At 42.3% G+C, this 57,671-nt stretch carries 54 protein-coding genes and 3 tRNA genes (1 of these 57 running past the window's edge); 23 read left to right on the top strand and 34 right to left on the bottom strand.

Annotation, left to right across the window (positions count from 1 at the left end):
* Positions 1-99 precede the first annotated feature (99 nt).
* The 14 genes from PSE69_RS15795 to gpt all read right to left on the bottom strand — a co-directional run bounded on the left by PSE69_RS15795 (position 100) and on the right by gpt (position 14,811).
* Positions 100-176, bottom strand: a tRNA-Arg gene (locus PSE69_RS15795).
* 11 nt (positions 177-187) lie between these two features.
* Positions 188-280, bottom strand: a tRNA-Ser gene (locus tag PSE69_RS15800).
* 413 nt (positions 281-693) lie between these two features.
* On the bottom strand, positions 694-879 hold the full coding sequence (gene csrA / locus PSE69_RS15805; RefSeq protein ID WP_004264815.1) for a carbon storage regulator CsrA: 186 nt from the start codon (positions 877-879) through the stop codon (positions 694-696).
* 227 nt (positions 880-1,106) lie between these two features.
* Positions 1,107-3,737 carry an alanine--tRNA ligase gene (alaS, locus tag PSE69_RS15810; RefSeq protein ID WP_014656657.1) on the bottom strand — a complete coding sequence of 877 codons (2,631 nt, stop codon included), beginning with the start codon at positions 3,735-3,737 and terminating at the stop codon, positions 1,107-1,109.
* A 451-nt stretch (positions 3,738-4,188) separates the two neighbouring features.
* Positions 4,189-5,256 carry a recombinase RecA gene (gene recA, locus PSE69_RS15815; protein WP_014656658.1) on the bottom strand — a complete coding sequence of 356 codons (1,068 nt, stop codon included), beginning with the start codon at positions 5,254-5,256 and terminating at the stop codon, positions 4,189-4,191.
* Between the two features lie 106 nt (positions 5,257-5,362).
* Positions 5,363-5,866, bottom strand: coding sequence for a nicotinamide-nucleotide amidase (pncC, locus tag PSE69_RS15820; protein ID WP_036941514.1), 504 nt, complete (start codon positions 5,864-5,866; stop codon positions 5,363-5,365).
* A gap of 22 nt (positions 5,867-5,888) precedes the next feature.
* Positions 5,889-7,079, bottom strand: a complete 1,191-nt coding sequence (gene lplT / locus PSE69_RS15825) for a lysophospholipid transporter LplT (RefSeq protein ID WP_004923175.1) — start codon at positions 7,077-7,079, stop codon at positions 5,889-5,891.
* 4 nt (positions 7,080-7,083) lie between these two features.
* Positions 7,084-9,228: a bifunctional acyl-ACP--phospholipid O-acyltransferase/long-chain-fatty-acid--ACP ligase gene (gene aas, locus PSE69_RS15830; RefSeq protein ID WP_036941520.1), complete on the bottom strand. Its 2,145-nt coding sequence runs from the start codon at positions 9,226-9,228 to the stop codon at positions 7,084-7,086.
* Between the two features lie 111 nt (positions 9,229-9,339).
* Positions 9,340-9,837 carry a shikimate kinase AroL gene (gene aroL / locus PSE69_RS15835; protein WP_004923298.1) on the bottom strand — a complete coding sequence of 166 codons (498 nt, stop codon included), beginning with the start codon at positions 9,835-9,837 and terminating at the stop codon, positions 9,340-9,342.
* 133 nt (positions 9,838-9,970) lie between these two features.
* Positions 9,971-11,224, bottom strand: coding sequence for a glutamate-5-semialdehyde dehydrogenase (gene proA, locus PSE69_RS15840; protein ID WP_004923180.1), 1,254 nt, complete (start codon positions 11,222-11,224; stop codon positions 9,971-9,973).
* A gap of 2 nt (positions 11,225-11,226) precedes the next feature.
* Positions 11,227-12,330 carry a glutamate 5-kinase gene (gene proB / locus PSE69_RS15845; RefSeq protein ID WP_014656662.1) on the bottom strand — a complete coding sequence of 368 codons (1,104 nt, stop codon included), beginning with the start codon at positions 12,328-12,330 and terminating at the stop codon, positions 11,227-11,229.
* Positions 12,331-12,445: 115 nt separating this feature from the next.
* Complete coding sequence (crl, locus tag PSE69_RS15850; RefSeq protein ID WP_004923183.1) at positions 12,446-12,847, bottom strand: sigma factor-binding protein Crl; 402 nt, start codon at positions 12,845-12,847, stop codon at positions 12,446-12,448.
* A gap of 70 nt (positions 12,848-12,917) precedes the next feature.
* Positions 12,918-14,168, bottom strand: a complete 1,251-nt coding sequence (gene frsA, locus PSE69_RS15855; RefSeq protein ID WP_121875001.1) for an esterase FrsA — start codon at positions 14,166-14,168, stop codon at positions 12,918-12,920.
* 178 nt (positions 14,169-14,346) lie between these two features.
* Positions 14,347-14,811 (bottom strand): xanthine phosphoribosyltransferase, encoded by a 465-nt coding sequence (gene gpt / locus PSE69_RS15860; protein ID WP_004923189.1) that lies wholly within the window; start codon positions 14,809-14,811, stop codon positions 14,347-14,349.
* A 262-nt stretch (positions 14,812-15,073) separates the two neighbouring features.
* Between gpt and pepD the strand changes: the two genes are divergently transcribed.
* A complete protein-coding gene (gene pepD / locus PSE69_RS15865; protein ID WP_004923192.1) occupies positions 15,074-16,534 on the top strand; it encodes a beta-Ala-His dipeptidase in 1,461 nt (486 codons plus the stop codon).
* A 73-nt stretch (positions 16,535-16,607) separates the two neighbouring features.
* Here pepD and dinB read toward each other — a convergent pair whose 3' ends face one another.
* A complete protein-coding gene (gene dinB, locus PSE69_RS15870; RefSeq protein WP_121875003.1) occupies positions 16,608-17,663 on the bottom strand; it encodes a DNA polymerase IV in 1,056 nt (351 codons plus the stop codon).
* A gap of 174 nt (positions 17,664-17,837) precedes the next feature.
* On the opposite strand from dinB, the gene PSE69_RS15875 reads away from it, so the two are divergent.
* The 3 genes from PSE69_RS15875 (at position 17,838) to PSE69_RS15885 (ending at position 21,684) form a co-directional block, all read left to right on the top strand.
* Complete coding sequence (locus PSE69_RS15875; protein WP_230088985.1) at positions 17,838-20,138, top strand: TonB-dependent hemoglobin/transferrin/lactoferrin family receptor; 2,301 nt, start codon at positions 17,838-17,840, stop codon at positions 20,136-20,138.
* A 77-nt stretch (positions 20,139-20,215) separates the two neighbouring features.
* Positions 20,216-20,746, top strand: a complete 531-nt coding sequence (locus tag PSE69_RS15880; protein WP_121874999.1) for an RNA polymerase sigma factor — start codon at positions 20,216-20,218, stop codon at positions 20,744-20,746.
* A 26-nt stretch (positions 20,747-20,772) separates the two neighbouring features.
* Positions 20,773-21,684 (top strand): glycerophosphodiester phosphodiesterase family protein, encoded by a 912-nt coding sequence (locus PSE69_RS15885; protein ID WP_121874998.1) that lies wholly within the window; start codon positions 20,773-20,775, stop codon positions 21,682-21,684.
* A gap of 128 nt (positions 21,685-21,812) precedes the next feature.
* Here the strand turns inward: PSE69_RS15885 and nqrM are convergent, their stop codons facing one another.
* From nqrM to PSE69_RS15925, 8 genes are all read right to left on the bottom strand, one after another.
* A complete protein-coding gene (gene nqrM, locus PSE69_RS15890; RefSeq protein ID WP_004923200.1) occupies positions 21,813-22,040 on the bottom strand; it encodes a (Na+)-NQR maturation NqrM in 228 nt (75 codons plus the stop codon).
* Between the two features lie 16 nt (positions 22,041-22,056).
* On the bottom strand, positions 22,057-23,088 hold the full coding sequence (locus tag PSE69_RS15895; protein ID WP_036943998.1) for an FAD:protein FMN transferase: 1,032 nt from the start codon (positions 23,086-23,088) through the stop codon (positions 22,057-22,059).
* A 191-nt stretch (positions 23,089-23,279) separates the two neighbouring features.
* Positions 23,280-24,506 carry an NADH:ubiquinone reductase (Na(+)-transporting) subunit F gene (gene nqrF, locus PSE69_RS15900; protein ID WP_004923204.1) on the bottom strand — a complete coding sequence of 409 codons (1,227 nt, stop codon included), beginning with the start codon at positions 24,504-24,506 and terminating at the stop codon, positions 23,280-23,282.
* A gap of 15 nt (positions 24,507-24,521) precedes the next feature.
* Complete coding sequence (gene nqrE, locus PSE69_RS15905; RefSeq protein ID WP_004923207.1) at positions 24,522-25,118, bottom strand: NADH:ubiquinone reductase (Na(+)-transporting) subunit E; 597 nt, start codon at positions 25,116-25,118, stop codon at positions 24,522-24,524.
* A 4-nt stretch (positions 25,119-25,122) separates the two neighbouring features.
* The gene (locus tag PSE69_RS15910; protein WP_004923209.1) at positions 25,123-25,752 is read right to left on the bottom strand and encodes an NADH:ubiquinone reductase (Na(+)-transporting) subunit D; all 630 of its coding nucleotides are present in this window, start codon (positions 25,750-25,752) and stop codon (positions 25,123-25,125) included.
* Entirely contained in the window at positions 25,745-26,539 is a 795-nt protein-coding gene (locus tag PSE69_RS15915; protein WP_004923212.1) for a Na(+)-translocating NADH-quinone reductase subunit C, read from the bottom strand. Before PSE69_RS15915 ends, PSE69_RS15910 begins: the two co-directional genes overlap by 8 nt.
* On the bottom strand, positions 26,532-27,770 hold the full coding sequence (locus PSE69_RS15920; RefSeq protein ID WP_004923214.1) for an NADH:ubiquinone reductase (Na(+)-transporting) subunit B: 1,239 nt from the start codon (positions 27,768-27,770) through the stop codon (positions 26,532-26,534). Before PSE69_RS15920 ends, PSE69_RS15915 begins: the two co-directional genes overlap by 8 nt.
* 4 nt (positions 27,771-27,774) lie before the next feature.
* A complete protein-coding gene (locus PSE69_RS15925) occupies positions 27,775-29,118 on the bottom strand; it encodes a Na(+)-translocating NADH-quinone reductase subunit A (RefSeq protein ID WP_121874997.1) in 1,344 nt (447 codons plus the stop codon).
* Between the two features lie 415 nt (positions 29,119-29,533).
* Between PSE69_RS15925 and PSE69_RS15930 the strand changes: the two genes are divergently transcribed.
* Entirely contained in the window at positions 29,534-30,271 is a 738-nt protein-coding gene (locus tag PSE69_RS15930; protein ID WP_121874996.1) for a L,D-transpeptidase family protein, read from the top strand.
* Here the strand turns inward: PSE69_RS15930 and PSE69_RS15935 are convergent.
* On the bottom strand, positions 30,242-31,009 hold the full coding sequence (locus PSE69_RS15935) for a class II glutamine amidotransferase (RefSeq protein WP_004923223.1): 768 nt from the start codon (positions 31,007-31,009) through the stop codon (positions 30,242-30,244). The two genes, PSE69_RS15930 and PSE69_RS15935, sit on opposite strands and share 30 nt — an antisense overlap.
* 26 nt (positions 31,010-31,035) lie before the next feature.
* Positions 31,036-31,614, bottom strand: a complete 579-nt coding sequence (lpcA, locus tag PSE69_RS15940; RefSeq protein WP_014656671.1) for a D-sedoheptulose 7-phosphate isomerase — start codon at positions 31,612-31,614, stop codon at positions 31,036-31,038.
* 349 nt (positions 31,615-31,963) lie between these two features.
* Between lpcA and fadE the strand changes: the two genes are divergently transcribed.
* Complete coding sequence (gene fadE, locus PSE69_RS15945; protein WP_040132885.1) at positions 31,964-34,423, top strand: acyl-CoA dehydrogenase FadE; 2,460 nt, start codon at positions 31,964-31,966, stop codon at positions 34,421-34,423.
* A 419-nt stretch (positions 34,424-34,842) separates the two neighbouring features.
* Here fadE and PSE69_RS15950 read toward each other — a convergent pair whose 3' ends face one another.
* Together PSE69_RS15950 and lysA are read right to left on the bottom strand one after the other, a co-directional pair.
* On the bottom strand, positions 34,843-35,307 hold the full coding sequence (locus tag PSE69_RS15950) for a RidA family protein (protein ID WP_004923225.1): 465 nt from the start codon (positions 35,305-35,307) through the stop codon (positions 34,843-34,845).
* 1,318 nt (positions 35,308-36,625) lie between these two features.
* The gene (gene lysA, locus PSE69_RS15955; protein ID WP_121874995.1) at positions 36,626-37,885 is read right to left on the bottom strand and encodes a diaminopimelate decarboxylase; all 1,260 of its coding nucleotides are present in this window, start codon (positions 37,883-37,885) and stop codon (positions 36,626-36,628) included.
* Between the two features lie 116 nt (positions 37,886-38,001).
* Here lysA and PSE69_RS15960 point away from each other — a divergent pair, with 116 nt between their 5' ends.
* On the top strand, positions 38,002-38,937 hold the full coding sequence (locus tag PSE69_RS15960) for a LysR family transcriptional regulator (protein WP_004923231.1): 936 nt from the start codon (positions 38,002-38,004) through the stop codon (positions 38,935-38,937).
* On the opposite strand, the gene PSE69_RS15965 is transcribed toward PSE69_RS15960, so the two are convergent.
* Complete coding sequence (locus PSE69_RS15965; RefSeq protein ID WP_121874994.1) at positions 38,911-39,831, bottom strand: LysR family transcriptional regulator; 921 nt, start codon at positions 39,829-39,831, stop codon at positions 38,911-38,913. The two genes, PSE69_RS15960 and PSE69_RS15965, sit on opposite strands and share 27 nt — an antisense overlap.
* A 124-nt stretch (positions 39,832-39,955) precedes the next feature.
* Between PSE69_RS15965 and PSE69_RS15970 the strand changes: the two genes are divergently transcribed.
* Both PSE69_RS15970 and PSE69_RS15975 read left to right on the top strand, forming a co-directional pair.
* Positions 39,956-40,828 (top strand): MBL fold metallo-hydrolase, encoded by an 873-nt coding sequence (locus tag PSE69_RS15970; RefSeq protein WP_036941546.1) that lies wholly within the window; start codon positions 39,956-39,958, stop codon positions 40,826-40,828.
* Between the two features lie 69 nt (positions 40,829-40,897).
* A complete protein-coding gene (locus tag PSE69_RS15975) occupies positions 40,898-41,542 on the top strand; it encodes a DsbA family protein (RefSeq protein ID WP_036941549.1) in 645 nt (214 codons plus the stop codon).
* A gap of 4 nt (positions 41,543-41,546) precedes the next feature.
* On the opposite strand, the gene PSE69_RS15980 is transcribed toward PSE69_RS15975, so the two are convergent.
* Positions 41,547-42,188 carry a prepilin peptidase gene (locus tag PSE69_RS15980; RefSeq protein ID WP_154610431.1) on the bottom strand — a complete coding sequence of 214 codons (642 nt, stop codon included), beginning with the start codon at positions 42,186-42,188 and terminating at the stop codon, positions 41,547-41,549.
* A gap of 480 nt (positions 42,189-42,668) precedes the next feature.
* Between PSE69_RS15980 and rsmE the strand changes: the two genes are divergently transcribed.
* The 9 genes from rsmE (at position 42,669) to hemW (ending at position 49,456) form a co-directional block, all read left to right on the top strand.
* Complete coding sequence (gene rsmE, locus PSE69_RS15985; protein ID WP_004923239.1) at positions 42,669-43,400, top strand: 16S rRNA (uracil(1498)-N(3))-methyltransferase; 732 nt, start codon at positions 42,669-42,671, stop codon at positions 43,398-43,400.
* A 9-nt stretch (positions 43,401-43,409) separates the two neighbouring features.
* Entirely contained in the window at positions 43,410-44,357 is a 948-nt protein-coding gene (gshB, locus tag PSE69_RS15990; protein ID WP_036941552.1) for a glutathione synthase, read from the top strand.
* A gap of 124 nt (positions 44,358-44,481) precedes the next feature.
* Complete coding sequence (locus tag PSE69_RS15995) at positions 44,482-45,042, top strand: YqgE/AlgH family protein (protein WP_004923247.1); 561 nt, start codon at positions 44,482-44,484, stop codon at positions 45,040-45,042.
* Positions 45,042-45,461 (top strand): Holliday junction resolvase RuvX, encoded by a 420-nt coding sequence (gene ruvX, locus PSE69_RS16000; RefSeq protein WP_004923249.1) that lies wholly within the window; start codon positions 45,042-45,044, stop codon positions 45,459-45,461. The genes PSE69_RS15995 and ruvX overlap by 1 nt, the downstream gene beginning before the upstream one ends.
* 123 nt (positions 45,462-45,584) lie before the next feature.
* On the top strand, positions 45,585-46,280 hold the full coding sequence (locus PSE69_RS16005; protein ID WP_014656679.1) for a YggS family pyridoxal phosphate-dependent enzyme: 696 nt from the start codon (positions 45,585-45,587) through the stop codon (positions 46,278-46,280).
* A gap of 10 nt (positions 46,281-46,290) precedes the next feature.
* Entirely contained in the window at positions 46,291-47,112 is an 822-nt protein-coding gene (gene proC, locus PSE69_RS16010; protein WP_014656680.1) for a pyrroline-5-carboxylate reductase, read from the top strand.
* A gap of 18 nt (positions 47,113-47,130) precedes the next feature.
* Entirely contained in the window at positions 47,131-47,715 is a 585-nt protein-coding gene (locus PSE69_RS16015; protein ID WP_004923256.1) for a YggT family protein, read from the top strand.
* A 15-nt stretch (positions 47,716-47,730) separates the two neighbouring features.
* Positions 47,731-48,324 carry an RdgB/HAM1 family non-canonical purine NTP pyrophosphatase gene (rdgB, locus tag PSE69_RS16020; protein ID WP_004923259.1) on the top strand — a complete coding sequence of 198 codons (594 nt, stop codon included), beginning with the start codon at positions 47,731-47,733 and terminating at the stop codon, positions 48,322-48,324.
* Complete coding sequence (gene hemW / locus PSE69_RS16025; RefSeq protein WP_014656681.1) at positions 48,317-49,456, top strand: radical SAM family heme chaperone HemW; 1,140 nt, start codon at positions 48,317-48,319, stop codon at positions 49,454-49,456. The genes rdgB and hemW overlap by 8 nt, the downstream gene beginning before the upstream one ends.
* A 114-nt stretch (positions 49,457-49,570) precedes the next feature.
* On the opposite strand, the gene PSE69_RS16030 is transcribed toward hemW, so the two are convergent.
* The 5 genes from PSE69_RS16030 to trmB form a co-directional block, all read right to left on the bottom strand.
* The gene (locus PSE69_RS16030) at positions 49,571-50,521 is read right to left on the bottom strand and encodes a siderophore ABC transporter substrate-binding protein (RefSeq protein WP_014656682.1); all 951 of its coding nucleotides are present in this window, start codon (positions 50,519-50,521) and stop codon (positions 49,571-49,573) included.
* 192 nt (positions 50,522-50,713) lie between these two features.
* Positions 50,714-51,439: a DUF2884 family protein gene (locus tag PSE69_RS16035; protein WP_014656683.1), complete on the bottom strand. Its 726-nt coding sequence runs from the start codon at positions 51,437-51,439 to the stop codon at positions 50,714-50,716.
* A 38-nt stretch (positions 51,440-51,477) separates the two neighbouring features.
* Positions 51,478-52,404, bottom strand: a complete 927-nt coding sequence (gene glsB, locus PSE69_RS16040) for a glutaminase B (RefSeq protein ID WP_040132879.1) — start codon at positions 52,402-52,404, stop codon at positions 51,478-51,480.
* A 114-nt stretch (positions 52,405-52,518) separates the two neighbouring features.
* Positions 52,519-52,848: a YggL family protein gene (locus PSE69_RS16045; protein ID WP_004923275.1), complete on the bottom strand. Its 330-nt coding sequence runs from the start codon at positions 52,846-52,848 to the stop codon at positions 52,519-52,521.
* The gene (trmB, locus tag PSE69_RS16050; RefSeq protein WP_004923278.1) at positions 52,848-53,567 is read right to left on the bottom strand and encodes a tRNA (guanosine(46)-N7)-methyltransferase TrmB; all 720 of its coding nucleotides are present in this window, start codon (positions 53,565-53,567) and stop codon (positions 52,848-52,850) included. The genes PSE69_RS16045 and trmB overlap by 1 nt, the downstream gene beginning before the upstream one ends.
* A 275-nt stretch (positions 53,568-53,842) precedes the next feature.
* On the opposite strand from trmB, the gene mutY reads away from it, so the two are divergent.
* The 5 genes from mutY to PSE69_RS16075 all read left to right on the top strand — a co-directional run.
* Positions 53,843-54,907: an A/G-specific adenine glycosylase gene (gene mutY, locus PSE69_RS16055; RefSeq protein WP_004923281.1), complete on the top strand. Its 1,065-nt coding sequence runs from the start codon at positions 53,843-53,845 to the stop codon at positions 54,905-54,907.
* Positions 54,907-55,176: an oxidative damage protection protein gene (locus PSE69_RS16060; RefSeq protein ID WP_121875253.1), complete on the top strand. Its 270-nt coding sequence runs from the start codon at positions 54,907-54,909 to the stop codon at positions 55,174-55,176. Before mutY ends, PSE69_RS16060 begins: the two co-directional genes overlap by 1 nt.
* Positions 55,177-55,229: 53 nt before the next feature.
* The gene (gene mltC / locus PSE69_RS16065; protein WP_004923287.1) at positions 55,230-56,303 is read left to right on the top strand and encodes a membrane-bound lytic murein transglycosylase MltC; all 1,074 of its coding nucleotides are present in this window, start codon (positions 55,230-55,232) and stop codon (positions 56,301-56,303) included.
* Between the two features lie 190 nt (positions 56,304-56,493).
* Positions 56,494-56,569 (top strand) — tRNA-Phe (locus tag PSE69_RS16070).
* A 195-nt stretch (positions 56,570-56,764) separates the two neighbouring features.
* Positions 56,765-57,671, top strand: the 5' portion of a protein-coding gene (locus tag PSE69_RS16075; RefSeq protein WP_163762192.1) for a tyrosine-type recombinase/integrase. The gene runs 359 nt beyond the window's last position; the window shows 907 of its 1,266 coding nt (coding positions 1-907); its start codon is at positions 56,765-56,767; its stop codon lies off the right edge, out of view.

Raw genomic sequence — 57,671 nt, forward strand, 5'->3', positions numbered from 1 at the left:
CATTACAATATCAAACTCTACACTTCTCAATGACTACTGTTGTTTCAGTTCTTAAAAACCAAAACGCAACCCCACCAGCTTTACTTATAGGGTTAAATATGGTGCATCCGGGAGGATTCGAACCTCCGACCGCTCGGTTCGTAGCCGAGTACTCTATCCAGCTGAGCTACGGATGCAGCTTCTAAAATGGCGGTGAGGGAGGGATTCGAACCCTCGATGCAGCTTTTGACCGCATACTCCCTTAGCAGGGGAGCGCCTTCAGCCTCTCGGCCACCTCACCGTTTTTAGTCACAGGCGATTTGTTTTTGACATCTCGTCTCTGTGTGGCGCACATATTACTTTCCTCGCTTTAGAAGTCAAACAATTTTTCCAAACTTTTTACTTTTCAATGATCGTTTGCACATTTCACAAGCAAGATGATTAGTTTAGCATCGAAAATCATATTCATCACGGGGTAATTTCACAATTTTTAAGGTCGTAAAAAAACGACTCATTGTGAAATTCTATCGTGAAAATATGCTAGCAAAACATGTTAATCATCATATGCAGTGCAAGAGAAGTGGTAAGGGCCATAGAATAAAAGGCCAATTAGCCACAGGGAAGCGAGAAAAAATTAAATATAGGAAGGGATATAGATAAAAGACAAGCGTCCATCTTTGCTGTGTGGGTCAAGATATGGACGCTTATTCATTATTATTGATTGTCTGGTTGAGTCTTTTCAGCCTGGATCCGTTGATAAATTTCTTCACGGTGAACAGAAACTTCCTTTGGGGCATTGACACCAATACGAACTTGATTGCCTTTTACTCCCAGTACCGTAACTGTTACCTCATCGCCTATCATGAGTGTTTCACCAACTCGACGAGTCAGAATAAGCATTCTTTGCTCCTTGAAATATTAAAAGAGTCGGGTCTCTAGGTTTCCCCCGCTATTGTCCATCACACACCGTGAAAACGTAAAGCAATGATATACACCTAAAGCATTGATGCCATCAAGGCAATCATTTTTAATTATATACATACAAAATATAACACCACTTACAACACTTTAACAATGTTGCAACAGCGAAAGTTACCTCACGGTGTATGAGGTAACTTCCCCAGTAGCTAGAGCCGTGAAGACACCCAATCTTCTACACTTGCCATAGCTGTTGGTAACGCACTCACATCCGTACCACCAGCCTGAGCCATGTCTGGGCGCCCACCGCCTTTACCACCGACTTGTTGAGCAACATAGGATATCAAATCACCCGCCTTTATTTTAGCAGTCAAATCATTAGTTACACCAACAATTATACTGACTTTATCACCACTTGTTGTTGAAAGCACGATAATCGCTGATTTCAACTGATTTTTGAGATCATCAACCATGGTTCTCAAAAGCTTAGGTTCAGTATTATTTAATTGACTAACAAGTAATTTAACGCCTTTGATATCTTTTGCTTTGCTACTTAGTGAAGCACTTTCTTGCGATGCTTGTTGATCTTTTAATTGCAAAATCTCTTTTTCTAGCTGACGAGATTTTTCCAATGCAGACTTAACTTTTTCAACTAAGCTACTCATATCGCCTTTGAGAAGATGAGCTATCGCATTAAGTTGCTCTGACTGGCTATGAACACTTTCCAATGCGCTCTCACCTGTTGTCGCTTCAATACGACGCACACCTGCCGCTGTACCAGACTCACTGAGGATACGGAACAAACCAATATCACCAGTACGGCTTGCATGCGTACCACCACAAAGTTCGATAGAGAAATCACCGCCCATACTCAGAACACGTACGCGCTCTTCGTATTTCTCACCGAATAGTGCCATCGCACCTTTCGCTTTTGCACTCTCTAAATCCATAAGTTCCGTTTCAATTGGTGTATTCTTACGAATTTGTGCGTTAACGATATCTTCAACTTCGCGCAACTGAGCGGCTGTCATAGCCTCAAAATGTGAGAAGTCAAAGCGCAAGTATTTATCATTAACTAAAGAGCCTTTTTGTGACACATGCTCACCTAGCACTTGACGTAAAGCGGCATGTAACAAGTGAGTCGCTGAGTGATTCAGACGGATTGCATCACGTCTTTCCACATCGATTTTGGCATCAATACGATGATTAATCACCAAAGAGCCTGATTCTACCTTACCAATATGACCAATCGCTTGACCATATTTTTGGGTATCCGTCACGATAAAGCTACCGCTATCATTACGCAACAAACCTGTATCACCGACTTGACCACCTGATTCTGCGTAAAACGCCGTTTTATCAAGGATCACCAAACCTTCTTCACCTGCGTTCAGGGAATCGACTGGCTGGCCATTTTTATAGATGGCAGTTATTGTTGCTAATTGTTCATTATAGGCATAACCAGAAAATTCGCTGTGCTTTTCGACCTTAATCAGTGAATTATAGTCAGTACCAAAGCCACTTGATTCTCTAGCACGACGACGCTGGTCTTCCATTGCGCGCTCAAAGCCTTCTTCGTCAACCTTAATATTACGTTCACGACACACATCAGCGGTTAAATCCATCGGGAAACCGTATGTATCATATAAACGGAATACCGTTTCACCATCTAAGGTATCCCCTTTAAGGGCTGCTAGTTCTTCATCAAGTAGCTGTAGGCCGCGCTCTAAGGTACGAGCGAACTGTTCTTCTTCAGTTTTAAGTACTTTTTCAACAGTAGATTGCTGACGAGCCAGTTCATCCGCTGCGGACCCCATAACGTTAATGAGTGGCGCCACTAGTTTGTAGAAGAAAGTGTCTTTTGCTCCCAGCATATAACCATGACGTACTGCACGGCGAATAATACGGCGCAATACATAACCACGACCTTCGTTGGATGGAATAACACCATCACTCACGAGGAATGCACAAGAACGGATATGGTCAGCAATGACACGAAGTGATTTATTTGAAAGGTCGTTAGAACCTGTCGCTTTAGCGGCTGCTGCGATCAGCTCTTGGAAAATATCGATATCATAGTTAGAGTTGACATGCTGCAATACTGCCGCAATACGTTCAAGCCCCATCCCTGTATCCACTGACGGCTTAGGTAGTGGTTCCATCGTGCCATCGGATTGACGGTTAAACTGCATGAAAACGATGTTCCAGATTTCGATATAACGGTCACCATCTTCTTCAGGGCTTCCTGGAGGGCCACCCCAGATATGCTCACCATGATCATAGAAAATTTCGGTACATGGACCACAAGGACCTGTATCCCCCATCTGCCAGAAGTTATCAGATGCGTATGGCGCCCCTTTGTTATCACCAATACGGATAATACGATCTACAGGAATACCGACTTCTTTGTGCCAAATATCATAGGCCTCATCATCGGTCTCGTAGACGGTCACCCACAATTTTTCTTTTGGTAAGTTGAACCATTCTTTCCCAGTTAATAGCTCCCAAGCAAAGTTGATTGCATCATGTTTGAAGTAATCACCGAAGCTAAAGTTGCCAAGCATTTCAAAGAAAGTATGGTGGCGGGCTGTGTAGCCAACGTTTTCTAAATCGTTATGTTTACCACCTGCTCGCACACATCTTTGTGCTGTTGTCGCTCGGGAATATGCTCTTTTATCCAGACCAAGAAAAACATCTTTGAACTGGTTCATCCCTGCGTTAGTGAACAATAATGTTGGGTCATTGTTTGGCACTAGCGAACTGCTACTGACCACCTGATGACCTTTTGTATGAAAAAAGTCGAGAAACGCTTGACGGATCTCAGCGGTGCTTTTACTCATAATTATCCCGATTTCAAGCTGGAAACTGAATTACGAATTGTTGAGATGGAATGTAACATCACCTCTAATCAACTCTCCGATTAAAAAGTGACTGATAAGATAAAGTCTCTTTGTGTAGAAGTAAAATTTATACTCTTCATACTTCAAGTTGTAGCATGGTTGACTATGTTCACTCGTCCTAGTTACAGACATGATACATGTTCTTAGCGACTTATTTTTTTGTCGCCTCGCTGCGCCTTGAATTTTTTGTAGTATAGATACATCCATTCGTGGCTTTCATTGTAAAGCGTCTGAATATTTTCTGAAAGTATGTTTATACCTTTCAATGGGCTATTTTTCCACAGAAAAACCATTGTTCATCCCATTATAGCTCAAATGGAAAACAAAAAAACGCCACTCATTTTAGAGTGGCGTTTATAATCTTCTTATTTATCAAACTAATAAGTTCGTATTAAAATTCTTCTGGTGTCTCATCTTCATCAGTTTCACTGATATAGTCAGCCGCCGCACTGCTAAACTCACCAGTATGCGTTAAAAGCATTTCACGCAATTTTTTATCGAGTTCTTCTGCAATTTCCCGATGCTCTTTCAGATACGTTGTCGCGTTTGCTTTACCTTGACCGATTTTATCACCGTTATAGCTATACCAAGCACCGGCTTTTTCAATCAACTTATGTTTAACACCTAAGTCGATCAATTCACCATAGGTGTTAATGCCTTCACCATAAAGGATTTGGAATTCAGCCTGTTTAAATGGCGCTGCAACTTTGTTTTTAACAACTTTAACGCGTGTTTCACTACCTACAATTTCTTCACCATTTTTGACAGCACCGATACGGCGAATATCTAAACGAACAGAAGCGTAGAATTTCAGAGCGTTACCACCTGTAGTGGTTTCAGGGTTACCAAACATAACGCCAATCTTCATACGGATTTGGTTAATGAAGATTAAAAGTGTATTCGAGTTCTTTAAGTTACCCGCTAATTTACGCATCGCTTGGCTCATCATACGAGCCGCTAAGCCCATGTGTGAGTCACCGATTTCACCTTCAATTTCAGCTTTTGGTGTTAATGCGGCCACGGAGTCAACGATAATGACATCAACAGCGCCTGAACGCGTCAGTGCATCACAAATCTCTAATGCTTGCTCACCAGTATCAGGTTGAGAACATAGAAGGTTATCGATATCAACACCCAGTTTTTTCGCATAGATTGGATCTAGTGCATGTTCAGCGTCGATAAATGCACAGGTTTTTCCGCTACGTTGTGCTGCTGCAATAACTTGCAACGTGAGTGTTGTTTTACCAGAAGATTCAGGACCATAAATTTCGACAATACGCCCTAATGGCAAACCACCTGCACCTAAAGCCACATCAAGAGATAAAGAGCCTGTTGAAATAGTTTCTACGTCCATTGAGCGGTCTTCACCAAGACGCATGATAGAGCCTTTACCAAATTGCTTTTCAATTTGACCTAACGCTGCAGCTAATGCCTTTTGTTTGTTTTCATCGATAGCCATGTTCACTCCCTTTGGTGCAATGGACTCTCCCACTGCAAATAGAACGATTGAATTCGGTTTGTTGATGATAAGTATACTGTATAATCATACAGTATCAAGAAGATTTTTAACTTAACATTTGTAAAAGTGTTTCAAGTGCATAAGCGGTTGATTGTAAACGAACTGCATTTCTATCACCTTGGAACACACAATGCTTAGTCGTAATATTAACAGTACCTGTAGAGTGTTTTTGAGCAAATCCAAACCAAACAGTACCAACCGGTTTTTCCTCACTACCGCCACCGGGACCTGCGATACCGCTGACGGAAACCGCCACATCAGCAGCGGCTTCTTTAAGTGCACCAAGCGCCATCTCCGAAACGACTTGCTCACTCACTGCGCCATACTTCTGCAATGAGGCTTCTGTCACACCGATCATCTGGTGTTTTGCCTCATTACTGTATGTCACAAACCCTCTATGAAAGTAATCCGAACTACCGGCAATATCCGTCAATACTTTTGCAATCCACCCGCCGGTACATGACTCCGCACAGGTTATCGTTTTACCTTGTTTTTTGAGGAGCTGACCAAGCTGAACGCTTAATGTTTCGAGATAACTTTCATTTTTCATTTGATTGTTTACCTTTACATGCCTATTTTTTGCGTGCGCGATCCCAGATCCACAACCCAGCAATTGCGATAGCAAATACCGAGCCAAAGCCAATACCGACACTAATCACAGACAACCCAGCTTTCATTGCCAGTGAATATAGCCCTAACATAATAAGCATGGCGCTATTTTCACCTAGGTTTTGCACCGCTATCGCGTTACCAGCCCCAACCGTTTCCTTACCTTTTTCTTGCAGTAACGCATTGAGAGGAACTACAAATAGCCCACCAAAAATCCCTAATACAGCCAAGATGGCGTAAGAAGGCATGAGTTTAGTTTGCAGAGCAAGTAATATCACCATAACGCCAATCACAATCCCTGCGGGAATACAGCGTGATACGGTTTTTAATGTAATAAATTTTGCGGCAAGCCCCGCTCCCACGACAATACCGACGGCAACCGCGGCATTTAGGTAGGTTGGCGTTGCATTATCTTGTAAGCCTAATGCGATAGGAACCCATGCCACTAATAAGAAGCGTAAAGTGACACCCGCGCCCCAAAACATACTAGTTCCGACCAATGAAAAGCGGCTTTCTTGGTTTGCCCACAGCGTGCGGCAGGCTGTCCAAAAATCAATAAATAGTTTTTTAAAATGCCAGCCTTTACCAGGGCGAGCGGCAACTAATCGAGGAATATAAAAATTGGCAATTACCGCTAACGCATAAAGCACAGCACAGGTCGCAAGGGCTAATATTAGGCTAACATCAGATAAAATACCGCCAACAACTGAGCCAACTAATATAGCGGCGATTGTTGATGCTTCCATAACGCCGTTTGCTTTTACTAAGTTATCGCCACTGGTTAGTTCACCTAAGATACCGTATTTTGCAGGGGAATATGATGCTGCGCCAATCCCAACAAGCCCATAACAAAGGAATGGGTTAAGACCCAAGCAGATCCCCAGCGCGCCAATAAACTTAAACAAGTTTGAAACTAACATGACACGCCCTTTCGAGAAGCGATCAGCAACTTGCCCTACAAATGGCGCTAAGATGATATAGGTAAATACAAAGACCATCTGTAATACGGGATGGCTCCATTCAGGATAAAACTCCGCTTTTAACTGGGCTAAAATGGCAAATAACAGCGCATTATCAGCAAAAGCGGAAAGAAACTGCGAAGCCAGAACCGCTTTCATCCCTCGGCTCATGAGTGGCGCATTGACATCTTGCATACCTTCAATCCTCTAACGCCATCTGTTTAAGCGTAACGAAATCTGTTTTACCCGTTCCCAGCACTGGTAACTCTTTTACAACACGAATATCCCGCGGCACAGCTAATTCGGTTAAGCCCTTACTTTTTGCGGCAGATGAAAGTGCACTTCTATCCAGCTCTTTATCTGTAGTAAACAGGACCAATGCCTCGCCTTTACTGCTATCCGGTTTCGTAACCACAGCATGATGGGCGTTTGGCGACAAACTGAATACCATCTGTTCAATACTTTCGAGTGAAACCATTTCACCAGCAAGCTTCGCAAATCTTTTGACACGGCCTTTAATCGTGCAGTAATTGAGTTCATCAAGTACGACGATATCACCTGTGTCATACCATCCTTCTTCTTGCTCACCATGCTGGTTTTCTGCCGATGGTTTTTCAAGAACGCCGGGCGCTTCAACACGCAAATACCCTTTCATGATATTTGGCCCTTTGAGTTGCAACTTGCCTCCATTTTCAATCCCGGAAATTGGGATAATACGGGAGTCCATTTGTGGCAATATTTGCCCTACCGTGCCTTCTTTAGAGGCCATCGGAACATTGATAGAGACAATAGGCGCACACTCAGTCACACCATAACCTTCAAGAATACGAATGCCGAATTTATCAAACCAAATCTTCTTGGTGCTATCTGATAATTTTTCGGCACCCGCAACAACATAGCGTAATCGTGCAAAATCATATTGATGAGCAAAACGTGCGTAGTTAGCCAAAAATGTTGATGTGCCAAATAACACAGTGCAATTTTTGTCATACACTAATTCAGGGATAACTCGGTAATGGAGTGGGCTTGGGTATAAAAAGACCCGGCTTCCTGAAAAGAGAGGAATAAATAGCCCAACCGTTAACCCAAAAGCGTGAAAGAGTGGCAACGATGACATAAAACGGTCACGAGGCGTAAAGTCTGCGATGGTTTTAATTTGCTCAACGTTTGCCATAAGGCTAGCGTGGCTGTGCACAACCCCTTTTGGCGTGCCTTCTGAACCAGAAGTAAACAGTACTAATGCTTCATCTTCAGCCTTACGAGGAATCACGGCCTTAGCTGGCATTAATAGGTGTTTAACTATCCATAATTTATCTTGCCAAGTTACGGTATCTTTTAAATCTTCAAGGTAAATCCAATTTGCTTCAGTAACTTGCTCTGGAATATGGGTTAAATTGCCTTTTTCAAGAAATTGTCGTGACGTAAAGATAACTTTTGCTTGAGAAGCTTTAAGTGCATTACGAATACCATGGCTACCCGCCGTATAATTCAGCATGGCAGGAACTCGTCCACGCATTAAAGCCCCGAAAATAGCGGCCGCCGTCACTGTTGTATTTGGTAATAATAGGCCAATACGCTCATTTTCATGGGTATAACGTTCGATTATTCGCCCAACGCCTAACGATTTTTTCAACAGCGTTTGGTAGTTATCTTCTTTAAAATTAATATCTTCAATACATGGCGAACGGCGCCCAAAGCGTTTTACGCTCTGAATAAATTCTTCAACCAGTGTGACTTGAGGACGGCAAGCCATACGTGCTGACTTCATAATGCTATATAAATGAATACCGGCTAAACGACGGCGTTCAATCGCTTTTGCCGCTTCAGGCATAGGGATAGTTTCAGCGGGTAAAATATGCAGAGTGATTTGAGGAAACCATTTCAAAGGAATAATACCTTTTAGGCGGCTAAAATAACTCCTTTCAGCGCCTTCAATGCGAATAGGTACCACTTTTGCCCCTGATTTTGCCGCAACAAATGCCGCACCGTCATAAATTTTCATCAGCGAGCCGTGAACGCTGATACGCCCTTCAGGGAAAATAACGATTGGACGGCCTTTTTCAACTTCTTTGACTAGTTTGCGGATCCCCAGAGGGTTTGCCGGATCAAGAGGAACAATATCAGCATAAGGTTTTAGTAGTTTGATCATTCTCGGTGTTGCAACAGTCGAATAAACTGCAAACACAGGTTTGATAGGTAAAAACAGCGCAATTAATATCCCATCAATGAATGAAACATGGTTAGGTGTAATTAGACATTTGTCTTGATATAACTCTTTTTCGTCTCCCAGTACGCGGATACGAAATAAAAATCTAAGTACTGCCCTGAGCATATTTGCCAGCATAATAAATCCCTATGTTTTGTCTTCTTTTATCATTCCAACAGATAATTATGTCTTGAAAACCAGAATTAAGCTAAGTAGTTTACTCCTAAAGTGCCTTGAAGCACGATGCTTTTAAGCCAAATTTGTTAATTGAGTGATAATTGTCTCGACGGGCAGCTCCGCATCAATCACATAATGTGCGGTTGCTTGATAAAGAGGCTCCCTTTGTGACATGACCTCTTCAATTTCTTCTAATATTGATTTGCCTGTTAAGCTTGGACGTTGATCAGCTTGCGGCTCTGCTGCTAGTCTCGCCGCCAAAACCTCTGGTTTCGCGCTCAAATAGATCACCGTGCCATTATCACGCATCACACGTTGGTTTTCTTCAGATAGGATAATGCCGCCCCCCGTCGATACCACGGCATCTGGATCGGCTATCGATTTTAATACTTCACTTTCTAAGTGACGAAAGTATTCCCAGCCATGTTGTTCTACTATCCGCGCAATACTGGTTCCTGCACGTTCAACAATCAATTTATCGGTATCAATGAATTGACATGCTTTATAATCAGCCAATCGCCTACCGATTGTTGTTTTCCCTGAACCTCTCGGACCTATTATGTAAAACATTTTGATTCATCCCATTGTCATGATCATTACGAGGCATACGCTACGCGTTATAGATTTTTTAGTCTCAAAACAACCAATAATCATAAAAACAAAGCCACACGCTAAGTGTGGCCTAATTATTATTATTTGACTTTTAAGCTCGGTTAAGGAAGTCTCCATAACCAATCCATTTGTATGTCGTCAAGGCATCTAATCCCATTGGACCACGAGAATGCAGTTTTTGTGTACTCACAGCAACTTCAGCGCCTAGTCCAAATTGACCTCCGTCGGTAAACCGAGTACTTGCATTGACATACACTGCCGCAGAATCTACACGTAGGACAAAGTAGTCAGCTTGGCGGATAGATTCCGTTAAAATAGCATCGGAGTGTGCGGTGCCATAGGTTCGAATATGGTCGATTGCCGCATCAATTCCCGAGACAATTTCAACATTCAGATCGAGTGATAACCACTCATCCACTAAGTTTTCAGGCGTGACATCGACCACTTTTGCAGGCCCTTTTTGCAAGTACGGCATAGCTTGCTTGCTGGCATGTAAAGTGACCTGCTGTTCAGCCATTTTTTGGCTTAGTAGAGGTAAAAACGCCGCCGCAATTTTTTCATGAACCAATACGGTTTCAAGTGAATTACAAGCGCTTGGACGTTGGACTTTTGCATTAATCAGCACGTTGATTGCTTTATCAAAATCAACTGATTCATCAACAAATGTGTGACAAACACCAATCCCACCGGTGATCACAGGGATCGTCGATTGCTCACGACACAATTTATGTAGCCCTGCTCCACCTCTTGGGATCAGCATATCAACATAACGATCTAATTTGAGTAGCTGCGCCACTAATTCACGATCAGGGTTATTAATCGCTTGAATAGCATTCGCCGATATGCCGCTATTTTTTAATGCTTTTTGGATCACGTCTGTGATAGCCAAATTGGTATTATGCGTTTCTTTACCACCACGTAAAATCGCCGCGTTACCTGTTTTTAAGCATAAAGCAGCCACGTCAACGGTCACATTTGGGCGAGCTTCATAGATCACCCCAACAACCCCTAGTGGCACACGGCGACGTTGTAAATTTAAACCGCTATCCAACAGATTGCCATCAATCACTTGCCCGACAGGATCGGCTAATTGGCACACTTTTCTAACATCATCCGCGATATTTTTTAGGCGCTCTGGCGTTAGTAATAAACGATCTTGCAGTGCAGGCGACATCCCATTTGCACGAGCTTGTTCTATGTCTTTTTCGTTAGCGGCAAGAATCGCTGCACTTTCTTGTTCCAGTAGATCAGCAATTTGCTCTAAAGCCGCATTTTTTTGTTTTGTACTTAATTGGGCGAGTTGCCATGAGGCTTCACGAGCCGATTTTCCCATTTGTTCTAACATAATTAACCCACTATCATATCGTCGCGGTGGACAGCTACAGAGCCATGTTCATAGCCCAGTATGCGGCCTATTTCCTGTGAATGATGGCCCGCAATCATTCTTAAAGCGTCACTATTATAATGAGTGACCCCGTGAGCAAGATCTTTACCTGCCATATTCCGTATCCGTACAACGGCACCACGGGAAAAATCACCTTCAATTTTTTTGATGCCTTTCGGCAGTAAGGAGCTTCCTTTTTCCATAATAGCAAGTTGAGCGCCATCATCGATATATATATCGCCAGCCGCTGGAGCACCAAAGATCCAACGCTTGCGGTTTTCCATTGGGTTTTTCTGCCCATAAAACCGCGTGCCTACTGGAATATCTTCAATCACCGCGTTGATCACATCTGGCTTATTACCTGCCGCAATAATGACATCTATTCCTGCTCTTCCTGCAACATCGGCGGCTTGCAACTTAGTTGCCATCCCCCCCGTCCCCAGACCAGTAACACTTCCCCCCGCCATTTCACGCAATTCATCATTGATGCCATACACTTCTGGGATCAGTTTTGCATTCGGGTTACTACGAGGGTCAGAATCAAATAACCCTTCAATATCTGTCAATAATAGCAATTTGTCAGCATCACCAAGGATAGCGGCAAGGGCTGATAAATTATCATTATCCCCCACTTTAATTTCAGCGGTTGCGACAGCATCATTCTCATTAATCACAGGCACAATGCCATTATCAAGCAGAGCCTGCAATGTATCTCGGGCATTCAAAAAGCGCTCTCTGTCTTCCAGATCGGCCCGTGTCAACAGCATCTGCCCAATATGAATACCATAAATAGAGAATAGACGTTCCCATAACTGAATAAGGCGGCTTTGCCCTACCGCTGCAAGAAGCTGCTTCGACGCGATTGTCGCTGGAAGCTCGGGGTAATTAAGGTGTTCACGACCAGCAGCGATAGCGCCAGACGTGACAATAATAATACGATGCCCTTTTTGATATTGTTGCGCACACTGCCTGACTAACTCAACAATATGAGCTTGGTTCAATTGCCGTGAGCCTCCGGTCAATACACTAGTGCCTAATTTAACAACAAGTGTCTGGCTATTTTTCATCATTTTTCTGCCATTAAAATTAATCAATACAAATTAGGTATCATTTTTATCAGTTGGAGCGCGTTATGCCAACAGGCATAACGCTAAATTCAACAAAAGTTGGCTTAAAACAATTTTATGCGCTTAATTCCAATTTAAATTCTGCCATTTTTGCGGAAGGAAACAAAGATAGCTCAAGCTCAGAAAGTTGTTTGGAAAGGGATTGATGGAAGGATATGAGGTTCTGCTCAATGATATCAAGGGTTGCATTATCTTTCAGTGGCTTATCTTGCCAAGTACCATGAACATTGTACAAACCCAAATGGTATGAATACTCAAATCCATCTTCATTTGGCGATAATAGCATCCACCAGCCCCAAAACTCGCGTCTTTCTGGTGCTGAATTGACATTAACGCAAACAGTCAGGCTATCGAAAAAATAGCAACCATCTAAACATTGCTTTTCTCGTAGATAAGGTCCTAAAGCAGAAAACTTCTTTAAATACTTCCCATTAGAGTAATCAGTAGGTAACGCCATGTAAGGATCTCCTTTTTGAGAAGATCCCTTTTTAACAAAAGTTAAAAAATAATCAAGTTATTAAATAAAATTAAACAATTTTACTTTTTAACCAATCTGTTGTTTCACTCAGTGACTTTTGGAAGTTTTCAAAAACAGGTGTCTCTGGCAGGGTTAATATATGGCTATCCATTGATGAACGCCTGATCAAATCGGATTCTGCTTTAGGACTATAAATATCACCTTTCCAATAAACCGACATCATAGGCACACCACAACGACGCCCTAAAAGCCCTTGATTTTTTAATGAATAGCAACTTAATTCATGCCGTAATGCCGCACCATCAACATGATAAATTCCTAAACGACTGGCGAAAACATCCAGCTCCATACGTGGAATATCGCGCTGATATTTTTCTTCATGCAATAAACTGTGTACAACTGGCCCTAAGACAGCGACAGCTTTGATTTTATCAGGGCACATATAGGCAAGCCTTAAAGCGACATTGGCGCCAAAGCGCAACCCAACAAGGCCAAAGCGTGTATGGTCTATCCATGGGATTGTGTTTAGCTGGCGAACCACTTGCTCATGGAGTTCACTGGTTTCTTGGGATAGCTTATATTTAATTGAATAGCCAATTGACGGCATATCTAATGTCAACATGGCAATACCAAGTGGCTCAAGGTAGTCACGGAAAAAACGGCAATAATCGATTTGTAAACTATCCAGCGTTCCACATACCATGACTGTCGGATAAGGCCCCTGACCCGTTGAAGGGATATGTAAAAAGCCACATACCTCTTTATTACCATCGACCTTAAACGCGATTTTTTTCAGTTTATAACGCGAAAATTGTGCGGCGCTATCATAGGCTTTGCATGCCAAGAGAATCGCTTGATCCGCTAATTCATCGCCTTTTATAAAAGGGTAAGCGGCAATACTGTACAAATTGGCAGCACGCAACCATGCCCGACTGGCTTTTTCTCCTCCTTCAAACTGCAAGGCTTTTTGTTGCCATTGCATGGCTTGATGAGACCACTCAAAGCACCAGTTACCGCGACGATTACCAATGATGGTATCAAGTAAATGTTCATCGCTACGTTCGGCTTCTGTTACCGCAATACGGCTCAAAACCTCTTCAATTTCTAAAGCGTCAATACCACGCCAAATCCACAACAAGCGATTGATCATACGATACCAGCCCGCGTGCTGGGCACCACTTAATGCCGAATGGCTATTGACAATAGGGGCGCTATAAGCGGAGTAAGAAACTAATGTTGATGTTTCAGTTTGCTTAACTTTTGGCTTGAACAGTTTTTCGGAGAGATTTTGTTGAGTCATCCTGATAACCTGTCGGTTGAGCTAAAATAAAAAGGGAATGCTATTGCATCCCCCTTATCATAACGTTTCGTGTTTAATTTTATTAGGTAATAATGTTTTAAGCATCATAATAAAGGGCACACCCCATATTAGCGCTATTTTTACCTGTCATTTAGATCTAACTCAAAACCGTTATGGTTTATTTATCTTGCTCACACAAAGGCTTTACAAACACCACGCCCATATCCCATGGCTGTTCAATCCACGTGTTTTGTGGAATATCAACGACATAATCATCCACCAATGGGCGGCCTGCTGGTTTTGCAAAAATTGTCACAAAATGTGCTTTCGGGTACATATCACGAATGGCTTTTGCAGTACCACCAGTGTCAACGAGGTCATCAATGACAATGAAACCTTCCCCATCACCTTCGGCACGTTTAATGACTTTCAATTCACGCTGGTTGTCATGGTCATAGCTGGAGATGCATACGGTATCAACATGGCGGATACCCAATTCACGTGCAAGAAGTGCACCTGGTACAAGGCCACCACGGCTAACCGCGATAATGCCGGTCCATTGTTCGACTGGTAATAAACGTTGTGCGAGTTTACGGGCATGTATTTGCAACATATCCCACGTTACGACATATTTTTCGCTCATAAAATTCGGGTCCCGACTGCTGAGTAATACTGAAATGTGTCTTGCGGAAAAAAGGTTGCGCGAGATTATAGTGATTTGACACAGCAAAAACCAGCAAAAACGGATAATTGTGATGAATTAATATGATTTACACTGACTATTTATAACAATTAGGTGTATGCTGAGAAAATCAATCGTGTGGCCTGAATATCTGTGCCACACCTTTTAAGCAGAATAAGTAGCTAAAAATAAATAAGACCAAAGTCGCTTAAGGAGATCTAACGTGTCTGAACTAGCCAAATTGTCACCACAGCCATTATGGGATATTTTTGCCAAAATTTGTTCAATTCCCCATCCTTCTCATCATGAAGAAGCGCTAGCAACACACATTATCGAATGGTCAAAACAAAAAGGGTTTCATGTAGAACGTGACCAAGTTGGTAATATCTTGATCCGCAAAGCGGCAACACCTGGCTATGAAAATCGTAAACCTGTTGTGCTGCAAGCACACTTAGATATGGTTCCGCAGAAAAATAATGACACGGTACATGATTTTACCAAAGATCCTATCCGCCCTTACGTTGATGGAGAGTGGGTCACGGCAGAAGGCACAACTTTAGGTGCAGATAACGGTATCGGAATGGCATCTACCCTTGCGGTGCTAGCAGATGATAGCGTTGAACATGGGCCACTTGAAGTACTGTTAACCATGACCGAAGAAACAGGCATGGACGGTGCTTTTGGCTTACAAGCAGGTTGGCTACAAGCGGATATTCTGATCAATACTGACTCAGAAGAAGAAGGCGAAATCTATATGGGTTGCGCGGGTGGTGTTGATTTTACAACAACATTTGACCTCACTCGTGAAGCCGTACCGCAAGGCTACAAAACCTTCACCATGACATTAAAAGGCTTAAAAGGCGGTCACTCTGGTGGTGATGTTCATTTAGGTTTAGGTAATGCTAACAAGCTGTTGGCACGCTTCCTTGCGGGCCACCAAGAAGAGCTTGGTTTAAAACTGTTAGAATTCACTGGGGGAACCGTTCGTAATGCTATCCCTCGTGAAGGGCATGTGATTATCGCTGTTCCAGCGGATAAAGTCGCTGAACTAACAGCCCTAAGAGCACGCTATGAAGACATCTTAAAAAATGAACTGGCCGTTGTTGAGCCAAACTTAGTTCTTTTATTAGAAGAAACTCAAAGCAACTTGAAAGCGCTGACTGAAGAGTGCCAAAAACGCTTTGTGTTCTTCTTAAATGCGGCGCCAAATGGCGTGATCCGCATGAGCGATGTCGCAAAAGGTGTGGTAGAAACCTCACTTAACGAAGGCGTTGTCACGATGACGGAAGAGAAAGCCGAAGTGATTTTCCTCGTTCGTTCATTAATCGACAGCGGTAAAAACTATGTCGTGAATATGCTGACATCGGTGAGCAAGCTCGCACAAGCACAATACCGTGCAGAAGGCAGCTACCCAGGTTGGCAACCCGATGCAGACTCACCCGTTATGCATTTAGTTAGCGAAACTTACCAAAAACTGTTTGGTAAAATTCCTAATGTAATGGTGATCCATGCAGGTCTGGAATGTGGTCTATTCAAGAAGCCTTACCCTGATATGGATATGGTCTCTATTGGGCCAACCATTCGTGGTGCGCACTCACCTGATGAGCGAGTACATATCGCCAGTGTTGGTGAATACTGGAAATTATTAACAGCGGTCTTAAAAGCGATCCCTGTTAAAAACTAATTGTTTCTTCAAATACCCGTCTTAATGAACGGTCTAGCTTTATGGGATCAGCGTCATTAATGGCGGGTGTTTTTTAGAAATCTAGTAATAATTGCCTTTCTATCTGTGGGCTTAATAACGTTACATGCAGGCCCACTAGCCTAACACCTCGATCTTTACGGCGGTGCTCCCACACTTGCTTAGCTAATGATATTAAGTCTTGCTTGTCTAAAATGGGATAAGCATGCTCTTGAGTTGTTTGCTGAAAGTCATTAAATTTCATTTTTATCCCTTGCCGAGCAATACGGCGGTCCGGTTTCACTTTCATAAGCCTGACTTCCAACTCTTCATATAATTGATTAAGTAATGGTAAGCAATCTTCCCAATGTTGAATATCTTCTGCCAGTGTGCGTTCGACACCAACAGATTTACGTAGCCTATCAGGATTGACTGAGCGTTCATCAATTCCATGGCAACGCTCCCACAGGACTTGACCAAATTTCCCCATCACTTTGATTAAGTTAACCACATCATAACCTTGTACATCACCACAAGTTTCTAGCCCCATATCGAGTAATTTTTGTGCGGTTACCTTCCCTACCCCAGGAATTTTCTTTAATGGCAATGACCAAACAAAGTCGGGCAACGCTTGAGGCGTGATCACGTATTGGCCATTCGGTTTATTTAGATCAGAAGCTATCTTGGCTAAAAACTTTATTGGGGCTATCCCTGCCGAAGCAGTGAGTTGCAGTTCATCAAAAATTTGCTGGCGAATGGCTTGGGCAATCAATGTCGCTGAGCTGTGGTAATGCTCACACTCACTGACATCCAAATAAGCTTCATCCCAAGAAAGAGGCTCTATTAAATCCGTATACTGGGAAAAGATTTTATGAATGTGTAAAGAGGTTTCTTTATAAAGGGCCATCCTACCCGGTACAACTTTCAGATGAGGGCACAACCTTAATGCAACCGCCGTTGACATGGCGCTATGTACGCCATAACGCCTCGCTTCATAATTCGCGGTACTGATGACACCACGGCGGTCAGCACTCCCACCGACGGCAATTGGAATATTGCGCAAACTTGGGTCATCACGCATTTCTATCGCTGCATAGAAGCAGTCCATATCGATATGAATTATTTTACGCATAGCAATCTGATCGACAAACAACACTGTTCAAATATACAGTATATTTATAGACTGTGCAATTATTCCTCAAGCAAGCAACATAGATGAAAATAATTATTATTTTTATTACCCGAAAAACCACCTCAAAACGACTCATTAAAGATGTTTATAGAATGGTTAATTAGTAGGAAAATAATGAATAAAAATTATATTTCATGGTTTAAAATCAATAACTCTACACATCTCTTTTTATCAACATTTAATCACCTTTCTCTGGCTGGATTACTTGTTGTTACCTCCTCTGCATTTGGGCAAAGTGCATCGGAAGAGGTTAAACAGACAAAACAACAAGATGATGTCGTGCAATTCCCCGCGCTCTCTGTTGTTGGTAATTTAAATTCCAGTGTCGGTGCCGGTAGCTCTGTATTAAAACTGAAGGATATTGAGCGTACTCAAGCTAATAACCTTGCAGAATTAGTTGATCAGCTACCGGGGGTCTCCTCATCAGGTTCACCTCGCCCCGGTGGACAAACCCTAAATATTTGGGGTATGGGCGATGTGGAAGATGTCAAAGTGACCCTTGATGATGCCCCTAAAGGGTTTGAAAAATATCGCCAAGGCTCTGTGTTTATCGAGCCTGAGCTGATTAAACGCATTGACGTTGATAAAGGACCACATAATATTATGGATGGTAATGGTGGTTTCGGCGGAACCGTTAAAATTACCACCAAAGATCCCGCAGACTTACTACTTGCGGATCAACATTTTGGCGCTATGTTCAAATATAGCTATCACACTAATGATCGCCAAAATATTTACAGTTCAGCACTATATGGTAAAACATTAAATGGCGTTGCAGATGGTTTGCTGTATATCAGTAAACGAAAAGGGGATGATTTACGCCGCCCCGATGGCACTCGATTTGGCTTTTCGCAAGCTGACCAACTCTCTTATTTACTGAAAACCAACCTTTATCTCAATGATGAACACACGCTCAGTCTATCGGCAATGCGCTCCGAATCGGATAACTTAGTTCCTTGGGCAGCCAAACGAGATGAGTTAGCAACACCAACGCAAAAAGAGATTGAGCAATATGGTTTTGACGGTGCGATAAAACGCAAATTGGTCCAACGGGATCAACAAGATCAAAACTATAGTGTGAAATGGAATTATATCCCTGAAAATAGTGATTGGATAAACCTAACGACAACTTATGCTTGGTCTAAGAGTCAACAGCATGATACCCGACCAGAAAATGCTTCAAAATACTTAACCTCCAGCTTAGGGAATAAAAGTTGGGTTGACTATACCGATCAGCTATTTGATATCCATAATGAAAGTCTATTTGATACTGGTCGTTTAGAACATCAACTTACTATAGGTGCTCGTTGGCATAAAAATGATCGCGGTATTTTGATGTTTGATGCGGGAAAAGCGAAAAACCCTAAATATAACTATGGTTATTATCAGCCACAATTTATGCCAGCAGGTGTTCAAGAAACCACTAGTGTATATCTCCAAGATGCGATTAGTTGGCACACACTCACTGTCACACCGGGCTTACGTTATGACTATGTGCAGAACAAAGGTAAAGGAAACTTAGCCGCAACCTATATGGAGCAAGACCCGCTAATTGGTCATGACTACCGTTCTGTCACTTATAGTGGTATTTCACCTCACTTAGGCATTCTTTGGAAAACGACACCGAATCTCACTTTATTCGGGGATGTTAGCCGCACATGGCGTGCACCTGTTATTGATGAACAATATGAGGTGCAATTTGCCAATAGTAGTTTAACCGGAAGTAGTCGAAACTTGGGTAAGGAGCGCATGGATGGGGTACGTTTAGGCGCAATACTCGACTTTGATCAAGTCATACAGGCCAATGATCAGCTGCAAATACGAACCACGCTTTTTCGTAACAGAGGAAAGGATGAGATATTCCGCCGCCGTGGTGAATACTGTGAAGCCAAGAAAAATGGTACTGACGATTGTGGTCGCCCCTTATCCAATTACCGTAACTTACCCGGTTACACCATTGAGGGCTTAGAAATTGAGCTATTTTATGATAGCCCGAATGTATTCGGTAAAATGGCCTACTCCGCCATCAAGGGTGAACGTGATGCTTCCCCTCGAGACCCTTGGTTTGGGCAAAAAACATGGATTGGTGAGATCCCACCAGATACCTTACATGTTATGTTGGGGTATAAACTCCCTCAATGGAATGCCAACTTTGGTCTCACCGGTGACTTTGTTGGTCATCAAGTCCGCTCTCCCGCAGATAGAGATCCTAAAGCCGATTCATGGGGATACCCAAAGTCGAAAGGCTATGCACTCTATGGCGCATTTGCGCAATGGCAACCTGAATTTATTCCAGATACCAATATTAGAGTGACCGCGACTAACCTCTTTGACCGTGACTACTATCCCTACTTAGGGGAGTCTGTCTCAGGCGTTGGTCGTGATGTTCGCTTAAGTATCACCAAGTACTTCTAAGCAATCGATGGACTCTCATCTCTGAGAGTCCATAATTGACAATAAAATAAAAATGATAATAATAATTATTTTTATTTATGACAACACGCACTCCCTCTATAGAAAATAGCGACTTGGCAGAAGAAAGCCAACTTTTGCAACAGCACGCCCCTAGCCTATTTCGCTATATTCTTGCGCGCACACCTAATAGCGATATCGCAAACGAAATTTTACAGGATGTCTTTGTTCATACGATTGAAACATATCGCTGCCAAACTTTGCAATTTCCGAGAGCCTTTATGTACACACTGGCACAACGCAACATCGCCAATTTTTATCGTCGGCAACGCATCGAAGCGGAATATCAACGTTTGCTGGTGGAGCCTGAGCCAGAGTGGAATTTAGAAACTCAGTTAGTAGTCGAAGAGCAATTGCAATTACTGTCTGAGCAACTTGCCAAACTACCTGAAAATATGGAACAAGCTTATTTACTCGCGCAATTTGAAGGGATGACTTACCAACAAATTGCAACTCAGTTAAAAGTTAGTCCTAATTCAATCAAGTACTACTTACAAGTAGCAAGAAAAGTATTACAAAAAGAGCTCACTGAAACGTATTTAACTCATTGAGATAACTATTATTATAGGTAATAAATATGACAAAAACAGCAATGCCATCTATTAAAAAAGGGGTGGCTATCAGTTTATTGTTTCTTGCCAGCTACAGTGCAGCCGCTCAATCACCACAAATTGTTGCCCATAGAGCAGGAACGGCAGATGCGCCAGAAAATACGCTTTATGCAATTGAACTGGCTAAGAAAAATAGCGCCGATATTATTTGGCTAACCGTCCAACTCTCTAAAGATAATCAACTTGTTCTATTTCGGCCAAGCCAGTTAGAGGCATTAACCGATAAAAAAGGAGTTATTTCCGATTACTCCGCTCAACAACTCACAACGTTCAATGCCGCCCATCAATTTAATAAAAAAGCTCATCTTCAATTACCGTTACAGCAAACCACGATCCCAACACTTGGATCCATTCTTAAAAAATATCCAGATACTGCGTTTTATATTGATTTAAAATCACCTGACGCCGATCCAGATACTCAAGCAGAAGCGGTGTACTCCCTGCTCGAAAAAAATAATGCTTTTAAAAATACTCGGTTTTATTCAACCAATGATGCATTTGTAAAAGCTCTAACCAAGCGCTCCGATAAAATTAATACCTTTGAAAGCCGTGATGAAACACGCACTATCTTAGCGAATAGCGCGATGAATCATCATTGTTCAGTCAGCAGTGATGCACAATCTAAATCGCGTTGGTATGGCTTTGAATTACACCGTAAAGTCGAGGTTGTAGAGAAATATACGTTAGGAGAGGCTCGCTCACCTGCAACGTTGTCATGGGATAAAGAAGCCATTGATTGCTTTAGAAAAAATGGTCAGGCCTACATTGTTCTATTTGGTGTCAATAGTGCGGCAGATTATCAATTAGCTAAAGAAATTGGTGCGGATGCCGTGATGGTTGATTCCCCTAAAACTTTTAAAAGCGAAATCATTAAGTAAATTTTAGCTGGCTTTATCTAATCGGTTTTACGTTAAGGCTATCTGTCTTAATTAGACCGCCAAATAAAAAATAAGCCTTAACTGTGAATGTTCGCAGTTAAGGCTGTCATCATACTAATATCGACTATTTAAATAATGCGGTGTTTTTCAAGTGCCTTTTGGCGAGCCTCTTCCCGTGCCATACGTTTTTTACGGGCATCGCAAGGTTCAGGGCAATCACAGACTTTTTCAACACCAATACTGCTTAACCCACCACAGCTACCTTGAATACTTTTGCGCTTAATAATATACCCTAGTGACATACCGAGAAATGCCAGTAGGAATAGGACGAAAGCTGCAATAAAAACATTTAGCATTCTTACATCCTCCTAATTACTGCTTTTTCTGTAAAAATGGCTCGAATGCCTTAGTATAACGCTCTTCAAAGCCTTTTTCTGTCTTAATGATCATAAACACAGGAATATCGAGCTTTTCAGCTAAGGCAAAACCTTCAACAGGCCCTAATACATTAAGCCCGGTCGATAGCCCATCAGCACTCATGCAAGTTGGTGCCAGTACCGTAATCGAAACGAGGTTATGTTTAATTGGCATCCCTGTTTTTGGGTCGATGGTATGAGAGAAGCGCACACCGTCTTGTTCAAAATAGTTGCGATAATCACCAGAGGTAGCTATAGACATATCACCAGGTTCAATCACTTCCTGAGCCGTTTGGTTTACGCCATCGGTTTGTGGTTTTTCAATCGCAATCCGCCAAGGTGCACCTTTACCATTTTTCCCTTTTGTACGTACTTCACCACCAATATCAACCATATAATTATTGATATTAATTGACTCCAAGTATTCAGCCACAACATCAACGCCATAGCCTTTTGCTATCGAAGAAAGGTCGACGTACAATTCAGGGATTGTTTTAATTAAGTTATTGCCCTGCACAGACAGCTTTTCTATACCAACCCATGCACGACGTTTCTCCAATTCACTATCTGTTGGTGCTTTGGTTACTCGCCCTTCTGGCCCAAAGCCCCATAAATTGACTAACGGCCCTACCGTGACATCTAATGCACCATTAGTTAATTCATTAATACGTATGGCTTCTTTAACAACTTTCGCTGTTGCTGCTGAAACAGGAAAAGGAACATTAACCTCTTTAAATTGGTTGAAGCGACTTAATTCCGAGTCTGGACGATAAGTTGACATCTGATCATTCACTTCTTCTAAGCGCTTATCTATCTCAGCTTGGATAGATTCACTGCTTGGCGATGAAGATTCAGCAACATATTTAATGGAATAGTAGGTTCCCATTGTCTGACCCTGAAGGTTTGCCTGTTCAGGCCCACCGCAGGCAGCCAACAATAGTGTCGCTGCAAATAGCAGCACTGGGGTAATCACTTTTCTGTTCAGCATAATTTTCTCTGCTTCAATAATAAGCGCCCACACAAGTGGGCGCTATACTCGCCATACTTCAAGTTTCAACATTATTGATGGCATTCATTCACACGAGTCACAAAGCTGTTTAAATTCCTAGTCACTCATTGGCCTGCCGTCTCGCTGTACCTCGAATTATTTAAAGTATATACAAACAACTCTAGGGTTACTTAACCACCGAAATCATCCAACAAGATGTTTTCATCTTCTACACCAAGATCTTTAAGCATCTTGATAACCGCAGCGTTCATCACTGGTGGCCCACACATGTAGAATTCACAATCTTCTGGTGCAGGGTGATCTTTCAGGTAGTTTTCATACAATACATTATGAATAAACCCGGTATAACCATCCCAATTATCTTCCGGCAATGCGTCAGAAAGTGCAACATTCCAAGTAAAGTTTTCGTTTTCAGCCGCTAATTGATCAAAGTCTTCTGTATAGAACATTTCGCGCTTAGAACGAGCACCATACCAGAAGCTGATCTTACGTTTCGAATTTAGACGTCTTAACTGATCAAAAATATGTGAACGCATTGGTGCCATACCCGCACCACCACCAATAAAGATCATCTCTGCATCGGTTTCTTTAGCGAAGAATTCACCAAATGGCCCAGAAATTGTCACTTTATCACCCGGTTTTAGCGACCAAATATAAGATGACATGATGCCCGGTGGAACATCTGGATTACGTGGTGGCGGTGTAGCAATACGCACGTTCAACATGATGATCCCGTGTTCTTCTGGGTAGTTAGCCATTGAATAAGCACGAACTGTGGGTTCTTTTACCTCAGAAACATAGCGGAACAAATTAAATTTATCCCAATCCTCACGGTACTCTTCTGGAACATCAAAATCTTCATATTTCACTACGTGTGGTGGACATTCTATCTGAATGTAACCACCTGCACGGAATGGTACGACTTCACCTTCAGGAATTTTCAGTTTCAGTTCTTTAATGAAAGTTGCTTTGTTATCATTAGAAATAACTTCGCATTCCCATTTTTTCACCCCAAAAATTTCTTCTGGTAACTCAATTTTTAAGTCTTGTTTAACGTTCACCTGACAAGCTAAACGGCAACCATCTTTCGCTTCACGTTTATTAATGTGAGAAAGCTCTGTTGGCAGGATATCCCCACCACCTTCTTTGATTTTCACGCGGCATTGACCACAGGAGCCACCACCACCACAAGCAGATGAAACGAAAATCCCTTGGTTAGATAACATACCTAACAGCTTGTCACCTGCGGGAGCTTCAAAGCTCTTATCAGGGTCGCCGTTAACTTCAACTTTGATGTTCCCTGTATTGACTAACTTGGATTTAGCAAACAGGATCAGACCTGTTAGCACCAAGACAATCAGGGTAAACATCACTACGCCTAGAATAATAATATCCATGAATTCTTCTCGCCTTTATAGCTGCACACCGGAGAAGGACATAAAGCCCAGTGCCATCAAACCGGTGGTGACAAAGGTAATACCTAAGCCTTTCAGACCCGCCGGAACATCTGAATATTTCATCTTTTCACGAATCGATGCTAACAGCACAATTGCTAACATCCAGCCGATACCTGAGCCGAATCCATAAACGATAGATTCGCTAAAGTTGTAATCGCGCTGAGCCATGAAAGAGACGCCACCAAAGATTGCACAGTTAACGGTAATCAACGGCAGGAAGATACCCAATGCGTTATAAAGTGACGGGAAATAACGGTCTAAAATCATTTCCAGAATTTGCACCAGTGCTGCAATAACCCCGATAAAGGTAATAAAGTTAAGGAAAGATAAATCGACCCCCTCAACTAATGCACCATCACGCAGTACTAGGTTGTACACAAGGTTGTTGGCAGGTACAGAAATACCTAACACCACGGTAACAGCAATACCTAAACCGAAAGCTGTCTTAACATTCTTCGATACTGCCAAAAATGTACACATACCGAGGAAGAATGCCAATGCCATGTTTTCAATGAACACGGCTTTTACGAACAGACTAATATAATGTTCCATTGACTTAATCCTTCTCTACCTGAGCTGGTTTCAAGGTACGTAACCCCCAAATCAGCATACCAATGATAAAGAATGCACTAGGCGCTAACAGGAACAAACCATTAGGCATATACCAACCACCATTTTGCAATGATTCCATAACGGTAATACCAAACAATTTGCCAGAGCCGAACAGCTCGCGTAGGAAACCAACGAGGATCAGAATGACACCATAACCAAGGCCATTACCAATACCATCCATAAAGCTTTCTACCGGTGGCGCTTTCATGGCATAGGCTTCTGCACGACCCATAACAATACAGTTTGTAATGATAAGGCCGACGAACACCGACAGCTGCTTAGATATCTCATAAGCATAGGCACGCAAAATTTGGTCAACAACGATAACCAAAGAAGCAATAATTGCCATCTGAACAATGATCCGCACACTGCTTGGAATGTAGTTGCGAATTAATGAGATAAAAAAGTTAGAGAACGCGGTAACCAAAGTTACTGCGATGGTCATGACGACAGCCGTTTCCAGCTTAGTCGTTACTGCCAGTGCAGAACACACCCCGAGGATCTGTAACGCAATTGGGTTGTTATCAAACAAAGGCCCAAGTAGGACGCGTTTTACTTCTTTAGAATCAGCCATTATTCAGCGCTCCTTCACGAACTTTTTTCAGGAACGGACCAAAACCGTTATCACCTAACCAAAAATCAAACATATGCTGAATGCCGTTTGATGTTAGCGTTGCACCTGAAAGGCCATCGATACCATAAGGACTATCTGTAGAGCCACTACGGACAATTTTTATTGCCGGTACCCCCTGCTCATTGAACAGTTTTTTACCCGGCCATTGCGCCTTCCATTGTGGATTATCGACTTCACCACCAAGACCTGGCGTTTCACCATGCGAATAATATGTGATACCACGAGAAGTCACGCCATCCACATCTACCGCAACGAAGGCATACATCACCGACCATAGTCCTGACCCATAAACAGGCAGAATAATTTGTGAAATTTTGCCTTGTTCATCTTTCACAAGATAGATTTCAGCTGTATTTGCACGACGGCGAATTTTGGCGATATCTTCTTCAGGTGAAAGTGCAATGCTGGTTTCATCGCTACGTAATTCACTATTGAGGTCAAAGCGACTCTTGCTATCAGAAAGCTCATTAGTTTGGAAGTTCAACAGCTTAGGTTCAATACGGTCACTGTAAACTTTTTGAACTTCTTCCGCTGTCATTTTAGGTTGCAATAGACCTGCAACACTCAAAATATTACGTTGCGTATCTAATAAAATTTGTTCTTGCTGCTTAGATTTTAATCCTACAGCAGAACCGGCTACGACGATAGAACAGACTAGACATAGAATAAAAACGACTATGAACGTTCTTCCGACGCTATCTTTATTGGTTGTTTTTTCATTAGCCACGGGCTTTTCTCCGTTTAATATTTGCTTGAACGACCAGATAGTCAAACAGAGGAGCAAACAAGTTGGCGAACAGGATTGCTAGCATCATGCCTTCCGGATATGCCGGGTTTGCAACACGAATAAGCACACACATTACACCGATCAAAATACCGTAGGCCCATTTGCCTTTATCTGTAAACGAGGCCGAAACTGGGTCCGTCGCCATAAAGATCATCCCGAATGCAAAACCACCTAAAACCATGTGCCAGTACCATGGCATTGCAAACAATGGATTCGTCTCTGACCCGATAAAGTTAAACAGGTAAGACATCGCAATCATCCCAAGCATAACGCCAGCAACGATGCGCCATGATGCAATACGGAAGAAGATAATGAAGGCACCACCAATGAAAATCATCAATGTGGAAACTTCACCGATAGAGCCAGGCATATTCCCTAGGAATGCTTGCATCCAAGAGATTGGCTCACCAGATACCGTATTCATTAACGCGCGCTCACCGCCCGCAGCCCATTGAGAAAGTGGGGTTGCACCAGAGAAGCCATCCGCCGCTGTCCAAACAAGATCACCCGAAATTTGTGCAGGGTAAGCGAAGAACAAGAAAGCACGGCCTGCAAGTGCAGGGTTTAAGAAGTTGCGCCCTGTTCCACCAAAAATTTCTTTAGCGATGACCACACCAAATGTAATACCGAGCGCCGCCTGCCATAATGGGATAGTTGGCGGCACAATCAGGGCAAATAGGATGGACGATATAAAGAAACCTTCGTTGATTTCATGACCGCGGATCAGAGAAAACAGAATTTCCCAAAAACCACCGACTGCAAAAACAACCGCATAGATAGGTAGAAAATAGACTGCACCAAGCAGCATTTTACTACCCCAGCCTGCATCAGGTGTTAATGATGCCCCCAAGAATTGAGCTAAGCGATAGTGCCAATCACTCGCTAAAACTTGCTGTAGCTCAGCCCCACTGTATAAGTGGTAAAGTGCAGGAATGGCTTGGTTACCAACGTTATACATCCCCCAAAACATCGCAGGAAATACAGATAACCAAACCAAGATCATCATGCGTTTCAGGTCTATTGTGTCACGAACGTGAGAACGACCTTTAGTCACCGTTCCTGGCGTATAGAAGACTGTCGTAACAGCTTCAAACAATGGATAGAGTTTTTCTAACTTTCCACCAGGCTCAAAATGATGCTCATGCTTTTCAAATAAATTTTTCAAACCCATGGAATTACCCTTCTAGCTCAATCTTGGTCAGTACATCACGAAGTACAGGGCCATATTCATATTTAGCCGGGCATACATAAGTACACAGTCCCAGATCTTCTTCATCCAACTCTAGACACCCCAATTCCTGAGATGAATCCGTATCTCCAGAAAGGAGGTCTCGTAGCAGGTGAGTTATCATAATATCGAGAGGCATTACACGTTCATAATTACCAATTGGCACCATTGAGCGCTCACCACCATTCATGGTTGTGGTGAAGTTGAAGCGTTTGCCTTTCAAGAAATGGCCAACCGTTGTACGTGTAATGGTGAATTTATTAAAGCCCGGCCAAATCCAGCCGAAAAGCTCTCTTTCACGCCCTTCACGTAATACTGAAACCTGATTATGGAAACGCCCTAAATAGTGATGTGTATCATCACAAGGTACGCCCCACAGTACAGAGCCAGAAATAATGCGGTTATCTCCCTCTTTGAGCTGACCTTTTGTTAACTCATAGAGATCCGCACCAAGACGAGTTTTAACTAAACGTGGTTTCTCAACTTGAGGCCCCGCAAGGGCAATCACGCGATCAGTACATAGATAGCCTGTTGTGAATAACTTACCAATCGCAATGACATCTTGATAATTAAGGTGCCATACTTTTTTATTGAGGCTCACAGGCTCAAGAAAATGAATATGAGTACCGACTAAGCCTGCGGGATGAGGGCCTGCAAATTCGCTATAGCTCACTTGAGGGTGATTATCAGATTTCGCTAAATCCCCCGCGCCATGGCAAACATGCACTTTACCTTCGGTTAAATGGCTAATAATGGTTAAACCATCATTAAAAGCTTGTTGTTGTGAACGAATAATCACAAGTGGGTCAGCAGCAAGTGGGTTGGTATCCATCGCCGTTACAAAAATCGCGGCGGGTGAGGAACCCAGTGCCGGTGAGCGGCTAAATGGACGCGTTCGCAATGCTGTCCATAAACCTGATTTAACCAAGTTTTCTTCGACTTGTTCACGAGTCAATCCTGCAAGCTCTTCACGCTTATAAGCAGCAAAGGCCTCTTGCTCGTCACCATCAATTTCGATAACAACGGATTGGAGTACACGACGCTCACCACGATGAATAGCAATAATTTTACCGCAGGCTGGGCTAGTGAATAAGACACCAGGGTTCTTTTTATCTTCAAAAAGAACCTGCCCTTTTTTAACGTGCTCACCTTCTTTAACCAGCATAGAAGGACGCATTCCGACATATTCTTCACCTAGCAATGCTACGTGTTGAATTTTCGGGCCGTCTTCTATTACTTGGGCTGGCTCACCTGCAATAGGAAGGTTGAGTCCTTTTTTAATTTTAATCATAAGATCTGCACAAGTTTCTAAGTTAACCCTAAGCTAATGATCCTGACATAGACCATAGCGACTCAGTAAATAAAAACAGCTCAAGTTACTCACATAACTCAAGCAAATAATTCTCTCGATATCGTGAAGCTATTCTCTTTCTGCCGCTCGTAATTTTATCAGTTCCCCCGACTTCTGTCCGGATATTCAAGTGACTTAGCTCAAGCAAATTACAATAAATTTTCAACTTTCTTTATAATTATTCGTAAAAAACGAGCATTTACATCATATTTATCGAACGCTGTGCGATTTTCACACAATATCTATTCCGTACGAAACTATTAATAGGCTATATCAAATTACTTTTAGCTCATTTAAAATAGCGCCATAATGTCTTTTTTTTAGGCAAAAATACTCATTTAAATTTGGTTTAAGTATGAATAAAAATATCCTTATTAGCTTTATTTTCAACCTGTTTTTTCTGCAAATTACGGTTGCTGAAGCGAATAACCATTCATTTTTGCTTAATAGTAAAACAACTAACCAGCAAAATTCCGCGATCTTTATTCAGATATTTAAGCAAGAAGGCGTCTTGGAGCTATATCAAAAAGCGCCGAACGGAAAATATAACTTATCTAAAACTTATCCAATTTGTAAGTTTTCGGGCGGGCTAGGCCCTAAAAAGTGCGAAGGTGATCTAAAAAGCCCTGAAGGCTTTTATCAAATAACCGCCTCCCAACTAAATCCAAACAGTCGGTATTACCGATCTATTAATTTAGGTTTTCCTAATGAATATGACCGAGCACAGGGCTATGAAGGTAACTACTTGATGATACATGGCGGCTGTGTTTCTGTTGGTTGCTATGCGATGACAGATAAATACATGAGTGAAATCTACCAAACTGTTGAAAGTGCTTTTAAAAGTGGACAAAGCACGATTGATGTCAGTATTTACCCGTTTCGAATGACAAAAGAAAATATGTTGATCCACAGAAACTCCAGCCATTACGCTTTCTGGCAGCAACTAAAACCGGCTTATGATTACTTTCAGGATGTAGGCAAGCCCGCACAAATCTCTGTAACATCAGGAAAGTATGCTGTGAATAGCTTGCCAGAAAGGTCGGATACTTTATTGAGACTTCGATCACAATATACGTTGGCCGAGGTGAAATAGCACGAAACTACCCGGTTCAATTTTGTGCCAATTTTCATTACCTGTTAGCGGCTGCGTGGCAATCACTGAAACAATATCGGTTGGTGTTGTGCAACTTTGAAAATCGATTTCAATATCCTGATCGAGTAATTTCGCCTTACCGAATGGAGCTTTACGAGTGATCCAATAAAGATTGGTTGAACAAAATGCCATTACGTAACGCCCATCTGATAGCAGCATATTAAATACGCCTTTACGACGTAACTGCTCAGCCAGCACCGCAATAAAACGGAAAACAGCGGGCCAATTCGAGGGGGTTTTCGGATATTTCGCTGCAAGTTGGCTCAAAATCCAGCAAAATGCTTTTTCGCTGTCTGTTTCACCTATCGGTCGATAATGCCCTGTATTTAGTGAGCGATACCCTTTTAATTGCCCGTTATGTGCATAGGTCCAATTACGTCCCCACAATTCACGCGTAAAAGGATGCGTGTTTGCTAGTGTGACATCACCTCGATTCGCTTGGCGAATATGTGCTATCACCGTTTCCGATTTGATTGGATACTCCTGCACAAAGCGTGCCACTGGGGATAAAAAGCTAGGTTGAGGATCTTTAAAAGTGCGACACCCCAGCCCTTCATAAAACGTGATCCCCCAACCATCTTTATGTGGGCCAGTTTGCCCCCCACGGGATATCAGTCCACTTAGGCTGAAGTTAATATCTGTTGGCACATTTGCACTCATGCCAAGTAATTCGCACATTACAAGACCCTCTATAGTTTAAGAAACTACTTTACCATTTCTTTTTCAATCAGCTGGATCAGGATATGAATCACTTTAATATGGATTTCCTGAATACGATCCGCATAACCAAAATGAGGTACACGAATTTCAATATCTGCGCTACCCGCCATTTTGCCGCCGTCTTTCCCAGTCAGCGTAATCACTTTCATGCCCTTTTCACGCGCAGCACTAATAGCTTTGATAATGTTGCCTGAGTTGCCAGAAGTCGAAATGCCCAGAAGAACATCCCCTTCTTTACCTACAGCCTCAATAAAGCGAGAAAACACATATTCATAGCCAAAGTCATTACTGACACAAGATAAGTGGCTAACATCAGAAATGGCAATAGCAGGATAGCCTGGGCGATTTTCACGGTAACGCCCTGTCAGTTCTTCAGCAAAGTGCATGGCATCACAGTGGGAGCCACCATTACCACATGAAAGCACTTTTCCTCCGGCTTTAAAGGAATCTGCCAGTAACACCGCCGCTTGCTCAATAGCCTGAATATTTGCATCATCACTAAGGAATTTTGCCAACGTATCGGCCGCTTCTGATAATTCACCACGGATCAGGTCTTGATACATGAGATTTCCCCTTAAATTTAACGAGTTTTGTGCCATGATAAACGGCATCAAGATAGGTAATTAATCTTTACTACTCAGATTGTTACACAGGGTACATTTTCTTTCTACATCTGATTACGCTTGATTTATGCATTTAGGGCTAATCAATGCGTTTTGCCTCTTTTTCTCCCTTTGCGCCTACTTCATCTATCTCACAAATTTTTTTATGAAACAATCACCAAACATTATTTGGTGATTTTGTGAGCCAAGTTGTAATTAAGATGTAAATGTCTTGCTAATTGTTTATTACTGGATATAGATTAAGAGAAACAACAGGTCAGACCTCTTACAAGTAGACAGGAGTTTCCCTATGACCCTACTCAGCATAATTCTATTTCTCGCATTAATCGGTATTCTCTGTTACCACAAGACTTCGTTAACATTGAGTACCGTTCTGTTACTTGCCTATACCGCCGTTATGGGGGTACTTGATGTATGGAGTTACTGGATGTTACTGCCAGTGGCTCTTGTGTTATTCCCTTTTGTTTTCACTCCCGTGCGTCAATCACTGGTTTCAGTGCGTGCACTGAAAATGTTCCAAAAAGTCATGCCTCCCATGTCTCGTACAGAGAAAGAAGCCATTGATGCAGGAACAACATGGTGGGAAGGTGATCTTTTCCGTGGCGCACCGGATTGGAATAAATTACATAATTACCCAAAACCACAGCTGACGGCTGAAGAACAAGCCTTCATTGATGGCCCTGTAGAAACGGTTTGTGGCATGGTGAATGATTTTGCAGTAAGCCATGAATTGTCCGATCTCCCCCCAGAAGTTTGGCAATATTTACGTGAGCACCGCTTCTTCGCCATGATCATCAAAAAAGAGTATGGTGGCCTTGAGTTCTCTGCCTATGCGCAATCCCAAGTTTTACAAAAATTGGCGGGTGTCTCCGGTATCTTAGCTATCACCGTTGGTGTTCCTAACTCATTGGGGCCAGGTGAGTTGCTGCAACATTATGGTACTGATGAACAGAAAAAACGTTACCTCCCTGGCTTAGCGACAGGTGAAGAGATCCCTTGTTTTGCGCTTACTAGCCCAGAAGCTGGCTCTGACGCCGGTGCTATCCCTGATACTGGCGTTGTCTGTATGGGTGAATGGCAAGGAGAGCAAGTGTTAGGTATGCGTTTAAATTGGAACAAACGCTATATCACTCTTGCCCCCATCGCGACAGTTCTTGGGTTGGCTTTCAAATTATCGGATCCCGATCGTTTATTGGGTGGTGAAACACAGTTAGGGATCACCTGTGCGTTAATCCCCACTAATACCCCAGGCGTCGAAATAGGCCATCGTCACTTCCCACTGAATATTCCATTTATGAATGGACCAACGCGCGGAAAAGACATCTTTGTTCCTATCGACTACATTATCGGTGGCCCTAAAATGGCAGGCCAAGGCTGGCGTATGCTTGTGGAGTGTTTATCTGTAGGTCGTGGAATTACTCTGCCATCTAACTCGACAGGTAGCTTAAAGAGCATTGCAATGGCGACAGGAGCCTACGCTTATATTCGTCGCCAATTTAAATTGCCTATTGGTAAGATGGAAGGGATTGAAGAGCCGCTCGCTCGTATCGCAGGTAATGCCTATTTGATGGATGCTGCTGCTACATTGATTACCTCTGGTATCATGTTAGGTGAAAAACCTGCCGTGCTATCTGCTATCGTTAAATACCACTGTACTCACCGTGGGCAACATTCAGTCATCGATGCCATGGATATTACGGGTGGTAAAGGCATTTGTCTTGGCCCATCTAACTTTGTTGGTCGAGCTTACCAAGGTGCGCCAATCGCCATTACCGTTGAAGGTGCCAACATCTTAACCCGTAGCATGATCATCTTTGGTCAAGGGGCTATTCGTTGCCATCCTTATGTGCTGGAAGAGATGGCGGCAGCACAAGACAATAATCTGCACAAATTTGATAAAGCGGTATTTGGTCATATTGGACATGTTATTAGCAACCAAGTCCGTAGTTTCTGGTTGGGATTAACCAATGGTCGAGGAAGTAGCGCGCCAACAAAAGATGAAACGCGTCGTTACTATCAAATGTTAAATCGCCAAAGTGCTAACCTTGCCTTACTTGCCGATATCTCCATGGCTGTTTTAGGTGGTAGCTTAAAACGTCGTGAGCGTATCTCTGCACGCTTAGGCGATATACTCAGCCACTTATATTTAGCAACCGCAACACTTAAGCGTTATGAAGATGAAGGTCGTCAAAAAGCGGATTTACCACTGGTAAAATGGGCTGTAGAAGATTGTCTGTATCAATCTGAGAAGGCGATGGATGATTTATTGAAAAACTTCCCAAATAGAATGGTTGCAGGTTTAATGCGCATTACCTTGTTCCCGACTGGTCGTGCTATGTCTGCCCCTTCTGATCGCCTAGACCACAAGCTAGCACAACTGTTAATGGAGCCATCTGAAACTCGTGACAGGATCGGTCGTGGGCAATATCTGACACCAACAGAGCATAACCCGCATGGTTTAGTGAATCAGGCACTGTATGACATCATCGCTGCAGAGCCAATTTTTGAGCGCATCTGCCGTCTGAAAGAGCGCAAGTTTAGCTTCACTCGCTTAGATAAATTGGCAGAGCAGATGTTGCCTGAAAATATTATCACACAAGAAGAAGCTGATATTTTACGTAAAGCAGAGGCAAGCCGTCTACGCACCATCAATGTTGATGAATTTGAGTTTGATGCTCTAGGCGTACACAGTGAAAAAAACCCTCGCGAGGAAAATGAAAAGCAAGCTAAGAAAAAGCAAGCCGCTTAATTAGCTGCCTACATTGTCAGCGCCATAAAGCCCCAAGCATATTGGGGCTTTATTTTTTGCATGGAAACTGGCTCATAAAAGGAAACTGAATATTTATTAAAAAGTCATAAGGTAGAGGATGGTGTGTCTTTTTATACAATAATCATTTTGTTAGTGGAGCAATCACGCTCGCTACCCATTCCTGCTATAAGGCCGTTTGTATGGGCATTTCACTGTTCGACACCACTCCCCTTCAAACGGCAGATGCTATGTGACTATTGCCTTTAGGTCGAAATACTAAGAAGTTTGGTTAGTAGATAATTACAGCGGCGTTTTTATTTAGCGCTAAAATACAAAACTCCCGATAAATATTACCGAGAGTTTTATCATCAAAAGGCGGTCAGCCTATATTAAGGCTGGAAATTGATTGCTAAAACGGCTTATTTTTTAACCGCAGTAACTTCAATTTCAACCAACCATTCAGGGTGAACCAGAGCCTTCACTTCCATTGCTGATCTAGCTGGTGTCAGAGGCTGAGCTTTAGTACCGAAGAATTGAGTATAACCTTTCATAAAGCCGTCAAAGTCCATTTTTCCTGTTTCTGGTGTTGCAACAAGGAAAACTTGCATTTTAACAACGTCACCTAATCCTAGGCCTTGTTTTTCCAATGCAGACTTAATTGAGTTAAGCACATTGACGGTTTGTTCTTCTGTGTTTTTACCGAATGAACCATCAGCTTGTTTTGATGGAACAACACCGCTGAAATAATAGGTTTTCATATTCGCAGGTACTTCAACTACGCTCGAGATTGGGAAGTCAGGTACTGCGGTACGAACGATTGAAGAATTATCAGCCATCGCTACGCTGCTGGCTAATAGTGCTGAAATTAGTAATGCTTTTTTCATATTCAGTTCCCTATTTTATGATATTGCTTTTTATAAAATCTAGAAATGACCTCTAGTGAAGATGCCATTACACCTTCTCATCAGTCATTCATATAAGAAGCCACTTTGCCCATAATAAAAATGGTCATCAAAGCAGCATAACATTTATGTGTTTATCTCTTACTATTTCAGTTCAAAAGATATCCACTAAGTGCTTAAGAGATATTATCCCTTACTGCAATATTTATGTTGTCAAATTTACCTTTAATTTGGCGATATATTTACCAGACATAAACTATGGTTTTTTAGCCTATATTCAGACGCTACCGGAGTAAATTCAGCGCCATTAACCTATTTTAGTACCACATCCTTTCCATGACTTAACAATGTCATGAAGGTGATGAATAAGCTAAATACGAAATGAGTCAGTTTGTCAGAGACTCTCCCGCTAAAATTACACCAACGTATTTGCTGTGCCACAGATTAATGCTCGTCCTCAAAGATATCGTCTAGTTTAAGGGTATTTAACAAAACGCTTTTTTCTTCATTGTTGAATTCATTATCTATGATAATTAATATCAGCAACTTTAGACAGCCATTCACTTATCTAATCATTAAATCAGCAAAAAACTCTCTAAAACACTGAAGGTTACCATTCGTCCATTCAGTAAATGAATGGTGAGCATTAAAGTGCATCTGAACGAATGGATCAAGGGTAATATTCAATTCTTTACAATAATGACGGCTAATTTTATGGCAATCTAGAATTCACTAAGTGAAGTCATCTACACTATCCAGAATTTATAATATTTTAAAATAACAACTTATTTTTTCAACCCATAAACCGCAGTCTGAATGTAAAAGTAATAACTTTAATCCGCCTACCTGAAAGCGCCCTAATAATAGAAACTCAAAAGATAGATACCAATATCCCTACAGGTTAATTGGACATACGTCTACTTTGGATAAAAAACAATCTATTGGTTTACTCTAAAATAGGGAAACCTACTGCTCTCGATAAAAATAGTTAAACTCACGATACAAAAGTAATATTTATCATTATTCAATAAACTGGCCGTTTTTTATTTATAGGTGGCCTTATTTCAATATAAACAAATAATTTTAGTTATAGGTTCAAGCAATAATAAATTAACCTTAGTTATTACAATGAATATATGTTTATTTTTTCAACATATAAACTTATTTTTTATCGCTTAATTTCTGAGATAGGATGAGTTAAAAACCGAAAGAAAATAGGTCAGGAATAGTATTTTAATAAATGAATTTTAATATTAGTTGGTAACGATACTGCTTTAAAAAGCAGTATCGTCAAAAAAGATTAAAGCTCTAATGCCAATAATTCCTCAATCGTTTGGCGACGGCGGATAAGTTTTGGCGTACCCTCAATTAATAACACTTCAGGTAACAGAGGGCGGCTATTGTAGTTTGATGACATCGACGCCCCATAAGCACCAGTATCATGGAAGACCAAATAATCCCCTACTTGCACATCAGGCAGTAAACGGGTCTCGACCATTCCTCCTTCTTGCTGGGTAAACACATCCCCCGATTCACACAAAGGCCCCGCGACAATAGTCTCTTTTAAAGGTACATTTTCTAATGAGCGCCCCTCAGCAGGTAATACAGAGATATGGTGATAACTCCCATACATTGCAGGACGCATCAGATCATTAAATCCACTATCAACCAACACATAGTGGCGGCTTCCCATCGTTTTAACCGCTCTCACTTCCGCGAGCAATACCCCCGATTCAGCAACCAAATAGCGACCCGGTTCAATTTCCAGTTCAATAGAATGACCTAAATGACGCTCAATTCGTTGGCGAGCAGTGTTCCAAAGGCTGTAATAGTGCTGAATATCGATAACTTCATCTTGTTCTCGATAAGGTGTCGATAACCCACCACCGGCTGAAATCGCCTGAATATCCGCATTTGACGAGATCACTTGTTCAACCATTGCATCACAGACATTTGCTAAGTGTTGATAATCGACCCCAGAGCCAATATGCATATGTAGCCCAACCAATGACAGATTATAACGGCGAATTTGTTCCAGTGCTTTTGGTAGGTCTTGATACCAAATACCGTGTTTACTGTTTTCACCACCTGTATTGGTTTTTTGTGAATGACCATGACCAAAACCAGGGTTAATACGCAACCAAACAGGATGACCCGATTTTTGCTCACCAATCTGGCTTAACATATCAATAGATCCAGCATTCACCGGAATATCTAACTCAGTCACCCGTGCCAAAGTAGCTCTATCCAGTACATCAGCAGTAAAAACAATTTCTGAGTTTTCACGACCAGCCTGAAAACCAGCCACAAGCGCACGCTCTATTTCACCTAGCGAAACAGAATCAACCTTGACTCCCTGCTCACGCATTAAGCGCAAAATATGAATATTTGAGCAAGCTTTTTGAGCAAAACGCACGGTATCAAAGGGTTTGAGCTGATTTATTCGCTCAATAATCACTGAGCTGTCGTACACCCAAACAGGGGTACCAAACTGTTCAGGTAACGTCGATAAGTATTCGGGCATTAAATATTGGCTAGTAGTGGTGGCAAATGAGGTCATGTTTTTCTCGCACGTAAATTTTTTCTTATATTGTCCTATTATTCAGAGAAAGTTAGGGAAAAAAAATATCCATTTTGCTAAAGTCTATTCATTTTTGATATAGAAAGAAAAACATCATGCAAACTCTCTCTTGGCGACATATTGAAATCTTTCGGGCGGTAATGACGACGCCGAATCTAACAGAAGCAGCGTTACTGCTAAATACCTCACAGCCGACCATTAGTCGAGAGCTTGCTCGCCTTGAACATCTGCTACAGTTCAAATTATTTGATCGCGTTAAAGGCCGATTGCGCCCGACAGCACAGGGATTGCGCTTTTTTGAGGAGGTTGAGCGCTCTTATTATGGTTTAGAGCGGATAAAAAACTCAGTACAAACCATCCGCCGTTTTGATAATGCACAGATCTCCATCATATGCTTACCCGCCTTCGCCCAATCATTACTACCACAAGTGTGCCAAACATTTATGGCTGATTATCCTGACGTCAATCTGACAGTGATCCCTCAAGAATCACCAATCCTCGAAGAGTGGCTATCGGCTCAACGTTATGATTTTGGTCTAACCGAACACTTACAAACGCCACCAGGCACAGAACAACTCACATTAGGCTCGCTGAATGAGGTTTGTGTCTTACCGGCGGGTCATCCCCTTGAGCATAAACCCGTTTTAACACCGATTGATTTTCAGCAACAAAACTTCATTAGCCTGTCACTAACAGACAGCTATCGGCAGATTATCGATACCATTTTTGCTCAACATCAAATTGAGCGAAAAATGGTGATGGAGACGCATTCAGCATCGTCTATCTGCGCAATGGCGTTAAAAGGCATCGGTATTTCAATCGTCAACCCTATCACCGCTTTGGATTTCCACCAGCAATCAGCAGGTAAGCTGATCATTCGCCCATTGAGTTTTTCGATTCCTTTTACGGTGAGTTTAATTAAGCCGATTCACCGGCCATCATCACAACTATTAGATATTTTTACCCAATACTTACGGGCTTCATTTGCCAAAACTGAGCAGGATTTAAGTAGCGCGTTGCTGCATCAGTGACTGCCAATATTCTGAAGTTGTAAACCAGTTACCTAAAAAATCCAGTACAGCTCTTAATGTTGTCGGCATATTTTGGCGACTGGCATACACTGCATAAATTCCCAATGGCTGCGGCACATAGTCGGGTAATAGCTGGAGCAGCTCCCCTGATTCTAAGTATTTTTTGACCGATAAATAAGGCTGCATAGCAATACCTGCACCATTTAATGCCGCTTGAGCCAAAAATACAGATTCATCGGCACTGAGTCGCCCTCCTACTAATACGGAAAAAGGCTCCCCATCTTTTTCAAAACGCCATAAACTGCGCCCAAAAAAATTGTAGGTCAAACATTCCAGTGGCGCTAAATCCTCCGGCTTAGTCGGTATTTTTTTATCTTTGAAAAAAGATGGCGCTGCACAAATCACAGAGTGGCACGTTGAAAGCGGCTTGGCTATCAAACTCGGCTCTAATTGATTCGTAATACGGATAGCCAAATCAATCCTATCTTCAATCAGATTCACCGCCTTATTTGTAATACTTAAATCAATCGCCATATTCGGGTAGTGTTGTAAAAACTCGGTTATTGCGACAGAAAGCGCTTGGCTGGCAATCGACTGAGCACAACTAATACGCACTAGCCCCGTCAATTGAGTCGCATCATGTTGCTGTTGTACAGGCAGAGTTAAAGAGAGTGCATTTAACTTTAGCGCTTGTTGATAAACCCCTTCTCCTGCCGATGTCAAACTCAGCCGCCTTGTCGTACGGTTTAATAAACGTACCCCAGCCCACTGTTCCATTTCAGCAAGATATCGGGTCACCATCGCTCGTGACATATCGAGTTTATCTGCGGCGGCACTCATACTGCCATTCTCAACAATACTAATAAAAACCTGTACCGCCGTTAATCTATCCATCTATTTGACCGATTTGTGCAACAAACATTTGCTAATTATGGCGTTTTTCTCATCATTATTGCAATTTAATATACACCCAACTTAACGAGGTTTTTAAAATATGGCTAACAATTAGGAGTTAATGATGAAACAACATGCTATCGCCGCCGCCACTTTACTTGCAATGAGCGCTACATTTGCCCATGCAGCAGAGCTTAAATTAGATATCTATAATCCAGGAAATAACAGTGTATTTCCCGTTTCCTCTGAAATTATCAGCGGTGATAAAGAAGTTGTGCTGATCGATGCACAGTTTCAAAAAAATGATGCGCAGGCCTTAGTGAAAAAGATAAAAGCGCTCAATAAAACCCTAACAACCATTTATATCAGCCATTCTGATCCCGATTATTATTTTGGATTAGATACGATCACGAAAGCATTTCCTAAAGCTAAGGTGATAGCGACGAAAGAAACCGTTGAAGCTATCAAAGCATCGAAAGATGGCAAGTTGGCATATTGGGGTGAAGTGCTTAAAAACGAAGCGCCAACAACACTTATCGTACCCGATGTGATACAAGGCAATAGTTTTACTGTCGATGGTGAAACTCTCTTTATTAAAGGAAGTGATGGTCCAGCTCCAGAGCGTACTTATGTTTGGGTTCCATCATTGAAAGCTGTCGTTGGGGGAGTCGTTGTCTCTGATAATATCCATGTTTGGATTGCAGATACTCAAACTCAATCATCGCGACAACACTGGCAACAAACTTTAGAAAGCATTCAAGCTTTACAACCTAAAACCGTTGTACCTGGGCACTTTACTGGCAAATCAAAAATGGATCTTAGCTCTGTTACCTTTACTCAAAATTACTTGAATACCTTTGAGGCCATGGCTGAACAAAGTAAGGATGCCAAAGAGCTTACGAGCAAAATGGAGAAGGCTTACCCTCATCTTGATGATAAATCGAGCTTAGAGCTAAGTGCCAAAGTCATTAAAGGCGAAATGCAGTGGCCACAATAAAATAATCTCAATTAGCCTATCCCTATAATGGATAGGCTAATTGAATCACTGAATAGTTAAGGAGCTATCATGAATAAAATCACCTTACATTACATTTATGACCCTTTATGTGGCTGGTGTTACGGTGCTTCACCATTGATTGAAATTGCCAATTCTCACCCTGACATTGTGTTAGAATTACATGGCGGAGGCATGCTGGCAGGCGCATCACGCCTTCATATGGATAATCAATTCCGTGAGCACATCAAACAATCCGATAAACGCATTGCCGCCATGACAGGGCAAATTTTTGGTGATGACTATTTAAAAATGCTGGATGAGCCAAATCTTGTTCTTGATTCAGCACCACCTTTACAAGCCATTCTTGCTTCTGAAAAGCAACAAAAAGCATTAGCGATGTTAAAAGCAGTTCAGCATGCTCATTACGTCTCTGGTCGTCATATCAGCAACCCAAATGTCTTATTAGCGATCGCACAAGAAATCGGGTTAGATAGCGAGCAATACCAGTTTGATTATGCCGAACAAGGAGGGAATAACCTTGAACACCATATTCACTATAGCCGCCAGCTACTGACTCAATCCGGATCTTCCGGCTTCCCGACCTTACTCATAAAACAGCAGCATAAGTGGCTGCGCGTACCGTTACAAAACTATTTAGGTGATCCTCAAAAATGGCAACAATTTTTGGATTCACTAGTAGCAGCCAATCAATGATGCGCTACGACATCGCGCCATTGAACATCACTAAACACACCAATGGCGCAAATAACCAATAAGTTGCACTCAAAATGATAGCTGGGCCAAAGGGGATACGGGCGATAGCTTTGTGCCGATGACGTAAATAAATGGCCCAATAGTGAAGCCCGCCAATGCCCGCCGCTAACGCAAAAAACTGAGGTAAATTCATAAGCCCGAGCCAAGCTGCACATGCGGCAATCAGTTTAAAATCCCCTCGCCCCATTTGCGGGGATTGGCGGATCTTCTCCATAATTACCGTTAACAGCATGATGGAAAGGTAACTGGTGTTCACCGCATAGATAGCCGAAACCACATTACCTTGCTCAGAGCACACTTGATACACTAACCCTACCCATAATAGTGGGTAAACAAGTATGTCTGGTAAATAGCCTATTTTCATATCAATAATAAATAGACAAACTATTAAATTGAAGAAAATACTAAATAAAATAACAATAATTAATTCATCATTTAATGAGAAATTAAATATTATTAAAGGAGAATAAATAAGTACCAGCCATTTATAACCTATCCTTATCCCATCTTTATTTAAATATTTTTTAGGAATATGTTGTAACATCAACTGTGAAATTTTCGCTGATATAACAATGATAAAAGCCATAAGTAATAGCCTATAGCCACATACACACCCCAAAAAACAGTATGAATTATCGATAGTTACATTTCCTGAACTTAAGTTGCCTCGGCATACTGTTAGCATTGGAAAAGTTGAAGTAATAAAATTATTAAGATCACTAAAAGATAAAAAAGAGAGATGATGGATAATTTTATGATAGATCCTTTCAATCGGTAATATCATATATTCTCCTTATTCCATTATGGAGTTATATACAAATATACCGTACCTCTATTTATTTCCCTACACAGTAATTCCGACACAATTTATCGTTTTAACCGCGATGATTTTTTGTCGTATTTGATAATATATTATCATTCATCACACCAATACCACACAGGCTAGACTACAAAAAAACCATAAACCACTATAAAATTGAGCTAGCTCTTGATTTTGGCGATTGCATCCCCATATTTTTGATCTGCTATTGCTCTTTTTTAACCTTGTTCTTTTTAAGGAAACTGTATGCGCATTCCACGCATTTATCACCCTGAGCCACTACAAATTAACACTACAATCGCTCTTGGCGATGATGCTGCCAACCATGTGGGGCGAGTGCTTCGCATGACTGCGGGCCAAAAACTGGAATTATTTGACGGCAGTAATCAGGTGTTTTGCGCTGAAATATCAGAGGCGACAAAAAAGAAAGTCTCCGTCAATATTATCGATAGCCATGTTGATGATAGAGAATCGCCATTAGATTTACACCTTGGGCAAGTCATGTCGCGTGGTGAAAAAATGGAGTTTACTATCCAAAAATCGGTGGAACTAGGTGTTAATACAATCACCCCTTTACTCTCTGAGCGCTGTGGTGTTCGTTTAGATCCTGAAAGGTTAGAGAAAAAACGACAACAATGGCAAAAGATTGCCATTGCTGCGTGTGAGCAGTGTGGTCGTAATCGGATCCCACAAATTCGTCCTGTACAGTCACTCGAAGCATGGTGTGCTGAGGAGGATGGGGCATTTAAGGTCAACTTACACCCACGAGCAACACAAAGTATCAATACATTACCTGCCGAATTAAATAAAGTTCGGCTATTAATCGGCCCCGAAGGTGGGCTAAGTGAAGAAGAAATCGCCATGACAGCTAATTATCAATTTACTGATATTCTGTTAGGGCCAAGAGTGTTAAGAACAGAAACGACTGCGCTAACTGCAATCACCGCACTGCAAGTGCGCCTAGGTGACCTAGGTTAAGGAGAAAAAATGATCAAGCTCGGTATAGTAATGGATCCTATTTCATCCATTAAAATCAAGAAAGATACTAGTTTTGCTATGATGCTGGAAGCTCAACGTCGTGGTTATGAAATCCATTATATGGAGATGAATGATCTCTATCTGTATCAAGGTGAAGCTCGCGCAACGACAAAAGTCGTCACTGTCGAAGAAAACCCAAACAAATGGTATGAGTTCAAATCTGAGCAAGATATCGCGCTCGGTGATCTTGACGCTATTTTAATGCGTAAAGACCCCCCTTTCGACACTGAGTTTATCTATGCAACTTATATTCTTGAAAGAGCTGAGCAGGCTGGCGCACTGATCGTCAACAAGCCACAAAGTTTACGCGACTGCAATGAAAAACTGTTTACAGCGTGGTTCCCTGAATTAACACCACACACATTAGTCACGCGCAGCGCTAAACAGCTACGTGAGTTCCACCAAAAGCATGGCGATGTGATTTTTAAACCACTTGATGGAATGGGCGGAGCGTCTATTTTCCGTTTGAAGCAAGACGACCCTAACGTTGGGGTTATTATCGAAACGCTCACCGAACATGCTAGCCGTTACTGCATGGCACAAAACTATTTGCCAGCAATTAAAGATGGTGACAAACGTGTACTGGTCGTTGATGGTGAGCCTGTGCCTTACTGTCTAGCTCGTATCCCAGCACAGGGGGAAACCCGTGGTAATTTGGCGGCAGGTGGTCGCGGAGAAGCTCGCCCATTAAGTGAAAGCGATTGGGAAATTGCCCGCGCCGTTGCCCCAACTTTAAAAGCAAAAGGCTTATACTTTGTTGGGCTTGATATTATAGGCGATCGTTTGACTGAAATTAATGTCACTAGCCCAACTTGTGCCCGCGAAATTGAAGCCGCTTACGATATTTCTATCACGGGTATGTTGATGGATGCCATTGAGCGCGATATAAAAAAATAGTGCCTTCAGCGCTAAAAATAGCGTATTGGTAATGAGAAAAGGCTCATTAAAGTGCCTTTTCTCAACCTTTAAAGGCAATTCTTATCATTAAAATAGGTTACTTACTACACTGAGCCTAAAAATTATGAATTTACAAAATCATTTTTTGATAGCAATGCCATCTCTTACTGATCCCTATTTTGAGCAGTCTGTTGTTTATGTGTGTGAACACAATGAAAAAGGCGCTATGGGGATCGTTATCAATAAACCTATTGATGATTTTTCTGTGAGTACCATGCTCGAGAAATTAGAGATAGCGGTTTCAACAACCAATACCAGCAACCTTGCTAAACCAGTGATTGCTGGTGGCCCTGTTGCTGAAGAGCATGGTTTTATCCTCCATACGCCGATTAAAGGCTTTGCCTCAAGTCTGCATCTCAATGATGACATGATGGTAACGACCTCTAAAGATATCTTAGAAACACTCGGCAAGGACCAGCAGCCTATGCAATCATTAGTCGCTCTGGGGTATGCAAGCTGGGAGCCCGGTCAACTCGAAAATGAAATTATGGAAAATAGTTGGTTGACGGTAGAAGCCACACCAGAGTTAGTGTTTGATACCCCTATTAAAGATCGCTGGCAAGCTGCTGCTAACCTTCTAGGCGTGAATATCCATACAATTTCCATGCAGGCAGGGCACGCGTGATGTCTAGCAGAACCCTTCTTGCATTTGATTTTGGTACGAAAAGTATTGGTGTTGCTGTTGGCCAAGAAATCACAGGAACAGCCCGCTCCCTCGCCTCACTGAAAGCCAATGATGGCCGCCCTGATTGGCAACAGATCGAAAAGTTGCTAAAAGAGTGGCAACCTCAATTGGTCATTGTTGGCCTTCCTTTAAATATGGATGGCACTGAACAACTTGTCACCAGCCAAGCGCGTAACTTTGCTAATCGTATCCATGGGCGATTTGGTGTCAAAGTCGAGCTACACGATGAACGCCTATCCACGGTTGCCGCAAAAGCAGAATTATTTGAGCGTGGTGGTTACCGAGCACTGAGTAAAGGCAAAGTAGACTCAGCATCTGCTGTCGTGATCTTAGAAAGTTGGTTTGAGCAACACCTTTAAGCCGCACAATGTTTTCCGAAATGTAATTTTTTTTAATCTACACATGCAAAGGTGCCGTTATCAAGCAATATGCTTTACACTATGGGCATTATGATTATCCACCTAACGTAATTGAACAGAATAATGACCATTCAACGTAATATCTCTGATGTAAAAGCGCGTATTGAACGAGCGGCAGCAGAATGTCATCGCTCTGCACAGGACATCACTCTACTTGCAGTAAGTAAAACCAAACCTTGTGACGCTATCTTGGAGGCTATCGAGGCTGGACAGCGTCAATTCGGTGAAAATTATGTTCAGGAAGGCGTTGAGAAAATTCAGTTTTTCGCGGATAGGCAAGATCTGGTTTGGCATTTTATTGGCCCATTACAATCAAACAAAAGCCGTCTTGTCGCCGAGCATTTTGACTGGTTCCATACGCTGGATCGGCAAAAAATCGCCCAACGTCTAAATGATCAGCGTCCAAGCAACAAAGCACCGCTAAATGTGCTGATCCAAATAAATATCAGTGATGAAAACAGTAAGTCAGGCATAAAACTTGAAGAGCTTGATGAGCTAGCAAAACAAGTTAGCCAAATGCCTAACCTAGTTTTTCGTGGTTTGATGACCATTCCAGCACCGGAAAGCGACTACCAGCGCCAATGCGAAGCTTTTCGCAAAATGGAGCAAGCCTATCAACAGTTACAAACACACTACCCTAGCGTCGACACCCTATCTATGGGGATGACCGATGATATGGCTGCTGCCATTCATTGTGGGTCGACCCTCGTTCGTATCGGAACGGCTATTTTTGGTGCCCGTGACTATCACAAATCATAAGGAGTACAACATGCAACATCGCAAAATTGCATTTATAGGTGCCGGAAATATGGCCCATGCTATTATTGCAGGGCTTGTTAGCCACGGTTACCCCGCCTCAATGATCACCGTCTGTTCGCCAACCCCTGTTCGCCGAGAAAAAATCGCCGAACAATATGGCGTTATCAGCAGTAGTGATAATGTATCCGCTGTGCAACACGCCGATGTGATTGTACTTGCTGTAAAACCACAAATGATGGAAGAGGTGTGTCAACCTTTACAGCATGCCGTGGATTTCAGTAAAAAACTGGTATTGACCATTGCTGCGGGTATCCCCGCTCACCGCTATGCCGATTATTTAGCCCAACCATTGCAGTTGGTTCGTATCATGCCAAATACGCCATCACTCGTCGGTAAAGGCGTGAGTGGTTTATTCGCAGAAGAGAGTATTAACGCCGAAGACAAACAATTTGCAGAGCAATTGATGCAAAGTGTTGGCTCGACAATTTGGTGCGAAAACGAGCAAGAGATCAATAATATTATTGCGATTACTGGAAGCTCTCCTGCTTACTTCTTCTTATTTATGGAATCCATGCAGCAAGAAGCCGAGAAACTAGGCTATACGCCCGATCAAGCCCGTCAATTGGTCTTAAATGCCGCGGAAGGTGCTGTTGCGTTGTCGAAATCACAAGGCGACACCCCATTTTCCACATTGCGCGAACAAGTGACTTCTAAGGGAGGAACGACAGCGATGGCATTAGCGCAATTTTACGATAGTGGTCTTCCGCAAATGGTAGCAAAAGCGATGCAACGTGCTATCACTCGGGCAGAAGAGATGGAAAAACTTTTTTAATTAACAGCGGGACGAGACATGCAGACTTTACTTTTTGTCGTTACAACCATTATTCAACTTTATATTTTTATCTTACTGCTACGAGTCTGGATGCAGTGGGTACGTGCAGATTACTATAACCCCTTCTCCGTGTTCGTGGTAAAAGCCACGAAACCTGTTATTACACCATTACGCCGTGTTATCCCTTCTATCGGGCCTATTGATACAGCAACAGTTACTATCGCATTTATCTTATCACTTGTTGCTATTGTCTTTAGCTTGTGGATCACCCATACATTGGCCCTTCTCAGTTTTAGTGTTATTCCAATCAGTATTATTCTGTTACTAACCTATGCCGGAAAATTAATTTTCTGGATGATATTGATTAGAGCGATCATGAGCTGGATTAGCCAAGGCCGTAATCCTGTCGACTATTTGTTATATCAATTAACAGAACCATTAATGGCGCCAATCCGTCGCATTATCCCTGCTATGGGTGGGCTTGATTTCTCAGCAATGATTGTCATGTTCATCTTAATTGCGCTGAATTATCTACGTTCTGATATTTCACTGATGATTGATCCAACATTAACAGGCATTCTCTACGCTGTTGGCGTAATGTAATAAGAGCGATTAAAAATGCAAAAGGTTGTTTTAGCTACCGGTAATCCGGGAAAAGTCAATGAACTTGCTGACCTGTTACGTGATTTTGGGATGGATATCGTAGCCCAAACTTCTCTCGGTGTTGAGTCTGCCGAGGAAACAGGATTAACATTTATCGAAAATGCGATTTTAAAAGCTCGCCATGCTTCTCAGCAAACTGGTCTCCCTGCTATTGCGGATGACTCAGGGATCTCCGTTGACGCACTCGGTGGTGCTCCGGGGATCTATTCCGCTCGCTATGCTGGTGAAGAAGCAACGGATGAACAAAACCTGCATAAATTACTCGATGCGATGAAATCGGTGCCTGATGGGGAACGTCAGGCACAATTTAACTGTGTGTTGGTTTACTTACGCCATGCAGAAGACCCAACACCTTTGGTTTTCCATGGACGCTGGCATGGCATCATCACTCATGAACCAAGTGGGCAAGGCGGTTTTGGTTATGATCCTATTTTTTATGTGCCAGAACTGAATTGTACCTCTGCTGAGCTGACGAAATCAGAAAAACAAGCGATTTCACATCGAGGCAAAGCCTTAGCAATGCTATTGGATGCACTCAAGAATGCTTAAGTTGCCACCTCTAAGCCTATATATCCATATTCCTTGGTGTGTACAAAAGTGCCCATATTGTGATTTCAATTCGCATACTCTTAAAGGTGATATCCCCCAGCGAGAGTATGTTGAGCACCTGTTGCACGACTTAGAGATTGATGCGAAATTCATCGGTGATCGCGCCATCAAAACACTATTTATTGGTGGAGGTACACCAAGCTTATTAAGTGCGGAATCCATGCAAGCGCTGATGGATGGTGTACGTCAACGAATTCATCTTGACCCACAAGCTGAAATCACGATGGAAGCTAACCCGGGTACTGTGGAAGCCGATCGTTTTTCAGGCTACCAAAAAGCAGGGATTAACCGGATCTCTATTGGTGTACAGAGCTTTGGCGATGACAAATTGATTACTCTTGGCCGCATCCACGGCGCTGAAGAAGCGAAACGGGCTGCGAAGCTTGCGACACAGCTTAATTTACGTAGTTTTAACTTAGACTTGATGCATGGCTTGCCTTCACAAACTCGTGATGAAGGGTTATCTGACTTGCGCCAAGCAATTGCGCTTTCCCCTCCCCATTTATCTTGGTATCAATTGACTATCGAGCCTAATACACAATTTGGCTCGCGCCCTCCGACCCTGCCCGATGATGATACATTATGGGAAATTTATTCCGAAGGGCATAAGCTGCTCACTGCGGCAGGTTATCAGCAATATGAAACATCGGCTTATGCTAAGCCTGGTTTTCAATGTGAACATAACCTCAACTATTGGCGTTTTGGTGATTATCTCGGTATCGGCTGTGGCGCTCATGGTAAGATCTCATTCACTGATGGACGTATTATGCGTACCATCAAGACTAAGCATCCTCGTGGTTATATGGAGGGGCGCTATTTGCAAAAATCTTACGATGTCGATGCCCAAGATAGGCCGTTCGAATATTTTATGAACCGCTTTCGGTTATTGGAGCCAATGCCCCGAAAAGAATTTAGTGACTATACGGGGTTGCCTGAATCGGTGGTAAGAGACTCACTTAATGAAGCGCTAAATAAAGGCTATATCACTGAAAATGAGCATGAGTGGCAAATTACCAAACATGGCAAATTATTCTTAAACTCATTACTAGAGCTTTTTCTTGATGAAGAGTAATTTATTTTTGCAATAAAAATATCCCTATCCCGCCCCATAAATCACAAAAGCCCGCGGATTAAAGTGCCCCATAAAATTGGGCGCTTTTAACTGGTGCGGGCTTTTTTAGATCACTTATAGTGCTTTAGCGACTGCATCAACTTGTTCTGTTAGACTCACTAAACCACCACCTGACAAATACCATAAATCAGACTGCAAGTATGTGATTTTGCCATTTTTGTAGGCTTTCGTTTCTTGAATATTTTGATCTTCGAAAACGGTTTTATCCAGCTTACCTGCCCCGATCGCTTCACTGCGATCCACGATTAAAATCACATCGGGATCTGCCTGTGCGATGGTTTTCGTATCAACGACACGGCGCTTAGACTTATCCGCTTCTGCTGGCTCTGGTAACTCTGCGCGTTGTGCTTTAACAACATCATAAACAACACTTTGGTTATTTGGGATCAATTTGCCATCGTTATGCAGCAGAACTAACACTTTAGACTGTGATTTTTTCGCTTTTTCTTGGGCTACCGCAATAGATTTATCCAACTGAGCCAGTTGCTCTTCTACCGATTTTTGATTGCCATACAGCTCACCGATTAAATTGATATTCGCTTTCACTGAATCAATGTAATGCTGGCTATTTGTACCTAAATTAATGGTTGGAGCAATTTTAGATAGTTCATCATAAGACTTACCTTGGCGACCAGTGATCACGATCAGATCAGGCTTTAATTCTGCAATTTTTGCAAGATCAGGCTGTTTCATTCCACCTGCATTTTGCACATTAGCAGCAATATTGCCTTTAATGTAAGCAGGCGCATTGCCCATTGGCAGCGCAACGACCTTATCGCCAAGCCCTAATTTTTGCATTGAATCATAAACACCAAAGTCGAATAAAACCACTTTCTGTGGAGCCTTATTCACTTCAGTCTCACCTGACAAATGTTTGATATTCACTTTTTCAGTGCCTTGTGCAATGACGGCGTTAGGGGTAAATGCCGCTGATTCAGCACTCAGTGCATATGGCGCGGAAAAAGAGAGTAAGGAAACAAGTACAGCAGGAATGAATTTTTTCATATTAAACAATACCAGTTAGTCACTAAACCAAACTTGCATTCTAGAGTGAGCCATTAATAAGTCAATCAAATAAGAATCAATTTCATTTTGATTATTATTATTGATAAAAACATCACATTTTTGCTGTGCTAAATAACAAAGAGGCAGAGCCCAAAATAGGCCTCTGCCTCTTAAAAAAGAAGAGAATATCTCTTACTTCAGTGAATTCATTAATGAAATACGTTGCTGTTCAAGGGAAGTCACTTTACCACACACTTGTTGACCAAACTGTTGGAAGCTATTTTCTTGTTTTTTCCACTCAGCTTCGAGGTCTTGCTGAAGCCCACCTAAATTCCCTAAAAGACCTTGCAGCGCTTTACTGCTATCACCGCCAGAGAGCAGTTGCTTACGCCCCATTTCATTAATACTGTCCTGTAATATACCACCTAGACTCTCATTGACCAATTGACGCCCTTGCGTTTCAACTTTGCTCATTGCTTGGTGATGGAAAGCATAACCATCAGGGCGTGTCTCTATGACTTGATTGATCTGACCATTAAGGTCACTTTCTAACTTTGTTAAGCGTTTACGTACATTGCTATCATTACCGATTACTCGGATCACCACTTTATCAAGGGTATTTTTCGAGGCCGATAATTTATTTTGGGTTTCCAATTTGATCCATGGAATATCATTACGGATAGCGGCTTGATAACGAACAGCTTGCTGCCTTTGCTGCTCGGTTACCTCAATTTTTTTGCCATTAAGAGTCACATCACCATTAGGCGTAATATTCAAGTCGCCACTGCGCCCAACCACTTGAACACTTGCTGGGGTCAGAAAGATATCGTCTTTAGGCGTCACTGAACATTTATAATCTGCGGCCTGAGTGCCTGCACTAGCCAATAAAGAAAGAACAATTAAAGTACGGCGTAACATAGTAACTCCTATTAGATCGTTTTACCGATTGATGATATCTAAAACACCGAACGACCAATGCGTTTTGATAATAATTCAAGAGCTGCGCAACCCACCAGCGAGTTCCCCGCCGAATCTAATTCAGGTGCCCATACCGCAACAGAAAACTGGTTCGGTACGACACAAACGATCCCACCGCCAACCCCTGATTTACCAGGCATGCCAATACGAAAGGCAAATTCACCAGAACCATCATACATCCCACAAGTCATCATTAAGGCATTAATTTGCCGCGACTGTAGTGGCGTAATAATAGGGTCGATAGAGCAAGATGACATCCCTTGTGATGTTAAGTAAGAGAAGCAGCGTGCCAGCTCTACACAGCTCATACTTAGAGAACAATAATGAAAGTAAGTTTCGAGAACTGTAAGGACATTATTCTCAAAATTACCAAATGATTTCATCAAAAAGGCAATGGCGGCATTACGGCTGGCATGTTCAAGTTCCGAACGCGCAACCGCAATGTCGTAGCTAATATCTGGCTCGCAAGCAAGTTTTCGGACAAACTCTAGCATGCGTTGCTTGGGCGCACTTAAACGTGATTGCAGCATATCTGTAATCACAATCGCTCCCGCATTAATAAAAGGGTTACGCGGAATACCTTTTTCCATTTCAAGCTGGATCAAGGAGTTAAATGGTAATCCTGATGGCTCTTTCCCGACGCGTCGCCAAATTTCATCTTCTTCATAACGCGTCATCGCTAAGGTCAGGCTCAGTACTTTTGAAATTGATTGGATAGAAAAACGTGTCTGAGCATCTCCCGCCATAAAAATTTCACCGTCAGCAGTATGCACCGCAATCCCCAATTGATGAGGAGGGACATTCGCGAGAGCAGGAATATAATCTGCGACCGCGCCTTGACCAATTAAAGGCCGTACTTGGTCTAAGATATCGTTTAGTAGTTGATTAGAAAATAGACGGCTCACTGTACTTCACTCCAGAAAACAAAGGCATCCTAAAAGGATGCCTTTGGTCGTAATGACCATTAGAGTTCGTAAAACAAATAAGAAACCCAATAAATCGATTACCGACTTAAGAAATTATTCCCACCAAACATCAAATAGCTCTGAAACAACGATATCTTTCATGCCTTTTGATTTTAGCCAGTTTTCGACAATGGTACGGTGTTCTTCAGTACATTTACCGATTTTTTGCAGGCAAACAATACCTTCCCAGCTCATATAACCACTTGCTTCAAACGCTAAGCCATTAGGTTCAATTGCTTCAGCAATCAATGCATCAACGGTACGATCGACTTCTTCGATAGGCGTACCTTCTTCAAAGCTCCATTTTACAATGAACCCTAACTCTTGGAATTCATCAATACGTAGTTTTTTACGTAAACGACGACTGCGTTGTTGCTTAGCCATTATTTTGTCCTCTCAAACATTAAATCCCATACACCGTGCCCCAACCGCTGGCCGCGTTTTTCAAATTTTGTTTCAGGTCGTGTTTCAGGCCGAGGTACATAATCCCCTGATGCAGATAAGTTTTTATACCCATCTGCATGGCTCATCACTTCCAACATATGTTCCGCATATGGCTCCCAATCCGTCGCCATATGAAAAACACCGCCCTTCACCAGTTTAGCGCGAATTTTATCGGCAAAAGGCCCTTGCACAATACGGCGCTTGTTATGTTTTGCCTTATGCCATGGATCTGGGAAAAATAGCTGAACCATAGATAAACTTTCATCGGGGATCATACGGTCCAACACTTCAATTGCGTCATGACACATGACACGTAAATTTGTCACATTTTCTTCTTTTGCGGAAGCAAGGCATGCTCCAACACCAGGCGCATGGACTTCAATCCCTAGAAAGTTTTTTTCAGGATTTTGTGAGGCCATTGTGACTAAAGAGGCCCCCATACCAAACCCTATCTCAAGTACAACAGGATTTTGGTTATTAAAAATTGCGGCAAAATCTAAAGGCTGTGCAACAAAATCGATCCCCATCGTTGCCCATTCACTTTGTAGCGCATCTTCTTGGCGTTGCGTCAAACGTCCTTGACGACGGACAAAGCTGCGAACGCGGCGCATAACCCGCCCTTCTTCATTATATTCTGGGGAGATGACGTTATTGATCATAATATAAAAATTCTACGAATTGATTGCCTAATCAAGTAAATAAGCGAAAATGACTACCCTTGCCGACTATTTTCAACAAGTTAGTAAAACGATTAATAATACAAACTTCACATGAAAGTGCAGGGAGTTTATCAAAACTCATCCAAGGTTGCAGGTGAAAATTGGATAACTTTACACTCCAGCACACAATAAGCGGTTTACAGCTTGTCCGGTCTATGTTGCAATCCTGACTATCTCTGATTTTAATAGAATTACCGATAAAAATAATATACTCAATGGAAGCTCAACAATTTTCGCTCGCCGTGCTTAATTGGTATCACCAATATGGCCGGAAAACTTTGCCGTGGCAAAAAGAAAAAACGTCATACCATGTCTGGCTCTCGGAAGTCATGCTACAACAAACTCAAGTCAGTACGGTTATTCCCTATTTCGAAAAATTTATTCGCCGTTTTCCCGATGTAAAAGACCTCGCGAATGCCCCCTTAGATGAAGTATTACATCTATGGACGGGGCTGGGCTATTACGCACGCGCTCGCAATTTGCATAAGGCCGCAAAAGTCATAGCAGAACGTTTCAATGGGCAGTTTCCAACTACATTCGATGATGTTGTGGCCCTTCCTGGTGTTGGTCGCTCTACAGCAGGCGCTATTTTGTCGTTATCACAACAACAGCACTATCCAATATTAGATGGTAATGTTAAACGCGTGCTCGCTCGCTGCTATGCCATCGAAGGATGGCCAGGGAAAAAAGAGGTCGAAAATCGCTTATGGGATATCAGTACTGAGGTTACCCCTAAAGAAGGCGTCCAGTTCTTTAATCAGGCTATGATGGATTTAGGTGCTATGGTATGCACCCGTAGTAAACCGAAATGCGAACTTTGCCCCCTGCATTTAGGTTGCATAGCCTATGCTAACCACTCATGGCAGGATTACCCCGGTAAAAAGCCGAAACAAAAGATCCCTGAAAAGACAGCTTGGTTTCTAATTATGCAGCAAGGCGATCTCGTTTGGCTTGAACAGCGACCACCTTCAGGTATTTGGGGAGGGCTATTTGCCTTCCCTCAATTTGAAACCCAAGAGCAAATGAATGCGTGGCTTTCTCAATCCGGTATTCAACATGATACGCCAGAACAATTAATTGCGTTTCGCCACACATTCAGCCATTTTCATCTGGATATTATTCCTGTTAAAGTTAATATTCAGGCATTTACTTCAGCCATGGATGAAGGTAAAGGACTTTGGTATAACTTAAATCTCGGTGCAACAATCGGCCTCGCTGCGCCGGTTGAAAGCTTACTTCAACAGCTTGCCGTGCCGCCTGATATTCTGAGGAAAAAATAATGAGTAAAACAATTTTTTGTACTTTTTTACAACGTGACGCTGAGGGGCAAGATTTTCAGCTCTATCCGGGTGAGCTAGGAAAGCGCATTTTTAATGAGATTTCGAAAGAGGCTTGGGGTCAGTGGATGGCAAAACAAACCATGCTGATTAATGAGAAAAAGCTCAATACCATGAACCCTGATGACCGTAAAATGCTAGAGCAAGAAATGGTTAAGTTCCTATTTGAGGGACACGATATTCATATCGACGGCTACACACCTGAAAAATAATTGATTGGTCTACCTATCTTAGGTAGACCATGAGCTTGAATACTGTGGAATGTATGAAAAAACTGTTAGCCTTAACGCTGCTGGTGCCTCTTCTTATCTCCTGCTCCAGCAATAAAGAGTCTGATTTTAATCCTAACTATGTGAAAGACACCAATGGGTTCGATATCCTTATGGGGCAATTTGCCCACAATATCGAAAATATCTGGGGGATCAAAGAAGTTCTCATTGCAGGCCCTAAAGATTATGTTAAGTATACCGATGAGTATCGTACCCGTAGTCATATCAACTTTGATGCTGGGACGATTACAGTAGAAACCATCTCCGCCGTAGAGCCTTCAGAACATTTGAAAAAGGCTATCATCACTACCCTATTAATGGGTGATGACCCAAATTCTATCGATTTGTATTCTGATATTAATGATATACCTCACAGCCAAGAGCCTTTTCTATTTGGGCAGGTATTAGATAACACAGGTGAACCCATTCGTTGGGAATGGCGCGCAAATAAATACGCTGAATACCTTGTTAATAATAAGTTGCAGCGCCGGCAATCAGGTATGAATGTCATTTGGTCTGTGACCATGCAACTGGTTCCTAACCACCTTGATAAACGCGCTCATAAGTACCTTCCTTTTATCAGGAAGGCATCGGCTAAATATGGGGTTGATGAGTCACTTATTTTAGCCATTATGCAAATCGAATCGAGCTTTAACCCCTACGCGGTAAGTCGTTCCGATGCGTTAGGCTTGATGCAAATCATGCCAAATACCGCGGGTAAAGATGTTTTCCGTTCGCAAGGTAAGTCAGGGGTTCCGAGCCGTAGTTACCTTTTCGATCCTGAAAAAAATATTGATACGGGAACTGCTTATTTGGCAATTTTACAAAATAGCTATTTAGGTGATATTCAAAACCCAGTGTCACGCCGTTATGCCGTAATAACCGCTTATAACGGTGGTGCTGGTAGCGTCCTTAGAGTCTTCCACAGCGATAAAAAAGTGGCTGCACAGAAGATCAATCAGCTCGCCCCTGGCGAAGTTTATCAAACGCTATCAACAAAGCATCCTGCTGCCGAATCGCGTAATTATCTGATAAAAGTCGATAAGGCTCAGAAGAATTACCGTCTCTAAAGGCGATTAATATTAGTACAAAAAGCACTCGTTTCAGTATATAACTGGCGAGTGTTTTTTATTTTATCGTCTTTTTATTAGCCTTACTGTTCAATAATCAGCTAACCTGTTGAAAAAAAGCGCATACGAAATAAAGTTTTTCGAATGTTCCTTGACTCCAACTGTGAAATCAGGTTTAATACGCCTCGTTGCCCGGATAGCTCAGTCGGTAGAGCAGGGGATTGAAAATCCCCGTGTCCTTGGTTCGATTCCGAGTCCGGGCACCACCTTATTATCAACAGACGTCAACCGACGTCTGTTTTTGTTTGTAAAGCCCGCTAAAATCAACACTCTCCCAAAGTTTCAACTCAACTGAATTCTACTCGATTCTACCCACATCAACCCCATTGCGTGGGTACAATTGCGGGTATACACTAGTTCGATAGAATTTTGTACCCACTTTATCTTTCAGGAAGCTCACTATGGCACTGACTGACGCTAAAATTCGGGCGGCTAAACCCGATGTGAAATCCTATAAATTAACCGATGGTTCAGGATTGCACTTATTGGTTCACACTAATGGTTCTAAGTACTGGCGATTACGCTATCGCCACTTAGGTAAAGAGAAAACCTTAGCATTGGGTTTATACCCTGATGTCTCTTTATCAGAGGCGCGTTTAAAACGTGATGAAGCAAGAAAATTGATTGCTGACGGTATTGACCCGTGCGAACAAAAACGTGTGGCTAAAGCAGCTTCTGATGCAAATCTCTCTTTTGAAACCATCGCAAGACAATGGCATGCCAGCAATAAAAAATGGTCTGAATCACACAGTGAAAAGGTTTTAAAGAGTTTGGAGTCGCATGTCTTTCCTTATATTGGATTACGCGATATCACTACCCTCAAAACCCCTGACCTGCTTATTCCTATCCGTGCAGCAGAAAGTAAAGAGATTTATGAGATAGCTGCGCGTTTACAGCAACGTATTTCTGCTGTCATGCGTTATGCGGTGCAATCCGGTATTATTGGCTATAACCCTGCTATTGATACCGCAGGGGCTGTAACGACTGTACAACGCCAACACCGTCCAGCTCTTAATCTTGATCGTCTACCTGAACTCATTGCCCGTATCGATGCTTATAAAGGGCAGCCCGTCACTCGCCTAGCCGTGATGTTAAATTTATTAGTGTTTATTAGGTCAAGCGAACTTCGTTATGCGCGTTGGTCTGAAATTGACTTCGATAAAGCCTTATGGACTATTCCTGCTCAGCGAAAGCCTATACCCGGCGTTAAATTCTCTCACAGAGGCGCTAAAATGCGCACTCCGCATTTAGTTCCCCTTAGCCACCAAGCCATCACTATACTGAAAGAAATTTGGACATGGACAGGTG

Origin of the sequence: Providencia sp. PROV122, from assembly GCF_028482365.1 — a bacterium.
GTDB lineage: Bacteria > Pseudomonadota > Gammaproteobacteria > Enterobacterales > Enterobacteriaceae > Providencia > Providencia stuartii.

Bases quoted from the DNA above. Each gene is read 5' to 3' on its own strand.
- csrA (WP_004264815.1), bottom strand. From the start codon at position 879: ATGCTTATTCTGACTCGTCGAGTTGGTGAAACACTCATGATAGGCGAT.
- alaS (WP_014656657.1), bottom strand. From the start codon at position 3,737: ATGAGTAAAAGCACCGCTGAGATCCGTCAAGCGTTTCTCGACTTTTTT.
- recA (WP_014656658.1), bottom strand. From the start codon at position 5,256: ATGGCTATCGATGAAAACAAACAAAAGGCATTAGCTGCAGCGTTAGGT.
- pncC (WP_036941514.1), bottom strand. From the start codon at position 5,866: ATGAAAAATGAAAGTTATCTCGAAACATTAAGCGTTCAGCTTGGTCAG.
- lplT (WP_004923175.1), bottom strand. From the start codon at position 7,079: ATGCAAGATGTCAATGCGCCACTCATGAGCCGAGGGATGAAAGCGGTT.
- aas (WP_036941520.1), bottom strand. From the start codon at position 9,228: ATGCTGGCAAATATGCTCAGGGCAGTACTTAGATTTTTATTTCGTATC.
- aroL (WP_004923298.1), bottom strand. From the start codon at position 9,837: ATGTTTTACATAATAGGTCCGAGAGGTTCAGGGAAAACAACAATCGGT.
- proA (WP_004923180.1), bottom strand. From the start codon at position 11,224: ATGTTAGAACAAATGGGAAAATCGGCTCGTGAAGCCTCATGGCAACTC.
- proB (WP_014656662.1), bottom strand. From the start codon at position 12,330: ATGAAAAATAGCCAGACACTTGTTGTTAAATTAGGCACTAGTGTATTG.
- crl (WP_004923183.1), bottom strand. From the start codon at position 12,847: ATGGCGTTACCTACTGATTACTCTAATGGGAAGTATTTAAAGAAGTTT.
- frsA (WP_121875001.1), bottom strand. From the start codon at position 14,168: ATGACTCAACAAAATCTCTCCGAAAAACTGTTCAAGCCAAAAGTTAAG.
- gpt (WP_004923189.1), bottom strand. From the start codon at position 14,811: ATGAGCGAAAAATATGTCGTAACGTGGGATATGTTGCAAATACATGCC.
- dinB (WP_121875003.1), bottom strand. From the start codon at position 17,663: ATGCGTAAAATAATTCATATCGATATGGACTGCTTCTATGCAGCGATA.
- PSE69_RS15875 (WP_230088985.1), top strand. From the start codon at position 17,838: ATGAATAAAAATTATATTTCATGGTTTAAAATCAATAACTCTACACAT.
- PSE69_RS15880 (WP_121874999.1), top strand. From the start codon at position 20,216: ATGACAACACGCACTCCCTCTATAGAAAATAGCGACTTGGCAGAAGAA.
- PSE69_RS15885 (WP_121874998.1), top strand. From the start codon at position 20,773: ATGACAAAAACAGCAATGCCATCTATTAAAAAAGGGGTGGCTATCAGT.
- nqrM (WP_004923200.1), bottom strand. From the start codon at position 22,040: ATGCTAAATGTTTTTATTGCAGCTTTCGTCCTATTCCTACTGGCATTT.
- PSE69_RS15895 (WP_036943998.1), bottom strand. From the start codon at position 23,088: ATGCTGAACAGAAAAGTGATTACCCCAGTGCTGCTATTTGCAGCGACA.
- nqrF (WP_004923204.1), bottom strand. From the start codon at position 24,506: ATGGATATTATTATTCTAGGCGTAGTGATGTTTACCCTGATTGTCTTG.
- nqrE (WP_004923207.1), bottom strand. From the start codon at position 25,118: ATGGAACATTATATTAGTCTGTTCGTAAAAGCCGTGTTCATTGAAAAC.
- PSE69_RS15910 (WP_004923209.1), bottom strand. From the start codon at position 25,752: ATGGCTGATTCTAAAGAAGTAAAACGCGTCCTACTTGGGCCTTTGTTT.
- PSE69_RS15920 (WP_004923214.1), bottom strand. From the start codon at position 27,770: ATGGGTTTGAAAAATTTATTTGAAAAGCATGAGCATCATTTTGAGCCT.
- PSE69_RS15925 (WP_121874997.1), bottom strand. From the start codon at position 29,118: ATGATTAAAATTAAAAAAGGACTCAACCTTCCTATTGCAGGTGAGCCA.
- PSE69_RS15930 (WP_121874996.1), top strand. From the start codon at position 29,534: ATGAATAAAAATATCCTTATTAGCTTTATTTTCAACCTGTTTTTTCTG.
- PSE69_RS15935 (WP_004923223.1), bottom strand. From the start codon at position 31,009: ATGTGCGAATTACTTGGCATGAGTGCAAATGTGCCAACAGATATTAAC.
- lpcA (WP_014656671.1), bottom strand. From the start codon at position 31,614: ATGTATCAAGACCTGATCCGTGGTGAATTATCAGAAGCGGCCGATACG.
- fadE (WP_040132885.1), top strand. From the start codon at position 31,964: ATGACCCTACTCAGCATAATTCTATTTCTCGCATTAATCGGTATTCTC.
- PSE69_RS15950 (WP_004923225.1), bottom strand. From the start codon at position 35,307: ATGAAAAAAGCATTACTAATTTCAGCACTATTAGCCAGCAGCGTAGCG.
- lysA (WP_121874995.1), bottom strand. From the start codon at position 37,885: ATGACCTCATTTGCCACCACTACTAGCCAATATTTAATGCCCGAATAC.
- PSE69_RS15960 (WP_004923231.1), top strand. From the start codon at position 38,002: ATGCAAACTCTCTCTTGGCGACATATTGAAATCTTTCGGGCGGTAATG.
- PSE69_RS15965 (WP_121874994.1), bottom strand. From the start codon at position 39,831: ATGGATAGATTAACGGCGGTACAGGTTTTTATTAGTATTGTTGAGAAT.
- PSE69_RS15970 (WP_036941546.1), top strand. From the start codon at position 39,956: ATGAAACAACATGCTATCGCCGCCGCCACTTTACTTGCAATGAGCGCT.
- PSE69_RS15975 (WP_036941549.1), top strand. From the start codon at position 40,898: ATGAATAAAATCACCTTACATTACATTTATGACCCTTTATGTGGCTGG.
- PSE69_RS15980 (WP_154610431.1), bottom strand. From the start codon at position 42,188: ATGGCTTTTATCATTGTTATATCAGCGAAAATTTCACAGTTGATGTTA.
- rsmE (WP_004923239.1), top strand. From the start codon at position 42,669: ATGCGCATTCCACGCATTTATCACCCTGAGCCACTACAAATTAACACT.
- gshB (WP_036941552.1), top strand. From the start codon at position 43,410: ATGATCAAGCTCGGTATAGTAATGGATCCTATTTCATCCATTAAAATC.
- PSE69_RS15995 (WP_004923247.1), top strand. From the start codon at position 44,482: ATGAATTTACAAAATCATTTTTTGATAGCAATGCCATCTCTTACTGAT.
- ruvX (WP_004923249.1), top strand. From the start codon at position 45,042: ATGTCTAGCAGAACCCTTCTTGCATTTGATTTTGGTACGAAAAGTATT.
- PSE69_RS16005 (WP_014656679.1), top strand. From the start codon at position 45,585: ATGACCATTCAACGTAATATCTCTGATGTAAAAGCGCGTATTGAACGA.
- proC (WP_014656680.1), top strand. From the start codon at position 46,291: ATGCAACATCGCAAAATTGCATTTATAGGTGCCGGAAATATGGCCCAT.
- PSE69_RS16015 (WP_004923256.1), top strand. From the start codon at position 47,131: ATGCAGACTTTACTTTTTGTCGTTACAACCATTATTCAACTTTATATT.
- rdgB (WP_004923259.1), top strand. From the start codon at position 47,731: ATGCAAAAGGTTGTTTTAGCTACCGGTAATCCGGGAAAAGTCAATGAA.
- hemW (WP_014656681.1), top strand. From the start codon at position 48,317: ATGCTTAAGTTGCCACCTCTAAGCCTATATATCCATATTCCTTGGTGT.
- PSE69_RS16030 (WP_014656682.1), bottom strand. From the start codon at position 50,521: ATGAAAAAATTCATTCCTGCTGTACTTGTTTCCTTACTCTCTTTTTCC.
- PSE69_RS16035 (WP_014656683.1), bottom strand. From the start codon at position 51,439: ATGTTACGCCGTACTTTAATTGTTCTTTCTTTATTGGCTAGTGCAGGC.
- PSE69_RS16045 (WP_004923275.1), bottom strand. From the start codon at position 52,848: ATGGCTAAGCAACAACGCAGTCGTCGTTTACGTAAAAAACTACGTATT.
- trmB (WP_004923278.1), bottom strand. From the start codon at position 53,567: ATGATCAATAACGTCATCTCCCCAGAATATAATGAAGAAGGGCGGGTT.
- mutY (WP_004923281.1), top strand. From the start codon at position 53,843: ATGGAAGCTCAACAATTTTCGCTCGCCGTGCTTAATTGGTATCACCAA.
- PSE69_RS16060 (WP_121875253.1), top strand. From the start codon at position 54,907: ATGAGTAAAACAATTTTTTGTACTTTTTTACAACGTGACGCTGAGGGG.
- mltC (WP_004923287.1), top strand. From the start codon at position 55,230: ATGAAAAAACTGTTAGCCTTAACGCTGCTGGTGCCTCTTCTTATCTCC.